The 56,381-nt window shown below is 62.2% G+C and carries 55 protein-coding genes and 1 pseudogene (1 of these 56 cut by a window edge); 23 read left to right on the forward strand and 33 right to left on the reverse strand.

Annotated features, from left to right (window positions below; all coding sequences use genetic code 11):
- The 3 genes from DWV00_RS17705 to DWV00_RS17715 form a co-directional block, all read left to right on the forward strand.
- A protein-coding gene (locus DWV00_RS17705) for a hydroxymethylglutaryl-CoA lyase (protein ID WP_115534893.1) crosses the window boundary here: on the forward strand, positions 1–550 show its 3' portion. The gene continues 377 nt to the left of window position 1, outside the view; 550 of the gene's 927 nt are visible here — the last part of the coding sequence; its start codon lies off the left edge, out of view; the stop codon is at positions 548–550.
- A 52-nt stretch (positions 551–602) separates the two neighbouring features.
- Positions 603–989, forward strand: coding sequence for a VOC family protein (locus DWV00_RS17710; protein WP_115534894.1), 387 nt, complete (start codon positions 603–605; stop codon positions 987–989).
- 166 nt (positions 990–1,155) lie between these two features.
- Positions 1,156–2,526, forward strand: a complete 1,371-nt coding sequence (locus tag DWV00_RS17715; protein ID WP_425452799.1) for an MFS transporter — start codon at positions 1,156–1,158, stop codon at positions 2,524–2,526.
- A 96-nt stretch (positions 2,527–2,622) separates the two neighbouring features.
- Here DWV00_RS17715 and DWV00_RS17720 read toward each other — a convergent pair whose 3' ends face one another.
- On the reverse strand, positions 2,623–3,534 hold the full coding sequence (locus tag DWV00_RS17720; protein WP_115534896.1) for a LysR family transcriptional regulator: 912 nt from the start codon (positions 3,532–3,534) through the stop codon (positions 2,623–2,625).
- Positions 3,535–3,769: 235 nt separating this feature from the next.
- On the opposite strand from DWV00_RS17720, the gene DWV00_RS17725 reads away from it, so the two are divergent.
- Entirely contained in the window at positions 3,770–4,759 is a 990-nt protein-coding gene (locus DWV00_RS17725; RefSeq protein ID WP_115534897.1) for a D-2-hydroxyacid dehydrogenase, read from the forward strand.
- A gap of 26 nt (positions 4,760–4,785) precedes the next feature.
- Here the strand turns inward: DWV00_RS17725 and DWV00_RS17730 are convergent, their stop codons facing one another.
- A complete protein-coding gene (locus DWV00_RS17730; RefSeq protein ID WP_245964918.1) occupies positions 4,786–5,439 on the reverse strand; it encodes a nucleoside/nucleotide kinase family protein in 654 nt (217 codons plus the stop codon).
- Between the two features lie 344 nt (positions 5,440–5,783).
- Between DWV00_RS17730 and DWV00_RS33700 the strand changes: the two genes are divergently transcribed.
- From DWV00_RS33700 to DWV00_RS17740, 3 genes are read left to right on the forward strand one after another with little or no spacing between them, the layout of a single operon-like run.
- On the forward strand, positions 5,784–6,071 hold the full coding sequence (locus DWV00_RS33700) for a hypothetical protein (protein WP_147297918.1): 288 nt from the start codon (positions 5,784–5,786) through the stop codon (positions 6,069–6,071).
- A gap of 5 nt (positions 6,072–6,076) precedes the next feature.
- Positions 6,077–6,715: a hypothetical protein gene (locus DWV00_RS17735; protein ID WP_115534899.1), complete on the forward strand. Its 639-nt coding sequence runs from the start codon at positions 6,077–6,079 to the stop codon at positions 6,713–6,715.
- Positions 6,712–6,987, forward strand: a complete 276-nt coding sequence (locus DWV00_RS17740) for a hypothetical protein (RefSeq protein WP_147297919.1) — start codon at positions 6,712–6,714, stop codon at positions 6,985–6,987. Before DWV00_RS17735 ends, DWV00_RS17740 begins: the two co-directional genes overlap by 4 nt.
- Positions 6,988–7,049: 62 nt before the next feature.
- Here the strand turns inward: DWV00_RS17740 and DWV00_RS17745 are convergent, their stop codons facing one another.
- Both DWV00_RS17745 and pcaB read right to left on the reverse strand, forming a co-directional pair.
- Positions 7,050–8,381: a cation:dicarboxylate symporter family transporter gene (locus tag DWV00_RS17745; RefSeq protein WP_115534901.1), complete on the reverse strand. Its 1,332-nt coding sequence runs from the start codon at positions 8,379–8,381 to the stop codon at positions 7,050–7,052.
- 23 nt (positions 8,382–8,404) lie between these two features.
- Positions 8,405–9,805 (reverse strand): 3-carboxy-cis,cis-muconate cycloisomerase, encoded by a 1,401-nt coding sequence (pcaB, locus tag DWV00_RS17750; protein WP_115534902.1) that lies wholly within the window; start codon positions 9,803–9,805, stop codon positions 8,405–8,407.
- Between the two features lie 158 nt (positions 9,806–9,963).
- Here pcaB and DWV00_RS17755 point away from each other — a divergent pair, with 158 nt between their 5' ends.
- Positions 9,964–10,695 carry a GntR family transcriptional regulator gene (locus tag DWV00_RS17755; protein WP_115534903.1) on the forward strand — a complete coding sequence of 244 codons (732 nt, stop codon included), beginning with the start codon at positions 9,964–9,966 and terminating at the stop codon, positions 10,693–10,695.
- Between the two features lie 15 nt (positions 10,696–10,710).
- Here DWV00_RS17755 and DWV00_RS17760 read toward each other — a convergent pair whose 3' ends face one another.
- From DWV00_RS17760 to DWV00_RS17815, 12 genes are all read right to left on the reverse strand, one after another.
- Positions 10,711–11,685, reverse strand: coding sequence for a M14 family metallopeptidase (locus DWV00_RS17760; RefSeq protein ID WP_115534904.1), 975 nt, complete (start codon positions 11,683–11,685; stop codon positions 10,711–10,713).
- Positions 11,686–11,727: 42 nt separating this feature from the next.
- Positions 11,728–12,168: a helix-turn-helix domain-containing protein gene (locus tag DWV00_RS17765; protein WP_115534905.1), complete on the reverse strand. Its 441-nt coding sequence runs from the start codon at positions 12,166–12,168 to the stop codon at positions 11,728–11,730.
- Positions 12,165–13,328 carry an NAD(P)/FAD-dependent oxidoreductase gene (locus tag DWV00_RS17770; RefSeq protein WP_115534906.1) on the reverse strand — a complete coding sequence of 388 codons (1,164 nt, stop codon included), beginning with the start codon at positions 13,326–13,328 and terminating at the stop codon, positions 12,165–12,167. Before DWV00_RS17770 ends, DWV00_RS17765 begins: the two co-directional genes overlap by 4 nt.
- A complete protein-coding gene (locus DWV00_RS17775) occupies positions 13,325–14,695 on the reverse strand; it encodes an FAD/NAD(P)-dependent oxidoreductase (RefSeq protein WP_115534907.1) in 1,371 nt (456 codons plus the stop codon). The genes DWV00_RS17770 and DWV00_RS17775 overlap by 4 nt, the downstream gene beginning before the upstream one ends.
- Positions 14,680–15,000 (reverse strand): (2Fe-2S)-binding protein, encoded by a 321-nt coding sequence (locus DWV00_RS17780; RefSeq protein ID WP_115534908.1) that lies wholly within the window; start codon positions 14,998–15,000, stop codon positions 14,680–14,682. Before DWV00_RS17780 ends, DWV00_RS17775 begins: the two co-directional genes overlap by 16 nt.
- Positions 14,997–16,841: an ABC transporter ATP-binding protein gene (locus tag DWV00_RS17785; protein WP_115534909.1), complete on the reverse strand. Its 1,845-nt coding sequence runs from the start codon at positions 16,839–16,841 to the stop codon at positions 14,997–14,999. Before DWV00_RS17785 ends, DWV00_RS17780 begins: the two co-directional genes overlap by 4 nt.
- Complete coding sequence (locus DWV00_RS17790) at positions 16,841–17,761, reverse strand: ABC transporter permease (RefSeq protein ID WP_115534910.1); 921 nt, start codon at positions 17,759–17,761, stop codon at positions 16,841–16,843. The genes DWV00_RS17785 and DWV00_RS17790 overlap by 1 nt, the downstream gene beginning before the upstream one ends.
- Positions 17,758–18,714, reverse strand: coding sequence for an ABC transporter permease (locus DWV00_RS17795; RefSeq protein ID WP_115534911.1), 957 nt, complete (start codon positions 18,712–18,714; stop codon positions 17,758–17,760). The genes DWV00_RS17790 and DWV00_RS17795 overlap by 4 nt, the downstream gene beginning before the upstream one ends.
- Before the next feature lie 152 nt (positions 18,715–18,866).
- The gene (locus DWV00_RS17800; RefSeq protein ID WP_115534912.1) at positions 18,867–20,486 is read right to left on the reverse strand and encodes an ABC transporter substrate-binding protein; all 1,620 of its coding nucleotides are present in this window, start codon (positions 20,484–20,486) and stop codon (positions 18,867–18,869) included.
- Positions 20,487–20,598: 112 nt separating this feature from the next.
- Positions 20,599–21,876, reverse strand: a complete 1,278-nt coding sequence (locus DWV00_RS17805) for an NAD(P)/FAD-dependent oxidoreductase (RefSeq protein WP_115534913.1) — start codon at positions 21,874–21,876, stop codon at positions 20,599–20,601.
- Between the two features lie 98 nt (positions 21,877–21,974).
- Positions 21,975–22,643, reverse strand: coding sequence for a haloacid dehalogenase type II (locus DWV00_RS17810; protein WP_115534914.1), 669 nt, complete (start codon positions 22,641–22,643; stop codon positions 21,975–21,977).
- Positions 22,644–22,843: 200 nt separating this feature from the next.
- Positions 22,844–24,322, reverse strand: a complete 1,479-nt coding sequence (locus DWV00_RS17815) for an aldehyde dehydrogenase family protein (protein WP_115534915.1) — start codon at positions 24,320–24,322, stop codon at positions 22,844–22,846.
- A gap of 324 nt (positions 24,323–24,646) precedes the next feature.
- Between DWV00_RS17815 and DWV00_RS17820 the strand changes: the two genes are divergently transcribed.
- The 8 genes from DWV00_RS17820 (at position 24,647) to DWV00_RS17855 (ending at position 34,252) form a co-directional block, all read left to right on the forward strand.
- Positions 24,647–25,507 (forward strand): GNAT family N-acetyltransferase, encoded by an 861-nt coding sequence (locus tag DWV00_RS17820; protein WP_115534916.1) that lies wholly within the window; start codon positions 24,647–24,649, stop codon positions 25,505–25,507.
- Between the two features lie 12 nt (positions 25,508–25,519).
- Positions 25,520–26,446, forward strand: coding sequence for a 2-hydroxyacid dehydrogenase (locus DWV00_RS17825; protein ID WP_115534917.1), 927 nt, complete (start codon positions 25,520–25,522; stop codon positions 26,444–26,446).
- A gap of 161 nt (positions 26,447–26,607) precedes the next feature.
- Positions 26,608–28,005, forward strand: a complete 1,398-nt coding sequence (locus tag DWV00_RS17830) for an aspartate aminotransferase family protein (protein WP_115534918.1) — start codon at positions 26,608–26,610, stop codon at positions 28,003–28,005.
- Between the two features lie 40 nt (positions 28,006–28,045).
- Positions 28,046–28,537 carry an Lrp/AsnC family transcriptional regulator gene (locus tag DWV00_RS17835; protein ID WP_115534919.1) on the forward strand — a complete coding sequence of 164 codons (492 nt, stop codon included), beginning with the start codon at positions 28,046–28,048 and terminating at the stop codon, positions 28,535–28,537.
- Between the two features lie 142 nt (positions 28,538–28,679).
- Positions 28,680–29,768: a tartrate dehydrogenase gene (locus DWV00_RS17840; RefSeq protein ID WP_115534920.1), complete on the forward strand. Its 1,089-nt coding sequence runs from the start codon at positions 28,680–28,682 to the stop codon at positions 29,766–29,768.
- A gap of 123 nt (positions 29,769–29,891) precedes the next feature.
- Positions 29,892–31,364, forward strand: coding sequence for an NAD-dependent succinate-semialdehyde dehydrogenase (locus DWV00_RS17845; protein WP_115534921.1), 1,473 nt, complete (start codon positions 29,892–29,894; stop codon positions 31,362–31,364).
- Positions 31,365–31,422: 58 nt separating this feature from the next.
- Entirely contained in the window at positions 31,423–33,255 is a 1,833-nt protein-coding gene (locus DWV00_RS17850; protein ID WP_115534922.1) for a DUF3857 domain-containing protein, read from the forward strand.
- Positions 33,256–33,427: 172 nt separating this feature from the next.
- Entirely contained in the window at positions 33,428–34,252 is an 825-nt protein-coding gene (locus tag DWV00_RS17855) for an isocitrate lyase/PEP mutase family protein (protein WP_115534923.1), read from the forward strand.
- 6 nt (positions 34,253–34,258) lie between these two features.
- Here the strand turns inward: DWV00_RS17855 and DWV00_RS33705 are convergent, their stop codons facing one another.
- Together DWV00_RS33705 and DWV00_RS33710 are read right to left on the reverse strand one after the other, a co-directional pair.
- Complete coding sequence (locus tag DWV00_RS33705) at positions 34,259–34,438, reverse strand: hypothetical protein (protein WP_147297920.1); 180 nt, start codon at positions 34,436–34,438, stop codon at positions 34,259–34,261.
- Between the two features lie 272 nt (positions 34,439–34,710).
- The gene (locus tag DWV00_RS33710) at positions 34,711–35,025 is read right to left on the reverse strand and encodes a hypothetical protein (protein WP_147297921.1); all 315 of its coding nucleotides are present in this window, start codon (positions 35,023–35,025) and stop codon (positions 34,711–34,713) included.
- A 243-nt stretch (positions 35,026–35,268) separates the two neighbouring features.
- Between DWV00_RS33710 and DWV00_RS17865 the strand changes: the two genes are divergently transcribed.
- A complete protein-coding gene (locus DWV00_RS17865; RefSeq protein ID WP_115534925.1) occupies positions 35,269–36,345 on the forward strand; it encodes a LacI family DNA-binding transcriptional regulator in 1,077 nt (358 codons plus the stop codon).
- A gap of 22 nt (positions 36,346–36,367) precedes the next feature.
- On the opposite strand, the gene DWV00_RS17870 is transcribed toward DWV00_RS17865, so the two are convergent.
- The 5 genes from DWV00_RS17870 to DWV00_RS17890 form a co-directional block, all read right to left on the reverse strand.
- Positions 36,368–37,249 carry a sugar phosphate isomerase/epimerase family protein gene (locus tag DWV00_RS17870; RefSeq protein ID WP_115534926.1) on the reverse strand — a complete coding sequence of 294 codons (882 nt, stop codon included), beginning with the start codon at positions 37,247–37,249 and terminating at the stop codon, positions 36,368–36,370.
- Positions 37,250–37,289: 40 nt separating this feature from the next.
- Positions 37,290–38,522, reverse strand: coding sequence for an NAD(P)/FAD-dependent oxidoreductase (locus DWV00_RS17875; protein ID WP_115534927.1), 1,233 nt, complete (start codon positions 38,520–38,522; stop codon positions 37,290–37,292).
- A gap of 3 nt (positions 38,523–38,525) precedes the next feature.
- Entirely contained in the window at positions 38,526–38,840 is a 315-nt protein-coding gene (locus DWV00_RS17880; protein ID WP_115534928.1) for a non-heme iron oxygenase ferredoxin subunit, read from the reverse strand.
- Positions 38,841–38,885: 45 nt separating this feature from the next.
- Positions 38,886–39,962: a fatty acid desaturase family protein gene (locus DWV00_RS17885; protein WP_115534929.1), complete on the reverse strand. Its 1,077-nt coding sequence runs from the start codon at positions 39,960–39,962 to the stop codon at positions 38,886–38,888.
- A 191-nt stretch (positions 39,963–40,153) separates the two neighbouring features.
- Entirely contained in the window at positions 40,154–41,629 is a 1,476-nt protein-coding gene (locus DWV00_RS17890) for a sensor domain-containing diguanylate cyclase (protein ID WP_342766989.1), read from the reverse strand.
- A gap of 147 nt (positions 41,630–41,776) precedes the next feature.
- Here DWV00_RS17890 and DWV00_RS17895 point away from each other — a divergent pair, with 147 nt between their 5' ends.
- Positions 41,777–42,292, forward strand: coding sequence for a hypothetical protein (locus tag DWV00_RS17895; RefSeq protein WP_115534931.1), 516 nt, complete (start codon positions 41,777–41,779; stop codon positions 42,290–42,292).
- Between the two features lie 90 nt (positions 42,293–42,382).
- Here the strand turns inward: DWV00_RS17895 and DWV00_RS17900 are convergent, their stop codons facing one another.
- On the reverse strand, positions 42,383–42,799 hold the full coding sequence (locus tag DWV00_RS17900) for a MerR family transcriptional regulator (protein ID WP_115534932.1): 417 nt from the start codon (positions 42,797–42,799) through the stop codon (positions 42,383–42,385).
- A 103-nt stretch (positions 42,800–42,902) separates the two neighbouring features.
- Between DWV00_RS17900 and DWV00_RS17905 the strand changes: the two genes are divergently transcribed.
- Complete coding sequence (locus DWV00_RS17905; RefSeq protein ID WP_115534933.1) at positions 42,903–43,853, forward strand: alpha/beta fold hydrolase; 951 nt, start codon at positions 42,903–42,905, stop codon at positions 43,851–43,853.
- A gap of 21 nt (positions 43,854–43,874) precedes the next feature.
- Here DWV00_RS17905 and DWV00_RS17910 read toward each other — a convergent pair whose 3' ends face one another.
- Positions 43,875–44,366 carry a L,D-transpeptidase gene (locus DWV00_RS17910; RefSeq protein ID WP_115534934.1) on the reverse strand — a complete coding sequence of 164 codons (492 nt, stop codon included), beginning with the start codon at positions 44,364–44,366 and terminating at the stop codon, positions 43,875–43,877.
- 137 nt (positions 44,367–44,503) lie between these two features.
- The gene (locus tag DWV00_RS17915) at positions 44,504–45,361 is read right to left on the reverse strand and encodes an oxidoreductase (RefSeq protein ID WP_115534935.1); all 858 of its coding nucleotides are present in this window, start codon (positions 45,359–45,361) and stop codon (positions 44,504–44,506) included.
- 119 nt (positions 45,362–45,480) lie between these two features.
- Here DWV00_RS17915 and DWV00_RS17920 point away from each other — a divergent pair, with 119 nt between their 5' ends.
- The 3 genes and pseudogenes from DWV00_RS17920 to DWV00_RS17930 all read left to right on the forward strand — a co-directional run.
- Complete coding sequence (locus DWV00_RS17920) at positions 45,481–46,452, forward strand: LysR family transcriptional regulator (RefSeq protein WP_115534936.1); 972 nt, start codon at positions 45,481–45,483, stop codon at positions 46,450–46,452.
- A gap of 52 nt (positions 46,453–46,504) precedes the next feature.
- Positions 46,505–46,972 carry a hypothetical protein gene (locus DWV00_RS17925; RefSeq protein ID WP_115534937.1) on the forward strand — a complete coding sequence of 156 codons (468 nt, stop codon included), beginning with the start codon at positions 46,505–46,507 and terminating at the stop codon, positions 46,970–46,972.
- A gap of 179 nt (positions 46,973–47,151) precedes the next feature.
- A pseudogene (locus DWV00_RS17930) lies at positions 47,152–47,421 on the forward strand (inorganic phosphate transporter); the annotation flags it as partial.
- A gap of 66 nt (positions 47,422–47,487) precedes the next feature.
- Here DWV00_RS17930 and DWV00_RS17935 read toward each other — a convergent pair.
- Both DWV00_RS17935 and DWV00_RS17940 read right to left on the reverse strand, forming a co-directional pair.
- Positions 47,488–47,832, reverse strand: coding sequence for a DoxX family protein (locus DWV00_RS17935; RefSeq protein ID WP_115534938.1), 345 nt, complete (start codon positions 47,830–47,832; stop codon positions 47,488–47,490).
- Between the two features lie 2 nt (positions 47,833–47,834).
- The gene (locus tag DWV00_RS17940; protein ID WP_115534939.1) at positions 47,835–48,758 is read right to left on the reverse strand and encodes an NAD-dependent epimerase/dehydratase family protein; all 924 of its coding nucleotides are present in this window, start codon (positions 48,756–48,758) and stop codon (positions 47,835–47,837) included.
- 130 nt (positions 48,759–48,888) lie between these two features.
- Between DWV00_RS17940 and DWV00_RS17945 the strand changes: the two genes are divergently transcribed.
- The gene (locus tag DWV00_RS17945; protein WP_115534940.1) at positions 48,889–49,494 is read left to right on the forward strand and encodes a TetR/AcrR family transcriptional regulator; all 606 of its coding nucleotides are present in this window, start codon (positions 48,889–48,891) and stop codon (positions 49,492–49,494) included.
- 47 nt (positions 49,495–49,541) lie between these two features.
- Here the strand turns inward: DWV00_RS17945 and DWV00_RS17950 are convergent, their stop codons facing one another.
- The 5 genes from DWV00_RS17950 to DWV00_RS17970 all read right to left on the reverse strand — a co-directional run bounded on the left by DWV00_RS17950 (position 49,542) and on the right by DWV00_RS17970 (position 56,334).
- On the reverse strand, positions 49,542–49,781 hold the full coding sequence (locus DWV00_RS17950) for a hypothetical protein (protein WP_220274710.1): 240 nt from the start codon (positions 49,779–49,781) through the stop codon (positions 49,542–49,544).
- A gap of 288 nt (positions 49,782–50,069) precedes the next feature.
- Positions 50,070–52,097, reverse strand: coding sequence for a putative bifunctional diguanylate cyclase/phosphodiesterase (locus DWV00_RS17955; RefSeq protein ID WP_181885503.1), 2,028 nt, complete (start codon positions 52,095–52,097; stop codon positions 50,070–50,072).
- Between the two features lie 4 nt (positions 52,098–52,101).
- Positions 52,102–52,665 carry a heme NO-binding domain-containing protein gene (locus tag DWV00_RS17960; RefSeq protein ID WP_342766990.1) on the reverse strand — a complete coding sequence of 188 codons (564 nt, stop codon included), beginning with the start codon at positions 52,663–52,665 and terminating at the stop codon, positions 52,102–52,104.
- Positions 52,666–52,961: 296 nt separating this feature from the next.
- Complete coding sequence (gene ilvD / locus DWV00_RS17965; RefSeq protein WP_115534943.1) at positions 52,962–54,824, reverse strand: dihydroxy-acid dehydratase; 1,863 nt, start codon at positions 54,822–54,824, stop codon at positions 52,962–52,964.
- Between the two features lie 244 nt (positions 54,825–55,068).
- A complete protein-coding gene (locus DWV00_RS17970; RefSeq protein WP_115534995.1) occupies positions 55,069–56,334 on the reverse strand; it encodes an MFS transporter in 1,266 nt (421 codons plus the stop codon).
- Positions 56,335–56,381: the final 47 nt, after the last annotated feature.

The raw sequence follows: 56,381 nt of genomic DNA on the forward strand, positions 1-56,381 counted from the left end.
CGACGTCGTTTCCGTCGTTCGCGAGACGAACGTCGCCATCAACGTTTCGCTCTCCACCGCGATGGGCTGTCCGATGGAAGGCGATGTGCCCGCAACCGAAGTGCTCGGATGGATGCAGCGCTTCGCCGATATCGGCGTCCATGGCATCACGCTCTGCGATACGACCGGAATGGCCTTTCCGTCGCAAGTCGGCGATCTGTGCCGCCGGGCGGCCGAGGCGTTTCCGCGGCTCGAACTCACTCTGCACTTTCACAATACGCGCGGCATGGCGCTCGCCAATACCCTGGCCGCGCTCGACGCGGGCATCGTCCGTTTCGATTCGTCGCTCGGCGGATTAGGCGGATGTCCTTATGCGCCCGGTGCGACCGGAAACGTCTGCACGGAAGAACTCGTTCACATGCTCGAACTCGACGGATACGACACCGGGGTCGATCTCTCCGGGGTCATCGAAGCAGCGAAATTGCTTCCCGACCTGATCGGCCACGACGTTCCGAGTCAGATTCTGAAAGCGGGACAGCGTCTCGCGCTTCATCCGATGCCCGCCATCTGAGCCGAGCGCGTTCCATCAGGGCAGCGATATCGACAAACATAAGGAGTACGAAATGCCGTTGATCGACCATCTCGATCATCTCGTCCTCACCTGCGTGGATCCGGAAGCGACGAAGCACTTCTATACCCTGGTACTGCAGATGGAGCTGGAAACGTTCGGTGCCGGCCGCCTTGCGTTCCGCTTCGGCAATCAAAAGATCAATCTGCACGTGCGCGGCTCGGAATTCGAGCCCAAGGCGCATGTCCCTGTTCCCGGCGCGCTCGATCTGTGTTTCATCGCCTCCGTTCCGCTCGCCGATGTGGTCGCGCATCTGCATCGCATGGAATGGCCCATCGTCGAGGGCCCGGTCGAGCGCACGGGTGCCACACAGAAGATCCGCTCGGTCTATGTGCGCGACCCGGATCTGAATCTGATCGAGATTTCCGAGCTTTTGAATTAACGACGAAGCGTCTTGCTTTCCGTACCGGCGCCTAGATGCCGGACGGCACGGTCGTGCCCGCAGTTTTCAAGGAGACAGCATGAGCATCAACCAACCCGATCTGCGCGGCGATTCCGCCGCGGGCATTTCACTCCCCCTATCCGGCGATCGCACGGCACAAGGCCGAATGCCTCAGGCCGATCGCGGCAACACGCTAGGCAATTTGATGGACGATATGCCGGTCGGGGCGCTGCACCGTTTCGTCGTGTGGGTCATCGGCATCGGACTCTTCTTCGATATGTACGAGATCTTCCTCGTCGGGTCGATCGGGTCCGCACTTCAACACGAGTTCGGCCTCAACGGACACAGCGCCGATTTCAAATTGCTGCTCGCCTCGGCGTTCGTCGGCATGTTCTTCGGGTCGTTCTGCCTCGGCAGCCTCGCGGATCGCATCGGCCGACGCAAGGCGTTCGTCTTCACGCTCGTTTGGTACAGCGCGTTTTCGTTGATCGGCGCGCTTTCGGTCAATGCGGGGATGCTCGTGGTCTGCCGCTTCTTGACGGGTATCGGCGTCGGCGCGATCTATCCGATCGCGGACAGCTATCTGTCGGAGATTCTGCCCAAGGAACGCAGAGGCCGGCTTGCCGCATGGGCCTATACGACGTCGTATATCGCAGTCCCGCTCGTCGGCTTCCTTGCGGTATGGCTCAACCCATTGCATCTCGGCGACATTGCCGGTTGGCGCATCATTCTGGCGATCGGCAGCGTCGGTGCGATATTCGTCGTGCTCGTTCAACACAAACTGCCTGAGAGCCCGCGCTGGCTTCTCGCCCGTGGCCGTGTCGAGGAAGCGCATGCCGAACTGCGCCGCTTCGCCGAAAGTGCCGGAGTTAAATTGCTCTCGATCGCGCCGGAAGCGTCGGGAACGCCGCGTCCGATGAGTCTCGGCGAGCGCATCGCCGTGCTGCGTCAAATGCCCTACAAAAAGCGCTATCTGATGCTGGCCGTGTTTCACCTCTTTCAAGCATTCGGCTATTACGGCTTCGGTACCTTGGCGAACATCGTCGTCAAAAGCCACGGCTTCAGCGTCACCGACGGCACGCTGTTCATGGCGCTATCGTTCCTCGGCTACCCGGTAGGATCGCTTCTTTCGATACCGCTGCTCAACTGGATCGAGCGCCGCACGCTCGTCGTCACGTCCATTCTCTCGATCGCGGCATTCGGGTTGGCGTTTGCCTATTCCGACAACACGATCTTCATCGTGGCATTCGGTGTGTTGACGACTTGCGCTTCGAACGTCTTCAGCAATGCCTATCACGTCTATCAAGCGGAGATCTTTCCAGCGCGTGTGCGCTCCACGGCAATCGGCAGCACGTACGCACTGTCTCGCATCATGAGCGGGGCGTTGCCCTTCATTCTGCTGCCCGTGCTGACCCATTACGGCCCCGCCGCCATGTTCGGCGTGATCTCCTTCGTGCTGTCGATCGTTGCGCTCGTCGTGCGCGCGTTCGGTCCGCTGACGACGCGGCGGAGTCAGGACGAGATCAATCCGGTTTGATCGGCGTTTAGCAGAAAAGCGCCGCGGGCGTCGGTCGTCGGTTGTCGATCCGGGCCCGCGGCGTTAGGCATTTACGGGAGAACGCCGCGGAACGCGCTAGGCGTCCTCTCCCGTTTCGCGGGAAAGAAAATCGAACAGCCGCTCAACCTCGGGCGACAAGCCGCCCGCGGCAGACGCTCCGATCAAGAGGCTTCGCATTGCCCAAGGATCGCCGAGACGAACCATGCGTAGGCGATCGACGAGCAGCCCCGGCCTAACCGTCGAGCGCGGCACGATGCCGATGCCGAGTCCGGACTCGATCATGCGGCACGCCCCATCGAAGCTCGCCACCTGAATTCGAAGCTTGAGCGGCCGACCGGCTGCAAACGCAGCATCGTTCATCCTCGCGAGCAACGAACTGCCCGTGTTGAGGCCGACGTATTCTTCATCGAGCGTTTCCGCGAAGCCGATCTCTTCCTTGCTCGCCAGCGGATGCGATTGCGGCACGAGGAGAATCAGTTCGTCTCGCCGGTAGAGACGACAGTCGACGCCATGCGCGGGCGTGTTGTCGGCGAATACGCCTAGGTCGGCCTTTCCCGACTTCACCGCATCGACGATCTCCCCGCTCAGTCGTTCCTCCAAGCTGATCTTGATGGTCGGATTCTCGCCTAGGAAGCGCGCCAGATCGTCGGGCAGGAACTGGATGACCGATGAGGTATTGGCCCACAGCCTCACGTGGCCGCGCACGCCGGTGGCGTAGTCGCTGATTTCGTTGGCCATCCTGTTGACTTGGTCGAGTACTCGCGTCGCGTGCTCGAGCAGACCACGGCCGGCGGGCGTCAATTCCACGCCGCGCGGGTGACGAACGAGCAGCGTACAGTCCGTCACACTCTCCAGTTCGGCGATGCGCTTGCTGATCGCCGACAGCGTCAACTGGCCATGCTCGGCCGCCTTCGTGAGACTGCCATGCTCGGCCACCAGCAGAAAGACTCTGAGCGATTGAAGATCGAAGTGTGAGGGGTTGACCATGGCGGGAAGTCCGATCGATGCTGGCAAGGCTGCGCCGGCACAGTCTACACGCGCTCGCCCGGCTTGCGACACGAGGTTTTCCGGTGCTTTCCCAATCGGCAAGCATGCTTGCGCAAGCGGCAATCGCATTGCGAAACGGATTTGGCACAATACTGGGTCAAAGGCTCAAGTCGTTGCCGCTCGGCCTTCCGTGCGCCAACGTCCGTACGCCGTCATTCAGCAAGAGGTTTCGATTATGCAAAGCACTGCACGTCCGTTGCGGGTCGTCTTTCTCGACCGGGCTACGATTTCGCCACGAACGACATTGAAGGAACTGCCGTTCCCGCACGAATTGCAACGGTTCGATCGCACGTCCGCGCAGGAGGTGTCATCGCGGATTCGTCTGGCAGATATCGTCATCACCAATAAAGTTCGCCTTTCAGCGAGCGATATCGCGGCCGCGGAGAACTTGCAGATGGTGGCCATTGCGGCGACCGGCAGCGATCATATCGACCTACATGCTTGCCAGGCACGCGGCATCGTCGTGAGCAACATTCGGAACTACGCGGTACGGACCGTTCCGGAGCATACGTTCGCGCTGATCTTCGCTTTGCGGCGCAGCCTCGCCGCCTACCGGGACGCAGTGCGAGCCGGACGCTGGCTCGAATCGGGTCAGTTTTGCTTCTTCGATTATCCGATCCGGGATTTGAAGGGCGCGACGCTCGGGATTATCGGCGATGGCGTGCTGGGCCGCGCCGTTGCGGAAATCGGCAGCGCGCTCGGTATGCGGGTGCTCTTCTCGGCCTATAAGGACCGGGCGAATATGGGAACGCTGTACACGCCGTTCGACGACTTGCTGGTGCAGGCCGATGTCATCACGCTGCACTGCCCACTGACGCCCGCGACGCGCGACCTTATCGCCGCACCGGAGTTCGCGCGCATCAAAGAAGCCGGGCGCAAGCCGCTGATCGTCAATACGTCTCGCGGTGGCCTTGTCGATGAAACCGCGCTCGTGGCTGCGTTGAAGGCCGGCGATATTGCGGGCGCCGGGTTCGATGTGGTGACCCAGGAACCGTTGCCGGCGGAGCATCCGTTCAATGAGGTGCTTGGTCATCCGGCGTTCATTCTGACGCCTCACGTAGCATGGGCCAGCGACGAAGCGATTCAATGTCTAACCGATCAGTTGGTCGACAACATTTCGGCATTCGTCGACGGTCAGCCGGTGAACGTGGTTACGCCGAAATAGCGGGCTATGCGCGGAACGTCTTGCCGTTAGAAGTTGGCAACAACGAGCTGTGCGGCGACACTATGAGAAAGAACGAGGTCCGCATTGGGCAGGTCGTTTCCGTCCAGTTTCTCGCGAACTGCCGCCTCGTCCATTCCGTATCCGTGCCATCGCGCAGCGAGGCGATCGATCAACACCTCCCTCGGGACCTCGAGCATGACGGTCACGTTGAAGTGTTGCCGCAGCGGAGCCCAGGCGGGATCGTCGAGCAGCAGATAGTTACCTTCGACCAGAACGAGTCTTGCTGATGCCGGGATGATCTCCGCTCCGGCGCGGGCGATTTCGATCGATCGGTCGAACACTGGGACGGCGATGTCCTTGCCGTTGTCCTCGCTCAACCTTTCCAACATCGCTTCTAGCCCACCGACATCGAAGGTATGCGGTGCGCCCTTTCGCGCCCGATCGCCGCGCGCTTCCAGCACGCGATCGTCGAAGTGATAGCCATCCATCGCCAGGATGTGAGCGAAGCCCGGACGATGACGATTGAGGCTGTCGCGCAGCGTCTCGACGAACGTGCTTTTCCCGGCGCCCGGGGCGCCCGCGATGCCGACTAGCTTGCGGGTGTCGCCCGGCATATCGAGCAGATGCTCGATCAACTGCGCAAGATCGACGCGACGGGATTCCGGTGTTTCGATGTTCACGGCAAACGGCTCCATTGGCGGCTTGGAAGCTGCATACGCTTTGTGTCAGCGCGTACGACGCAAGATCGTAGCAGCCTCACCGCCGTTCGGGAAGCAAGTGGCCGTCGTCGCGCTCAAGGTCTTCCGCAGCAGAATCCAGATACCACTCGGTCCTTAAGCGACACCTCAACACCGGGGTTTCGAGCAGCACGGATCATCTCGCGATAACGTGCCCCGCTCTCGTCCCGAAAATTACCTCCGCACTCAGCCTTTGCCTGTAGCGGGATTGCGGCACGTTCGATCCTCCGAGGCGGCGATGGCCTAACATTGCAGCCCGCACTGCAACAAGGATTGGACGACGCACCATGCCGGTCATACTTTCGACGAAACCCTCTCGGGCGGGTGCTGACGTCCACAACTTGCATCGCAGACATGATGCATCCAGCGGTAGTTCGACCACTGGTGGCAACACCGGATACGCGCGTCCTGACGAACAAGCCGAAACGGAGTTTTTCGTCAATCTTGACCCTGCCAACGACGGCCTACCGATGATCGACATTCAGCGGACCAACCGAGGTTTCCGTGATGTCGTCTCGATGCTGCGCGATGGTGACCTAGGTACAACGGAGTTGCCGGCTAAGCAGTACGAGTAACCAAAATGAGAACAATACGCAACGCTCCCGTCAAAAACAAAATCCCGGTCTCGGTCGAACTAGCCGGCGTCGACGACGGGGCAATCTGGGATCGAGAAATACGTCCTGTCGAATTGCATCATCATCCGGGGCGAACGTCGTTCCGCTGGCGCCGGTCCATTAGATACCTACCGTTGCTGAAACGGCTCGCATTTGGTCCCAAGGCGAAGACCTGCTATGCCTTGAGCGCACAGACTTCCGGACATGATGAAGAGGCGGTTCTGGCAGGACTCGTGCTGCTCGTAGAAGGAGCAGCGTTCCCGCCCGATAAATACAAACAGTGTGTGTACGTCTGGTATCTCGGAAGCGCGCCGGATGCGTACATGCGGAGCCGAGGTGTCGAACTCATACCACGCGCCGGCGAGGTGCTAATTGACGCGGCAATACAGGCGAGTATCACGGCTGGATTCGAGGGACGCATCTATTTGCACGCGGCCCGGTCGGGCGGACAGGGTCTGCTCGACTACTATCGCGGGGTAGGTCTGTCGCCATTGTGTTGCGGGGTGCCCATACCGCAAGTGAGGAGCCGGAACGACGGGCGGTATTTCGTTGCCGATGAACAAACAGCGCGGTACATTGTCAGAAGAAATGAGCGCAACAGGTGAGCGATATGAGCTTTGCTACATTCGTACAAGATGTTTCGAACCGTTTGGGTATACGGGCCGACCATACCCCGCCGGCCTATTCGCCCGAAGAACTCGCGGAAGCCGCGGAGAGCGACCGGATCGACCGAATCCTTGCTGCGCAAGGCGTACAGGCTGAAGCAGACGATGGCCGGCCTATACGTCGTCGTAAATTCAGCGAGTTGAGAGGCTTCAACCGTAAGTCGTTTGACGCTGACCAGTACGCGAGGGATCTCGGGCGAAAGCGGCAATAATAGCTTGGCGAACGAATCGCATACATCTTCGCTACACAAGCACGCGCTTCAGCTAGCTAGCCTCACCGCCGTTCGGGAAGCAAGTGGCCGTCGTCCAGTTCCGCATCCTCGGCCGCAGTCTCCGGGAACCGCTCCGCATAGAGGTGCCGGCGCGCAGCGGCGGTATCGAGCGTCCCCGACCACTTCGCGACGACCACGGTCGCCAGCGCATTGCCGATCGTATTGCACGTCGCAATCGCCATCGACATAAAACGATAGACGCCGAAGATGATAGGCAGTCCTTCGACAGGCAATATGCCGGTCGACGTGACCGTTGCCGCAAACACCACAAACGAACCACCCGACACTGTCGCCGCCCCCTTCGACGTCAACAGCATCAACAGCAAGATCCCTATCTGCTGATGCAGCGTAATAGGCACGTTATACGCATGCGCGATAAACATCACGCCCATCGCCATGAAGATCGACGTCCCGTCGAGATTGAACGCGTATCCCGTCGGCAGCGTAAGCCCCACCGTCTGCTTCGCGCAGCCAAGACGCTCGAGCTTGATGAGCAGCCGCGGCAAAGCACTCTCGGACGATGCCGTACCAACCACGATCAATACTTCATCCTTGATATAGCGCAGGAAGCGCCACATGCTGAAGCCAGCGAATCGAGCAACAAGGCCCATCACCACCGCGATGAACAAGACGATCACGGCATAAAAGCTCAAGACGAGTTGTGCAAGCGCGATCAAAACCGCCGTGCCGTTGCTGCCCACCGCGAACGCGATCGCGCCGAACGTGCCCAGCGGCGCCAGCTTCATGACCAGATTGATGAAGGAAAAAAGGACTTCCGAAATCTGATCGAGCCCTTCGTTGATGCGGACGCGCCGATGCTCGGGTATCGCCAAGATCCCGATCCCAACCATGCAGGCCAGCACGACGACCTGGAGCAGTTGTCCCTTCGCAAATGCCCCGATGAAGTTGTTCGGAACGAGGTGCATGACGAAGTCGTGCAGAGTCTGCGGCGAAGCTTTCGCCGCCGCGGCGGGTATCGCACCGACCGCCGCCTTGCTCATACCCTCGCCGTTGGGAAGCAGATTGCCGGCCAATAGGCCGACGGCGAGCGCAATCGTCGACACGATCTCGAAGTACACGATCGACCGCCAGCCGACTCGGCCCGCGCTCCTCACATCACCGGCCGAAGCAATGCCATGCACGATCGTCAAAAAAACGAGCGGCGCGACGCCCGCCTCGATCAGCGCAAGAAAGATATCGCCAAGAACCTTCAGCTGCGCGCCGACTTTCGGCGCGACCAGTCCGGCCACGATCCCGAGAACGAGCGAAACCAGCACCTGCATGCCAAGCCGCGTATACCAGGGCCGCTTCATCGGGGACGCGGCGGCAGACATATTGCTCGACGTCGGTTGGTGATTCACGATTGGCACTCCTCTAAGGCATAGGATGAAATCTCGCTGGACAATTCGAGCGCTCGATCGACCATGCGTGGCGCAAGACCCAGGTAATTCGCGGGATCCGTCATGCGGTCGATCGCCTCGCGATCGAAATGCCGCGTCACGGTGGGAAGCGCCGCCAAGGCATCGGCCAGCGTGCCGCCGCCGTCATCCACGGCGCGGCATGCGTCGTACACAACGTCGTGCGCCTGCTGCCTCCCGATATGCGGCGCGAGCTGCATCATCGCGGCCTCGGCGACGATGAGCCCCTTGCTGATGCCGAGGTTGTGCTTCATCCGCTCGGTATCGACGATCAATCCGCTCAACATGAACTTGGCTTGATTGAGTGCGCCCGAAGTCAAGATGAAGCTTTCGGGGATCGCGATCCATTCGGCGTGCCATGGCCCGGTCGCCCGCTCGAAATCCTGGATCATCGCGTCGACCATCAAACCCGCGTGCTGACGCACCGCCTTCGCGGCGGCAAGCATGAGTTCGCTCGAGATCGGATTCCGCTTTTGCGGCATGGTGCTGCTCGCGCCGCGGCCTTTGACGAACGGTTCGTACACTTCGGCGAACTCGGTCGAGGCCATGATCATGATGTCGAGCGCGATCTTGCCCAGCGATCCCGTCACCAACGCCAGGAAGTTCACCGCTTCGGCAAAACCGTCGCGGGCGACGTGCCACGTGGTGGCCGGTACGCCGAGGCGCAGTTCAACAGCCAGCGCGTGCTGCACCTCAAAGCCCTTATCGCCCAACGAAGCCAACGTCCCTGCCGCTCCCGCGAATCCCACGACGGCGACGCGCGAACGCAGTTCGCCGAGCCGCTGTTGATGCCGGTCGAACATCGCGAGCCAAATCGCCGCCTTGTATCCGAACGTGATCGGCAACGCCTGCTGCAAATGTGTGCGGCCCGCCATCGGCGTATCGCGATGCTTCTTTGCTAGCCCGGCGAGAATGCCGCGCAGTTCGCGAATGTCCTCGTCGATCGAATCGAGCGCATCGCGAACCTGCAACGACACCGCGGTATCCATGATGTCCTGCGTCGTCGCGCCCCAATGCACATAGCGGCCGGCCTCCCCGCACATGTCGACGAGCTGGTGCACGAGCGGCAGGATCGGATAGCCGACGATGTCGGTTTCTTCGCGCATATGGTCGAAGTCGATGTGTTCGATGCTTGCTTCGCTTTCGATCACGTTGGCCGCTTCGCGCGGGATCACGCCGACGTGTGCCTGCGCTTTCGCGAGCGCGACTTCAACGTCGATATACAGCTGCACGAGCGCGTAGTCCGAAAACATCGCACGCATTTTGTCCGTGCCGAACGCATCGCGAAACAGGATGGAATCGAAGACGGTGCTGGAAGTGGAGAAAGTTCGATACGTCATACAACCTCTGGAGCAGCAAAAAGGTGGGCGAAAACGGGGACATCTTCGTATGAGCGGCGCTCTATATGTCCGGACATATTCAAGTTAATATGTTCGAACATATAGAGCAAGCTATGATTAACCCCTAGACCGCCCGCAACGAGCGTTTTTGCAAACCCATGAACAGACCGCACTTCGCCGACATCGCCCGCGACCTCACCGAGGGCATCGCTTCCGGCCGCTTTCCGGTGGGGTCATACCTGCCGACCGAACTCGAATTGCGCGATCGGTACAACACGAGCCGGCACACGATCCGTGCGGCACTCCATGAACTCCAGCAGTTGGGATTCGTGTCGAGGAAGAAGAACGCGGGAACGCGCGTCGAGTCGGCTCAGCCGAAAAACGAGTTTCGGCCGTCGCTGGCGTCGGTCGACGACATCGTGCAGTTCGGCTCCGAGCATCTGCGCGTGGTGCAGTCGATCGAGGAGATCGAAGCCGCGGGCAAGCTGGCGAAGCTATTGCGTTGCGAGGAAGGCACGCGCTGGCTGCGCGTGTCGAGCTTGCGGGTGGATGGCGACGCCACGAGCGTGCCGATCGGCTGGACCGACGTCTATATCGACCCGGCTTATGGCGAAGTCGCGGAGGTTGCGCGTCAAGAGCCGGGGACGCTGATCAGCGCATTGATCGAGGCGCGCTATGGACGATGCGTCTCGGAGATACAGCAAAACGTCCAGGCCGTGAATCTTTCGCGCGAGATGGCGGAGCGGCTGCAAGCGAAGCCTGAGAGCGCCGCACTCGAAATCGTGCGCCGATACGTCGACGCGGCGGGTACCGCGTTCGAGATATCGGTCAGCGTGCATCCCGCGGATCGGTTCTCCGTTTCGATGCGATTGACACGGTCGGAAAGCTGATTGCAGTCACGCGGCCTAGCCGCGATCGACCCGCTTCTCGATCCGCCCCAGCCGCACGACGGTGACACCGGGCCGCAGCTGCCGCAACGACGGCATCACGAGCATGCAGTCGTCGTAAGGTGTCACGACCGGCTCGCCATCGGACCAGCCGATCAGCGTGCCCGCCTTCTCGAACGTTTCAAGACCACGGTAGTCGCCGGCAAAGCGGAAATCCATACTCTTCGCCACGACGGGCTGGGTCACACGCACCACCGTCATCCGCGGCGGCAACGGCTCGATCCATCCGGGCGGTAGATCGGCTTCGTCCACCACGCCCGACACCAGCAGAAACCGCGCCGTGCAATCTCGGGCAACGCTCACGGCGCGCTGTTCCCAATGCTGGCCACATTCGATCAGCAGCGCGTTCTTCGCGCTACCCGGATCTCCGAACCCTTCGTAGTCACGCATCCGGCGGCCCTCGGGGTGGCCTTCGTCGCAGATCACCGTCGCCGGCGTGCCTAGCTTCACGGCAAGTTCGATGCCCTTGTCGAGCGGCCCGGCCACGATCAGCGGCTTGCTCTTCTCGTGCATCGAATGCAGATCGAGCAGCAGATCGACGGTATCGACCACCGGCCGCATCGCGCGAGCGCGATCGAGTTCCACCGTGCGGCGCGACGTATCGTCGAGCACGGCCGTCGTCCAAACGCGATTGAAATCGCCATCGACAAAGCGCGATTTGTCGGGCTGTTGCGGATCGAAGCGCGCATACGCCTGCACGTTGGCGAACGACAGCGTCAATCTTCCACGGCGCGGCCGCAGCCCAAACCGCAGCAGCGCATCCACGACGATCGCACCGCACACCTCGTTGCCGTGCGTCAGCGCGTTGATCATCACGTGCGGGCCGGGTACGCCCGAATCGAACGTATGGACGTAGTCGATCCCGGTGTTGCCGCTGGTATGCTCGCTGATGTTCGGAAACTCGATTTCGATCGGATAGGCTTCGGTACTCAAGGTGTCGCTCCTGGAACGGTCGAACGGTCATCGCGATCGGATTTAACCATGCTTCGCCGATATGCGCTTGTCGGGGAGCGAAGCGGTAACGGTACCCGCCAGCATGACGTTGACGTCCTCGACGCTACGCTGTCCCAAGTTGATTCCCACACCGCGCTTGGCCAATGCGCGTGCAACGAACGTGGTCGGCGTCATGCCGCAGATCCGCTTGAAGTGCCGGCCAAAATGGCTTTGGTCGAAAAAACCGACCTCGGTAGCCACCGCAATGCCGGGCACCCCGGCGAGCAGCAGCAATTGCGCGCGTTTGATTCGCAGGCCGCACAGGTATCGATAAGGCGACGAACCGAAGCGCTCGCGAAACGCCGTCGCGAATCGCGAGATGCTCAGCGCCGCCGGCGCGGCCATTTGCTCGAGCGTCAACGGTTCGTTGAAGTGGGCCTCGATAAACGCCCGTGCCTGATCCAGCCCTTCCGTTCGCCTCATTTGACACCCGCTTCTTCCTTCGCCGCGTTCGTCCGCTCGCCGAAGCGGCCGATCGAAAACTTGCCGAGCGCGATGGCCGTGCTACCCGTTGCCACCAATTCGGCCAACGTCTCGCCCACTCCGGGCCCGATCTGAAAACCCGCGCCGCTGAAACCAAAGCCGTAGAACAGGCCGGACACTTTGCCGCTCGGCCCGATCACCGGCTCCGCATCCGGCAGGTATCCCTCCACGCCGCTCCACGTTCGAATCACATGCAGGGGCGCAAGACTCGGCACAAGCCGGCGAAATTGCGCCATTTGCCGCACGGTGTTGATCGGCAGCACACTTGCCCGGCACGTCTCGATGCTCGAAGGTCCGGACGGCCCGCCGCCCAGGATCAGATTGCCTCGCTTGACCTGCCGGAAATAGACACTCTCTTGCTTGATCGACGTGAATACGCCCATCGACGATCCAAACACGTACGGCACCGGCTCGGTCACGGCCATTTGCGGCCCGCGCGTTTCGAGCGGCACAGGCTCGCCGAATTGCGTGCTCAACCGGTTGGCCCAAGCGCCCGTGCAAATCACGAGCTGGGCGCTGCGATAAACGACACCGTTGTTGTCTTCGACACGAAAGCCGGCGCCCTCATGTTCGACGCGAACGACTTCGACGTTTTCGCGCACGTCGGCACCGAGGCGTGCGGCGGCTCGCCCGAACGCGGGTGCCGCGAGCCGCGGATTCGCGTGACCGTCCAGCGGCGACACAGACGCCGCCAGCACCTCGCGGCCGAGAAACGGAAACCGCTCGACCATCGCTCGCCCCTGCAGCACGTCGAGGTCGAGTCCGCACGCGCGCGCATCGCGCGCATAGCGGAGGAAATTGTCGACGTCTTGCTCGTGATAGCAGACACGCGTGTGACCGCTGGGCAGGAACTCGATGTCCTCGCCGAGCCATTCGGCCGCATGGCGCCATGTTTCAAGCGCGCGATTCGAGAGCGGCAACTGTTCGAGCGCGCGCCCTTGGCGGCGGATGCCGCCGAAGTTGACGCCGCTCGCCTGCTGCCCCGTCAACCCGCGTTCGAGCAAGCGCACCGACACGCCGCGGCGGCGCAGGAAAAAGGCCGTCGTCGTGCCGACGATCCCGCCGCCGATGATGAGAACGTCCGATTCCACCGGCTTCATGTTTCGGCGTCCTCGACGATCGCCATCGTCAGCGGTTTGACCGGCGCCTGGGTACGCAGCCGGCCCACTTCTGCAAGCGGCACGCCGGCAGCCGCCGCGATCACCTCGGCGCCGGCATGCCCGCAGTAGCGGCCTTGGCACCGGCCCATTCCCACGCGAGAGAACGCTTTCGCCCGATTCGCCTCGCAGGCTCCCTTTGCACGCACGACTTCACGCAATGCCCCCGCCGTGACCGATTCGCAGCGGCACACGATCGTATCGTCGGACAAGCGCGCGGCTTCCTGCGCCGGCCAAGGGAATGCTCGCCTTAAGCCGTCCGCGAAACGCGTGTATCGCGCAAGCGAGCGACGCAGTTCGTCGACGCCCTGCACGTCCGCCCCCATATCCCGCAACGCAGCGAGTGCGGCGAGGCGGCCCGCGCACTCCGCGGCATCGGCACCGCGTACGCGCGCACCGTCGCCGGCAAGGTAGACGCCTTTGACGCTGCTGCGCCCATCCTCGTCCACCGACGGTAGCCACTGCCTGCCGGCTTCATCGAACTCGAAGGCGCAGCCCGCCAGATCCGCCAATTGCGTCTCTGGACGCAGGTGGTAACCGAGCGCAACCGCATCGCAAGCCAATTCGAGTTTCTTTCCCTCGGCTAGCAGGGCGACGACACCCCGCACCCCATCGCCCGGCGTGCCGAGTATCTCGAGCGGACGCACACCGTGATGAACGGGCACGCGGGCACGCTTCAGCGCGTATAGGAGCTTCAGTCCTTTAAGCAACGTCGCGGGAATCGCGGCCATCGCCGGCAGCGCATTGAACCGCTGCCGCGGCGTGGACGTATCGAGCACGGCGACGAGATTCGCCCCCGCCTTCACGTATTGCGCGGCGAGCAAATAGAGCAACGGACCGCTACCGAGCAACACAGGCCGTTCGCCGATTGCACATCCCTGCGATTTCAAGGCGACCTGCGTGCCGCCGAGACTGTAGGTGCCGGCATAGTGCCACCCCTTGACCGGCATCAGACGATCCGTCGCGCCGCTGCAAATGATGAGCGCGTCGAATTCGAGCGAACGGTACCGCTCGCCCGTGACGACATGCAATTCGCCCGGCGAGATGTTCCAAACAAGCGTCTCCGGCAGGTAGTCGATCCGAGGCTTCAACTCGTCGAACGTTCGATGCAATGCCTCGGCACGTGCCGCTTCGGTGCCGTAAAGCGCACCATAAGTACGTTTGAACCCCTCCGGCTGGCGACGATAAATTTGACCGCCGTCGCGCCGCCCTTCATCGATCACGACGGGCCGGTGCCCGGCTTCGACGAGCGCTTGCGCCGCACGAACGCCGGCCGGCCCCGCGCCGATCACGATCACGCGCGCGGCCATACACCCTCCGCGGCTTCACTGAGGTTCAGGCGCGTCACGATCGCCATGCCCGGCGTGGCCGGCGTCGTGCATGCGCGCAGCCGCGTGCCGTCCTCGCACCACACCCAGCAGTCCTGACACGCGCCCATCAGGCAAAAGCCGGCGCGCCGGCCGTCGCCGAACTCGGAATCGCGCACGGTGCGCACCGTGCTCAGCAGTGCCACGAGCACCGTATCGCCTTCCGCAGCCTCGCATGCAATACCGTCGATCATGATCTTGAACGTGCTGCGTCCGCGTTCCGCCACGCGCACGAATCGTCCAGTCATGCGGCGCCTCGCAGCGGTTGCAGCGCTTTCAACTCATCGGCCGACCGATGACAGAGAATCTGCGCACCCGACGGGAGCGTTCGCAGCGGCGGCGGCATGGCATTGCACTTGCCCTCGATCCGCGCCGGACAACGCGTGCGGAAACTGCAGAGTTCCTCGCCGCCCTTGCCAGCCGACAGAGGCGGCAGCGCACAGGTCCCGACGTTCCGGCGGGCATCGAGCCAGCCGCGCTTGAGCGCCGGCACCGAATCGACGAGCAATCCCGTATAGGGATGATGAGGCGGCTGGTCCAATAGCCGCGGCAGCCCTGCTTCCACGCGCCGGCCGGCATAGAGCACGATGACGTCGTCGCAGACCGCCCGGACCGTGGAGATGTCATGGCTGATGAACATGTACGACACGCCCAATTCGCTACGCAGATCGCGCAGCAATTCGAGGATCGCGGCACCGACGACCGTGTCGAGCGCCGACGTCACCTCGTCGCAAAGAATCAGCGAGGGCTCCGCGGCCAATGCCCGCGCAAAGTTGACGCGCTGCTTCTGGCCGCCCGATAAACCGCCCGGCCGGCGCGTCGCCGTCGATGCCGGCAGTTTCACGAGGTCGAGCAGCTCGGCGGTACGGCGTTTCGCCGCGGCGCCACGTAGGCCCTTGTAGAAGGCGAGGGGCCGGCCGAGAATCTCTTCGACCGTATGGCTCGGATTGAGCGCGGTATCGGCGTTCTGGAAGACGAGTTGAATCCTGCGGTACTGGTCGGGCGTACGGCCGGACAATTGCGACGACAGCGGCTGCCCCTCGAACAAGACGTCGCCGCCCGCGCGTTCGACGAGCCCGGCAACCACACGAGCGAGCGTCGTTTTGCCCGAGCCCGACTCGCCGATCACACCGAGCGCGCCCCCGCGCGCGATCGACAAGTTCACGTCGTCGAGCACACGCACGGCGGGATTGCCGTCGCGATCGATGCGTCCGTAACCGGCCGATAGACCACGGATTTGCAGGAGGGGGGGGTCAGCCGCACTCGCACGAGCTTGCCCCATCTCCCCCGATTGCCCCTCGCGCCGCGCCGACGCGGCCAGCAAGGCGCGCGTATAAGCGTGCGCGGGCGCATCGAGCACCTGATCGACGTCGCCGCTCTCCTGCACTTCGCCGCCGTTGAGGACGACGATGCGGTCGGCCATTTGAGCCACGACCGCCAAATCGTGCGACACGTACACGGCCGTCGTTCCGACCTCCTTGATCACGCGCTTGAATGCGGCCAGCACTTCGATTTGCGTCGTGACGTCGAGCGCCGTCGTCGGCTCGTCGAAGACGATCACGGCGGGATCGGTGATGAGCGCCATGGCTGCCATCAAGCGCTGCAATTGCCCACCCGATACTTGGTGCGGATACCGCTCGCCGATGGTCTCGGGCGACGGCAGCGCCAACGCGCGGAAGAGCTCGACGGCCTTGGCGCGCGCGGCTTCGCGCGGCATCAGATGATGCAGCAACGCGGGCTCGGTGACCTGATCCATCAGCGTGCGGGCCGGATTGAACCCGGCCGCCGCACTCTGCGCGACGTAGGCCACCGTGCGCGAGCGCAGCGCGCGGCGGGCCTTTTCATCGAGCGCCAGTATGTCGGTGCCGGCCACCCGCACGCTCCCCCCGGCAAACGCGCATCCCTGACGCGTATATCCCAGCAAGGTCAAAGCGATCGTCGTCTTCCCCGACCCCGACTCGCCGATCAATGCCAGCACCTCCCCCTTCCTCACGGTGAAGTCGACGCCCTTCACGATCTCCACGGCCGCCCCGTCCGCACCGCCGGCCACGACGCGCAGCCCCTTCACCTCAATCATGACGTCGCTCATCAGTGATCTCCCTGCGTGAACCCGCCATGACGGCGCAAGCTGTCGATCAGCAGATTCATACCGACCGTCAGCGTCGCGATAGCGATCGACGGCATCAACACGGCTGGCGCCCCTTGCGACAAGCCGCCGATGTTCTCGCGCACGAGCGAGCCCCAATCGGCATTCGGCGGCGGCACCCCGAGGCCCAGGAAACTCAGGCCGCTCAACAAAAGGACGATGAAGACGAAACGCAGCCCAAAATCGGCCAATACCGGATGGATCATGTTCGGCAGCAACTCGACGCGCGCGATATAGAACAAGCGTTCGCCGCGCGCCCGCGCGACCTGCACGTATTCGAGCGTCATGAGATTGACCGCCAGCGAACGCGAGATGCGGAACGCGCCGGGAATGTAGGCCACGGCGGCTACCAGCGTCAGCACCGGAATGGACGACCCGAACGCCGCGATCGCCACGAGCGCAAGCACCTTGCTCGGAATCGAAATCAACGCGTCGAAGAAGCGGCTCAAGACTTCATCGACCCAGCGCGAGGAAATCGCGGCCAGCAGGCCGAAGCAGGTGCCGATACCGCTCGCCAGCACCGCGGCCGAGAGCGCCAAGCCCACCGTATAGCGCGTGCCGTAGAGAATGCGGCTCAACATGTCGCGGCCCAGGTAGTCCGTGCCGAACGGGTGCGCCATGCTGTAGCTCGCCAGCGTGAACGGCGAGGTCAGCGCGCCTTCCTTGTAAGGCGCGAGCATCGGCCCGAACATGGCGATGAAGAGCCAGAAGCAAACGACGGCGAAGCCGATCTTGCCGAGCCCGGACAGGCGAATCCGTCGTTGACGGCGTGCACGGCCCGCCGTCTCCGGCGTGCTCGAGGTGCCGTCGTCGTAGATCTGGGTGCCCGGATGCGCGATGGAGGTGTTGGCGGAGCGGTTCATCGTTGACGGAGCCTCGGATTGGATACGATCTGACATAAGTCGGCCATCAATACGAGCGCGAGATACGCTGCGCAGAACACCATCACGCAGCCTTGCACGAGCGGCATGTCGCGGTTGGTCACCGCATCCACCATGAGGCTCGCGAGTCCCGGATAGTTGAAGATCGATTCGACGATGACCACGCCGCCGAACAGGTAGGACAAGCTCAATGCCACGGCATTGGCGATCGGGCCGATCGCGTTGGGCAAGACGTGGCGAAGGACGACGCGCACTTGCGACGCGCCTTTCAGACAGGCCATTTCGACGTAGCCCGAGCTCAATTGATCGAGCACGGCTGCTCGTGTCATGCGGGCCATCTGCGCGATCAGCACGCAGCAAAGCGTCATGACGGGCATCGCATAGATCCGCAGCAGATCGCTGAACGAAGAAACCGACGACAGATACGACAACGCCGGCAGCAGATGCAGCTTCACGGCAAAGATCAGCACGGCGACGGTCGCGACGAGAAACTCCGGCACCGCGACCGTCGACAGCGTAAGGATGTTGAGCACGCGATCGAGCCAGGAGCCGCGATACATCGCCGACAGGATCCCGATCGCCAGCGCAACGGGCACCGCGACGATCGTCGTGAGCCCGGCGAGCATCAGCGAATTGGGCAAGCGCGTCTTGATCAGATCGCTGACGGGCAAGCTGTTCGACATCGACATGCCGAAATCGCCCCTGACGATATGAAAGAGCCACTCGAAATAGCGCTGTATGGCAGGCTGATCGAGGCCGAACTGATGCCTCAGCGCCGCCACGGCCTCGGGCGTCGCCGCCTGGCCGAGCGCCTGCTGCGCGGCATCGCCGGGCAGCAGGCCCGTCATGGCGAACACGATCGCCGAGACGATCAGCAAGGTCAGCAGCGCGAGGCCGAGGCGGCTCGCGACGAGCCTATACGCGGGATGTTTCATCGTAAGTTGCCTCCTCCAGTACCACTCGGTGCATCCGCGATCCTAAGCCGGCGAGATCGCTCCGACGAAGCCCGGATGAACGAGGACGTACAGTCCTCCAACCGGGCCCGCCTCCACCTTGGCTTCAAGCTTCGAGCATCAAGCGGCAAACATCAAGCCTCGAGCCAAACGTGCTCGGCGAACATGAAGCCCATCAACCCGGCGAGCGGAACCGATCCAAGGCCCTGCAGCTTCGACGTATGCCCATCCAGCGAGCTCAGGAACATCGGGATGCCAACTCCGCCCTTCTCGTGTACGAGCACTTGCATGTCGCCGTAGATCTTCTTGCGCTTGGCTTCATCGGGCTCGCTGCGCGCGGCAATCAGCATTTGGTCGAACTGCGGGTCCTTCCAATTGGCCTCGTTCCAAGGTGCGTTCGAGGCGAAGAACTGTGTGAACAGCATGTCGGCGGTCGGCCGGGCGTTGATGTTGCCGTAGCTGAGCGGGTGCTTCATCCAGTGATTCGACCAATAGCCGTCGGCGGGCACGCGCATCACCTGCAAGTTCAAGCCCGCCTGCGGCGCCGCTTGTTGCAGCAACATAGCCATATCGACCGAGCCATCGGCGGCCGGCGAGGCGAACACCTGCATCGGCGTGCTGCCGAGGTTCGCTTTCTTGAAGTAGAACTTAGCCTTGTCCGGATCGAACTTGCGTTGCGGCAAGCCGGCGAAGTAGTACTTGTTGGTCGGATCGATCGGCTGATCGTTGCCGATCGCACCATACCCCTGAAATACGGCCTGACGCATTTGCTCGCGATTCTGCAAGTGCATGAGGCCGAGGCGGAAGTCCTGGTTGCCCGAAATGCCGCCCTGGTCGCGCATGATGAGGTCCGTGTACTGGCCGGTCTTCGTTTCGAGCACGGTGTAGCCGGGCGTGCCCTTGATGCGGCCGGCCGATTGCGGCGTCAGCGCGTTGATCAGCTGCACGTCGCCCGACAACAACGCGTTCACACGTGCCGATTCGTCGCCGATGCCGATCAATTCGATCTCGTCGAGGTGCGGAAGACCCGGCTTCCAATAGTGGTCGTTCTTGACGACGACCGTATGCACGCCGGGCTGAAACTCCTTAAGCTTGAAGGGACCGGTGCCCACCGCCGTCGTCGCGAAATCCTTCGTGCCGTCCTTGACGATCAGGAAGTGCGCGTCGGCCAGGATTACGGGCAGGTCGGCATTCGGGCCTGTAAGCGTGATCGTGACTTCGTTCGGCCCCGTCGCCTTGACGTCGCTGATCTGATCGGCCAAGGTCTTCGCTTTCGAAGCCGTTGCCGGATCCTTGTGCCGCATCAGCGAATAGACGACGTCGGCCGGCGCAAGCGGCTTGCCGTCATGGAATTGCACGCCCGAGCGCAGCTTCACGACCCAAACCTTGGCATCCTTCGTGTCGAACGACGTCGCGAGCGCCATCTGCGCGCCAAGGTGCGCATCGAGTTCCGTCAAGCCGCTGTAAATCATGTTGCAGCGGACATAGTCCGTTCCGAGCGCGCCTTTCGCGGGATCGAGCGTATCGGCCGTCGACGACGATTGTGTCGCCACGCGAATCTTGCCGCCCTGCTTCGGTTTCGTTTGCGCGTGCGCCGCCATGCTGGTAACGAGCAGCCCGCCGCCCGTGACGCTCACGAGGCCCGCGGCGACGAGCGCGCGCAGCGCGTCACGCCGCGAGGTACCCTTCGCGGTCAACTGTTCGAGTGTGGTCTCGGACGCAACGGCACCGTATTGTGAGGTGTCCTTTTTCATTGAACTTCTCCGCGAGGTAAGCCAAGGGTGGCGAATGAATAATGGGCGTGAGACGAAGGTTTCCGATGCCTGCGTCGTCACGACACTGCGGTATTACGCTTGCTAGACCCAATCAATAAAACACATCCTTGATGCGGTAGTAGGTTCCGACGATCGGCAAGAACCAGGGCTTGCCCGTGTGCCCCGGGATCGCGGGCCACGCAAAGTCGCGCCACGGGTTGGCGTCGTCGCGCCCGCCTATGACGTCGGCCATCACCTGGCCCATGTGCGTCGACATCTGCGTGCCGTGGCCGCTATAGCCCATCGAGAAATAGAGGCCATCGTGCTGTCCGGCCCTCGGCAAACGATCGGCCGTCATGTCGACCAGACCGCCCCAGCAATAGTCGATGCGAGTCCGCGCAAGCTCCGGAAATAGCTCGACCAGATTGCGCTGCAGGATGCGGCCGCTTTTCTCGTCGGACGGTTGCTCGGAAGCTGTAAAGCGAGCCCGACCGCCGAATACGAGCCTGTCGTCCGCCGTCAGGCGGAAGTAGTTGTGCATGAGCCGGGTCGTCGTATAAGCACGCCGGTTCGGAAACAGGCGCGCAACGACGTCGGCCCCCAACGGCTCGGTCACGATGATGAACGAGCCGATCGGTGCGATACGCCGCCGGTACCAGGAGAACGGGCCGTGTTTCGACGGGCCCGTGGCGATCAAGACGTTCGTCGCCGTCAATTCGCCGCGGGCGGAAGCGACGCGATAGCCGCCCCCGCTCTGCTTGACGATCGCCGAGACCGGCGCGTGTTCATAGAGCGTTGCGCCATGACGGCGCGCCGCTTGCGCGAGCCCCACCGCGAACTTGCCCATGTGCATTTGCCCGCCGTGGCGCTGCAGCAAACCGCCGTAGAAGCGGTCCGACTGGACTTCTTCACCGATTCGCACACCATCGATGAGTTCGATGTTCTGATCGACTTCTCTGTAAATCAGGTCGGCCGTCTTCGCCAAATGCTCGTAATGGTGCGGCTTCGAAGCGAGCTTGAGCTTGCCGGATGCGAGGTAGTCGCAGTCGATCGATTCCTCATGAATGAGCCGCTCCACGGTATCGACGGCCGACGCGTAAGCCAGGTAGCAGCGGCGCGCGCGCTCGAGCCCAAGCTGTCCGATCAGCGCGCCGAAATCTTGGGCAACACCCGTGTTGACCTGCCCGCCGTTCCGGCCCGAGGCGCCCCCGCCGATCCGCCCCGCATCGAGCAGCGCCACGCTCGCCCCGCGCCGCGCCAGCGCGAGCGCGGCCGAGAGCCCCGTGAAGCCGCCGCCGATAACGGCAACGTCCACACGTCCCTGCACGGCGGCGTCATCGCCGAACGATGCGATGGGCGCGGTATCGAGCCAGTAGGACTCGAGCTTCATCGTGGCTTTCCTCGATCGATGTCGGATGGGTTCGACGAATGGGCTTGCGGTGCGGTGCTTGCGTAGGCTCGCGCTCGTTCGTCTTAGAGTTCTTAAAGTTAAAGACCCAGCATCGACGCCAGATGCGGAATGTCGTCGGCCTCGTAATACTCGTAGTACGGCGTCGACGGCTCATGCCCGCGCTTGATGAAGGCCTTGTGCTTGATGCCGAGGTCGTGCGCCGTCATGAGGTCGTAGCGCAGGCTCGACGACACGTGCAGGACGTCTTCGGGATTGCAATTGAGCTGATCGAACATGTATTCGAAGCCCTGCATGCGCGGCTTGTACGATTGCGCCTGCTGGGCCGTGAAGACGGCATGAAACGGAGCGCCGAGCTTGTCGACGTTGCTTTGGATCTGATCGTCCGACGCGTTCGACAGAATCACCAGCTTGTACTTCTTGGCGAGACGAGAAAGGCCTTCCGGAACGTCGGGATGCGGGCCCCAGGTCGGAACGGCCAGATAGATGCTCTCGGCCTTGGCCTCGTCGAACGGCACGCCTACTTTTTCGCAGGCGCGGCGGAATGCATTGACGACGACGTCGCGGTAGGGTTTCCAAGCACCCAGCACTTCGTCGCGGCGATAGCCGGCGAAGAACCGGACGAGACTTTCGAGCTTGGCGGAATCGAGTTCCTTGCCGTACAGCTCGCGCGTCATGTCGGCCATGCGGAATCGGATCAGCGTGCCGTAGCAGTCGAAAGTGATGTATTTCGGCTCGAAGTCGATCATCTCAGTGCATCCTCAAGTAGGTTCTTCAACTGATTAACAAGCTAACTAACAAGCCGCCGCGCCATCCATGCGAAAGCTCGCGTCGTAAAAACATTAAATCAATGCAAAAACAAAGATGTCTCTGATTTGGATGGCGGCCGTGACATAAACCGCGCGTTCTGCACCGGGCCGACAGCAGAGTCTGCGGCGGCCCAAGCGCATCAGCCGTCGACGTCGATCAACACGCTCTTGAACCGCAAATTGGCCTCGTAGGCTTCCTTGCCGAGGTCCTTGCCGATGCCCGAACGCTTGTAGCCGCCCGTCGGAATGATGAAATCGTTGCTCCGGCCATAGCGGTTGACCCAGACCGTGCCGGCTTCGAGCTTGCGCACGAATCGCATGGCCCGGCCGATATCGGCCGTGTGCACGCCCGCCGCGAGGCCATAGTCGGCATGGCTCGCGAGCGCAAGCCCCTCTTCTTCGGAATCGAAAGTCTGCAGCGTCAACACGGGGCCGAAGATCTCCTCCCGCACCGCGACGGACTCGGACGTGACGCCTTCGATGATCGTCGGCGCGTAGTAGGCGCCCGCGGCGTCGGCCTCCGCACGTGCACCGCCGCATCGCGCTCGTGCGCCGGCATCGAGCGCCGCACGAACGATCGCGTCGATTCGCTGAGCTTGGCCGTTGGAGACGATCGGAGAAAGCGTCGCGTGCGGGCTCCATGTCGCGCCGGCCGTCAATCCTCCGAAGATTCGCTCGATGCGCTCGGCCAGTTGCTCGGCAATCCCGCGTTCGACGATCAAGCGCGTGCCCGCCACGCAAACTTGCCCCGCGTTGGTCGTCACCGCCTTCGCAATGCGGCTCGCCACATCGTCGATACGCGGCGCATCGGCAAAGACGATCTGCGGACTCTTGCCGCCGAGTTCGAGCGTCACGGGTTTCGTGCCCGAATGCGCGCAGGCCGCCATGATGGCGGCACCCGTGCGCGTGGAGCCCGTGAACGTGACCTTGCCGATCAGCGGATGCCGCACGAGCGCGTCGCCGGTCGTGCGGCCATCGCCTTGAACCACGTTGAAGATACCGGCCGGCACGCCTGCCTCGATCGCGAGTTCGGCCAAGCGCAGCACCGAGAACGGGGTCATCTCGGAGGGCTTCAAGACGACGGCGTTCCCCGCGGCGAGCGCCGGCGCGATCTTCCACGAAGCCATGACGAGCGGAAAATTCCACGGCGCGATCGCACCGATGACGCCATAAGGCTCGGCGATCGTCATGCCGAGATGGCCATGATCGGTCGCGGCTACCTGGCCGCCGATCTTGTCGGCGAACTCCGCGTAGAAGCGGATGCCTTCCGCGCTATAGGGCACGTCCCAGGCAAACGCGTCGCGGACGGACCTTGTCGACCCGAGTGCCTCGAGCGGCGCCAGCGTCGCGGCATCGGCCGCGACCAGATCGGCAAAGCGGCGCAGAATGCGCGCGCGTTCGCGCGGCGCCATCGTGGCCCAGCCGCTTCTGCGCCAAGCATGCTCAGCGTTTTCGACAGCATGCGCGACAAGGCTCTCGTCGCCGAGCGGGAGCGAAGCGTAGACTTCGGCGTCCGACGGCCGCGCAACGTCGAGCGTCGGCCCCCGCGTCTCCACATATTCGCCGCCGATGAAATGCGCGCTGCGAACGGAGATCGCGCTGGGATCGAAGCTGTTCATAGAGACACCCTCCCTCGTCGAGCGTCGGGGCCACGGGACATCCGTTGCCTGTCCGCTCCATGCGAAACATCGTACGGCCGGCGTCACAGCATATTTCGCCGAACAAATTGCGCGGACCGCACGCCATGAGCGTCGTCATGCCGGGAACGAGCGAGATTGCACTGCACCAATATTCACGAACAGGTCCCATGGGGCGCCAAGCGCGTCTCAGGCGGCTCGGGCGCCGAAATGCAGCCGCTTCCGATGAAAAGATCGTCCTAGTCAGCCCACGCGCCGCATGACACAGTTCGTATCAATCAAGCCCACGCCCATCAGGGGGTACGCGTGTCCGACTCCATCCATTACAGGCGATTCACTCCGGCGGACATCGATGCCGCGCACGCACTGACCGTCGAACTGAAATGGCCGCATCGCGCGGAAGATTGGCAATTCGTCGCGAACATCGGCGGGGGATTCGTCGCCGAACGCGATTCGCGCGTGATCGGCACCGTGCTCTGCTGGAAGTACGGCGGACAAACGTCGTCGCTCGGCATGGTCATCGTTTCGCCGGCCCATCAGGGATACGGCATCGGACGGCGGCTCACCGAAATGGCGCTGGAAGAGCTAGGCCCCCGGGCAACCGTCCTCCACGCGACCCAGGCCGGGCGCCCGCTCTACGAGAAACTCGGCTTCGCGCCCGTCGGCACGCTCGATCAGCATCAGGGGGCCGCGCTGCAACCGCCGCTGATTGAGTTGCCGTCGCGCGAACGGCTGCGGCCCCTCGGCATCAACGACACGCCGCGGCTGGTCGAACTGGCCTCCCGCGCGAGCGGCCTCGATCGCACGTCGGTCCTGCCCCCGCTGCTCGATGCCGCCGAAGGCATCGGCCTCGACCGCGACGGCGAGTTGATCGGCTTTGCCCTCTTTCGCCGTTTCGGGCGCGGCCGGGCGATCGGCCCCGTCGTCGCGCCGCGCGACGAAGATCCCGTGCGGGCGAAGGCATTGATCGGACATTGGCTCGCATCGAACCCCGGTATGTTCATCCGCATCGACATGCCGGGCGAAAGCGGTCTGACCGAATGGCTCGAATCGCTCGGGCTCATACGAGTGGACAGCGTCGTCAAGATGACGCGCAACGCCGGGCAGATGCCGGCGCCCGACGCCGAGTTCGCGCAGTACGGCATCATCAATCAAGCGGTCTGCTGACCGGCCTCATGCATGTGCTTCCTCTATAAAGCCGATCCCGCTCGTGGCGCCGTGTGGGCCAAGCTGTTCGCCGAGCGCGCGCCGGAGATCCCTTTCAGGCTCTGGCCCGACCTCGGCGATCCCGCGCAAATCCGTTACCTCGCCGCTTGGCAGCCGCCCGACGATCCCGCGCATACGCTGCCGAATCTCGAAGTGCTGTTCTCGACGGGCGCGGGCATCGACCAGTTCGACCTTTCCTGCATTCCCCCGCATGTGCCCGTGGTCAGAATGATCGAACCCGGCATCGTCGAGGGCATGGTGGAGTACGTCACGCATGGCGTATTGACGATCCATCGGGATTTCTTCGACTACGCGGGCCAGCAGCGGGAGGCGACGTGGCGCGAGTTGCCCGTCCGGCCGGCCGCTTCGTGCCGAGTCGGCGTGCTCGGGCTCGGCATGCTGGGCAAGGCCGTGCTCGAACGGCTGCGCCTATTCGGGTTTGCCTGCGCGGGCTGGAGCCGATCGGCACACGCCATCGACGGCGTGCAATGCTATGCCGGCGAACAGGCGCTCGACGCCTTCCTCGCGCGGACCGACATCCTGGTTTGCCTGCTGCCGCTGACGCCGTCCACGCGCCATCTGCTCGATGCGCGCCTGCTCGGCAAGCTGCCGCGCGGCGCATCGCTGATCCAAACGGGGCGCGGCGCGCATCTGGTCCAAGAGGACCTGCTGCGATTGCTCGATGACGGGCACTTGCGCCATGCGCTGCTCGACGTGACGACGCCTGAGCCGCTTCCGTCCGATCATCCGTTTTGGACCCATCCTCGCGTGCGTATCACCCCGCATATCGCGAGTGCGACGCACCCCGAAACCGCGGTCGAATCCGTTCTGGAAAACCTGCGCCGGCATCGGTCGGGGCTGCCGATGATTGGCGAAATCGACCGTAGCCGCGGCTATTGACGCGCTGCGCGAGTCGATTTCCAGGGTCAGCAGAAAATGCTGACCGTCCGCATCAAAACGCGCGACGCACGCTTTTCAAGGGCTTTTTTCGGAGCGCGAAGCGAGGCCCGTCGCCGGTACTATGAATCGTCGTCGTTCAAACCTGCACGGGGCCCAATACCATGTCGATTTCCTCGCTCGTCGAAGCCGACCGCAAGCATCTCATTCATCCCGTCGTGAATTACCGCGCGCACGAGGCGCGCGGCGTCACGATCCTCGATTCGGCGCGCGGCTCGTTCGTGCGTGACGCCGAAGGCAACGAGCTGCTCGACGCATTCTCAGGGTTGTGGTGCGTCAACGTCGGATACGGGCAGCAAAGCGTCATCGATGCCGCCACCGAGCAGATGAAGAAGCTGCCGTACGCGACCGGATACTTCCACTTCGGATCCGAGCCTGCGATCGAACTCGCCGCGCAACTCGTCGAACGTTCGCCGGCCTCGCTTCAGCACGTGTATTTCACGCTCGGCGGCTCCGATGCCGTCGATTCCGCGGTGCGCTTCATCACGCATTACTTCAATGCGACGGGCCGGCCGCAAAAGAAGCAGTTCATCTCGCTCGAGCGCGGTTACCACGGCTCGTCGTCGGTCGGTTCAGGCTTGACCGCGCTGCCCGCCTTTCATCGGCATTTCGATCTGCCGCTGCCGAATCAGCATTACATCGCATCGCCCTACGCGTATCGCAGCGATTGTGCCGACGACGCAGCGCTCATTGCTGCATCGGTCTCCGCGCTGCAAGCGAAAGTCGCCGAACTCGGCGCGGATAACGTCGCGGCCTTCTTCTGCGAGCCGATTCAAGGGTCGGGCGGCGTCATCGTGCCGCCGGCGGGATGGCTCAAAGCGATGCGCGAGGCATGCCGCCGGCTCGGCATCCTGTTCGTCGTCGACGAAGTGATCACCGGATTCGGGCGCACCGGGCCCTTGTTCGCCTGCGAAGCCGAGAATGTGGATCCGGACTTGATGACGGTCGCGAAAGGGCTCACGGCCGGCTATGCCCCGATGGGCGCGGTGTTGATGTCCGACGAAATCTATCGCGGCATTGCCGATGCAAGCGGCGGCGCCGCGGTCGGCCATGGCTACACCTATTCCGCCCACCCGGTCAGCGCAGCGATCGGCCTCGAGGTCATGCGGCTTTATCACGAAGGCGGGCTGCTCGCCAATGGGCAAGCGCTGGCGCCGCGCTTCGCGCAAGGACTCGACGCCTTGCTCGAGCATCCGCTGGTGGGCGATTCGCGTCATCGTGGACTGCTCGGCGCACTCGAACTCGTTTCCGACAAGGACAGCAAAGCCGGCTTCGACGCCGCGCTGAAGCTGCCCGATCGCATCGCAGCTGCCGCCTATCGCAACCGCCTGATCTTCCGGGCGTTCGGCGACAACATCCTCGGCTTCGCGCCCGCCCTGTCCTACACGGCCGGCGAGTTCGACATGCTGTTCGAGCGGTTGCGGCGCACACTCGACGAAGTGCTTGCGGAGCCCGAGGTACGGGCTGCGCTCAATAGTAAAAAGCGCGCCGTCGCGTGCTAAAGTAACCGCTCGTTAGTAGCATGACTCGGGCGACAGTACGATGAGCGGCGATTGCAAGCTAGACCGGATTGACTTACGGATCCTCTCGCAACTTCAGAAGCGTGGACGCATTACGAACGTCGAGCTTGCCGACGCCGTCGGCTTGTCGCCGAGCCCTTGCTTGATTCGCGTCAAGCGCTTGGAGAAGGCCGGCTACATCATCGGCTACGGCGCGCAGATCCAGCTCGAAAAGCTCGGCGACGTGCAAATCGTGTTCACCGAAGTGACGCTTGCCGATCATCGCCGCGAGGATTTCATCCGCTTCGTGGCCGCGATCAAGGATGTCGACGAAATCATCGAATGCCATCTCGCGAGCGGCGGCTACGACTACCTGCTCAAGTTCGTGACGCGCAGCGTCAGCCATTATCAGAGCGTGATCGAAGGCCTGCTCGAGCGCGATATCGGCATCGAAAAGTATTTCAGCTACGTCATCATCAAATCGCCTTTCGTGAAAACGCACTATCCGCTCGAAGTGCTGTTCCCGCAGTCGTAATTCGTCATTAATTCATGGTTCGGTCGCGCGGCTTGGCGCGGCATCGCTCCACGCGCTTCATGAAATCGGCCTGCGCGGCCTTTAGGGCATCAGCGGCCGGTTTCTCGTTTCGCTCATTCGGCTTTCAGGAGGCAATTCCGTCATGGCTGGCACATATCGAATCGCCGTAATCCCCGGCGACGGCATCGGCACCGAGGTCATGCCCGAAGGTTTGCGCGTACTCGATGCGGCAACCCGCCGCTTCGGCATCTCGCTCGAATACGAGCACATCGACTGGGCAAGCTGCGATTACTACGAGAAGCACGGCCAGATGATGCCGGACGACTGGAAAGCCCAGCTCTCGCGCTGCGATGCGATCTTGTTCGGCGCGGTGGGATGGCCCGAGAAGGTACCCGACCATATTTCGCTCTGGGGCTCGCTGCTCAAATTCCGGCGCGAGTTCGACCAATACATCAATCTGCGGCCGGCGCGGCTGTTCGAGGGCGTGCCCTCGCCGCTGGCTGGGCGCAAGGCGGGCGACATCGACTTCTGGATCGTTCGCGAGAACACCGAGGGCGAATACTCGTCCGTCGGCGGCGTGATGTTCGCCGGCACGGACAAAGAGTTCGTCGTGCAGGAATCGATCTTCACTCGGCGCGGCAGCGAGCGCGTGCTGAAGTTCGCATTCGATCTGGCCCAGCAGCGCGCCAAGAAGAAGCTGACCGTGGCCACGAAAAGCAACGGGATCGCGATCAGCATGCCCTGGTGGGACGAGCGCGCGACCGAAATCGCCACCGCTTACCCCGACGTGAAGTGGGACAAGCAGCACATCGACATTCTTTGCGCACGCTTCGTGCTCAATCCCGATCGCTTCGACGTGGTCGTGGCGACGAATCTGTTCGGCGACATTCTTTCGGATCTCGGCCCGGCCTGCACGGGCACGATTGGATTGGCGCCATCGGCCAACCTCAATCCCGATAGGACGTTTCCTTCGCTGTTCGAACCCGTGCATGGGTCTGCGCCCGATATCGCCGGCAAGCAGATCGCCAATCCGATCGCCATGATCTGGTCGGCCGCGATGATGCTCGACTTCCTCGGGCATCACGGCGGTAAGGAACGCGAAGCACACGATGCCATCCTCGCCGCCATCGAATCGACGCTGAAGGAAGGCCCTCGCACGGGCGATCTGGGCGGGAGCGCCAAGACCGATGAAGTGGGCAAGGCGATCGCCGAGCGAGTGGCGAACGTCTAGCAGGCGTCCAGCGCGGTACGCGCTCTGTGTCCGACGGACGTCCTAATCGGTGTCCGGAGTACGGGCACGCATCGAGCATGGAGCGATACCGCAATTACCGACAAGCACGCAGGAGCATCGAACATGACGCGTACCTTTGCGCCGGAAGAATTGATTCGCACGGAAAACTTCATCGGCGGGCGCTGGGTGCCCGCCTCTGACGGCGCGCGGTTCGCCGTGACCGATCCCGCGGACGGCAAGCTGATTGCGGAGGTGGCCGATAGCCACGTCGCCGATGCGCGCGCGGCCACCGATGCGGCCGCGGCTGCCCTGCCCGCCTGGCGCGAGACGCTGCCCAAGGAGCGGGCCGAGATCCTGCGCCGCTGGCATGCCCTGATCGTCGCGAATCAAGACGCACTCGGCGCGCTGATCTCCCGCGAGCAAGGCAAGCCGCTGTCCGAGGGGCGCGGCGAGGTTGCTTATGGCGCGTCGTACGTCGCGTGGTTCGCGGAAGAAGCGACGCGTGTCTACGGCGATTTGATTCCGCAACAGCATCGCGGCAAGCGGATGAGCGCGATCAAGGAACCGATCGGGATCGTTGCCGCCATTACGCCCTGGAATTTTCCGCTCGCGATGATCGCGCGCAAGATCGCGCCCGCGCTGGCCGTAGGATGCACGGTCATCGGCAAGCCCGCCGAAGATACGCCGCTCACTGCCTCCGCACTCGTGCTGCTCGCACAGGAAGCCGGCGTGCCGCCGGGCGTGCTGAACCTCATCACCGCATCGCGTGGAAGAGGCATCGATGCCGTCGGCGATTGGCTGCAAGATGGGCGCGTGCGCAAGATCACGTTCACGGGCTCGACCGCGGTCGGCAAACATTTGGCCCGCGAATCGGCCGGCACGCTCAAAAAGCTCTCGCTCGAGTTGGGCGGCAATGCGCCGTTCATCGTATTCGACGATGCCGATCTCGATGCCGCGGTGGCCGGGTTGCTCGTTTCGAAGTTTCGCAATGGCGGGCAGACCTGCGTTTGCCCGAATCGCGTGTTCGTGCAGGCCGGCGTCTATGAACGCTTCACGGCACTGCTGGCCGAGCGGGTGAGCGCGATGAAAGTCGGCCCCGCCAGCGATGCCTCGACACAAATCGGGCCGATGATCAATTCGAAGGCGGTCGATAAAATCGCTCGCCATGTCGACGATGCGCTCACGCATGGCGCCCGGGTGGTGACGGGCGGCAAGCGGCTCCCGGAACTCGGGCCCAACTTCTATGCGCCGACCGTCCTCGCCGATGCCAATTCGAGTATGTTGCTGTGCGGTGAAGAGACATTCGGCCCCGTCGTCCCGCTGTTTCGCTTCGAGGACGAACGACAGGCCATTGAAGAGGCCAACGCCACGCCGTACGGGCTTGCTTCGTATTTCTACAGCAACGACATGAAGCGCATCGAGCGCGTTTCGCGGGCGCTCGAAACGGGCCTGGTGGGGATCAACGAAGGCGCAATCTCGAGCGAAGCCGCGCCGTTCGGCGGTGTCAAGGAATCGGGGTATGGCAGAGAAGGTTCCAAGTACGGGCTCGACGATTATTTGTCGATCAAGTATTTGTGCCAGGGGAATTTGGTTTGATGCTTGATTGCTATAGATGAACGAGAAACAGATAAAAAGAATTTTCGTTGTCTCGGGGATGGCGCTCGCAAGCAGCCTCGCGCACGCCTCGGCGTTCCAGCCGGATCTTACCGTGCTGTCGGACGACATCGCCTACGATGTCCATGCCGACGGCACGTTCACCGATGTCGAGACGGAAAGCATTCGCATCGATACGAAAGGCGGCGCTTTGCAAGCCGCTCAGATCCCGCTGCTATACAGTAAGACGCTGCAGGATCTTACAGTCGAGGAAGCCTACACCACGACTCCGGACGGCAAACGAATCGACGTCACGCCCGACCGCATCTTCGAGCAGCAAAGCAGCGAAAACGCGGACGCATCGTCTTTTGACGATGGCCGCCTCACGACGGTGATGTTTCCCGCTCTCGAAGTCGGCGCAACGGTGACGCTTCGCACGCGTCGAACCGAGCGCGTACCGCTTTTCCCAGGACAGTTTTCCGCGACAGAGCATTTCCGCAACGAGCGCGCGTTCAAGTCGGCCACTGTCACGGTACGTGCGCCGTCCACATTGAAGCTTTATGTCGATGCCGTGGGAATGTCCGGCGGACGCGCCGAATCCGGGAGCGCGGATACACAGATCTGGCACTGGTCGCTCAGCGATACCCCCGCGCATGCACAGGAACTTGGGTCAGTCTTCGTGACCGACGTTAGCCCGCGCGTGGCCGTAACGACATTCCCCAGCTATGCGGCGCTCGGCGCCGCCTATCTGAAGCGGGCCGAGCCTAAGGCTGCCGTGACGCCCGCGATCCGGACCCTGGCCGATCGGCTGACCGAAGGCGTCTCCGATCCCAAGGTCCAGGCCGAGCGTATCTACGACTGGGTCAGCACGCATATCCGCTATGACGCGTTCAACCTCGGCGCCGGAGGCATCGTGCCGCACGATGCCGACTCGGTGCTGAAAAATGAATTCGGCGATTGCAAGGACCATGCGACCCTTCTGCAGGCGCTGCTGGCTGCGAAGGGAATTCGTAGTGCTCCGGTGCTCGTGAACGACGGCGAAGCGTATTGGCTTCCCAAAGCAGCGGCGCCCCTTGCGGTGTTCAACCATGTCATGACCTACCTGCCCGATCTGAAGACCTACGCCGATACGACCACCGGCGTCGCGCGTTTCGGCACCTTGTCCTACAACGAGCTGGGCAAGCCGGCATTGGTCACGGACAACGGTATGGGCAACGCGGAGGTCGTTACATTGCCTACCCTCGATGCAAATAGCAGCGGCGAAGTCACGACGCTGCACGTCACGCTCGAAAGCAACGGCGATCTGAACGGCACCGCAGAAGTGGAACCCAAGGGCACCATGGAGTGGGTTTCACGGAAAATCTTCTCGTCGTTCGCTCCCATCGCCGCGCGTCAAGTTGCAAAGTCGACACTGTCATACAACGGAGAGAAAGGGACGGGCGACTACCATCACGGCGACGTGTACGACCTGAGCCAGCCATTCGTGTACCAAAGCGAATTTCAGGTACCGCAATATGCGCGGTTTCCGGGTCCCGGCGCGATTCAGGTGCCTTTAGGCACGAACGGATTCGGCAACATCGCGTCTATATTTCCATTCTTCGAACCGGAAACGTGCGACTTTGCCATGCCGTTTCCCAACCGCCACGTCGTCGAAACAACGATCCTCACGTTGCCCGATGGCGTCAAGCCTACCAGCTTGCCACTCTCGGTCGATATTGCATCGCCGCTCGGCGCCTATCGATCGAGCTATGCTTTCCACGATGGCGTCGTTACGGTCATTCGCGATCTGACGATCTCCCATCCAGGCGTGTTGGTGCAGCCCGATCAGTATCCGGCGCTGAGAAAGATGGCACTTGCCGTGCAGCGTGACTTCCATAGCCGGATTACCTACTAAGAGGCCGTCGACATACCTCCCGCAGCCGTCATTCAAGCGGGAGGTGCACCTGCCGAGTTCGCCAATGTCAACGCGGCAATGCGAGTATGCTGCTGTGCGATGAAGAGACGTTCGGCCCTCGATCGAATTCTTGTGTCGGGGGAATCTGGCCATCTGACTTAGGAGCCTCGTTATGCCGCGTACCACCGCCGAAAAACGCGCTGCGTTCCGCGCCTTGCATGCAACCGGTTGTTTCATGCTGCCCAATCCCTGGGATGTGGGTAGCGCGCGCTATTTGGCGCACGCGGGCTTCGAGGCGATCGCCACCACGAGTTCGGGATACGCATGGTCGACAGGACGCGCCGATAATCATGTGACCCGCGACGACGTTCTCGCGCATCTGCGCGTCATCGTCGCGGCCACCGATCTGCCGGTCAACGCAGACTTCGAAAACGGCTTTGGAGATGATCCAGCCGGCGTCGCCGAAAGCGTCAAGCTTGCGGTGGCCACCGGCGTGGCAGCCCTTTCGATCGAGGATTCCACCGGCAACGACTCCGAGCCGCAGTTTCCGCTCGAGATCGCGGTGGCTCGGATCGCGGCAGCGCGTCGCGCGATCGACGAGACCGGCGGCGATACGCTGCTCGTCGGCCGCGCTGAGCATTTCGTTGCGAACCCTCCCGATCTGAACGACACGCTCACTCGTTTGAAGGCCTACGCGGAAGCCGGTGCGGACTGTCTGTACGCGCCGGGTATCAGCACGCGCGAGGAGATCGAGGCCGTCGTCGCCGCGGTCGCACCCAAGCCCGTGAACGTTCTGATCGGCTCGGCCTCGGCCTTTACGCTGCAGGATCTCGCCAAGCTCGGCGTGCGTCGCGTCAGCGTCGGCGGCGCGCTCGCGCGCTCAGCTTGGGGCGGCTTCATGCGCGCGGCGCAATCGCTTTCGCAAGGGCGTTTCGACGGCTTTGCCGAAGCCGCATCGGGCGCGGAACTCAATAAGCTGTTTCTCGGAGAAGCCTAAGATCGATCAATTACTCAACCTATTTGCCACCAGCATGGAGACAAAACCGCTCATGCCGCACAAAAGCGCAAAGGGAAGCCAGCCATCGCCAAGGTGAGCAGCCTTCAATACAATGCGACCGACCCCCATACAGATAAATGTGACCAAAAAAAATGCCAAGCAGTACGCAGTCTTCGATTTTTTCATATTTATTCGACGCAACCAGTTTTAATAGTTGATATTTTTATGGACCAAACCCTCAACTACATGCTTCGCGAACTCGACCACATAGCTAACGAAACGTGAATTCAGGATGTAGCGAGCAATAAAAATTGTCAATAGGTTGCAGTCGCCCCACCCCGCATTGACCACCTTAAATCGATTGTCTGTCGATGAGGTGTTTGGGATAGGGTACCCTCTTCCGGCCGAGATCGGCCGCCCAACTCGCACGTTTCCAATCGGGAATCGGCGCGCCTAGCTCACCGCCGCCACGGCCAGAGCGATAACCCTGCTGCCAAGATAGCGTCGCCCGTTCCGCGAGCTCGAGCGCTTTCACCCCGTCTTCGATACTCGTGCGAACTGGCGTCGTTGATCGTCAGAATTTCGATTCCCGCTTCTTCGCCCATCTCCCGGATTTCAAGGGGTGACGTGCCGTCGACGATTTCGACACCGGGAAGGTCGTTGCGGATCTCGATCGCCCCGACTTCGAGTTGCCGGCTCAACAACAGGAATTCGGCAAACGGCAGCCGCGGCGCGCTCATTCGATTCAGGGAAAATTGCAATGCGACGGTCATTGATTGTCTCCAGTGAATGCGTTGTTCGATGTGAGAAAGGTAAGTGACCGATTGACGTGCCTCAACGAAAAGATTGATGATTTATCGTCAACGGTAAAAGGCGCGAAACGCGCGGCTGCCGTTGCTGCAATGCGCCACGCAGGTGGCCGAAAGAGCCGGATCGAAGCGGCGAATGCACAGCGAGGACGCCCGGCGGGCTTACCCGAAACTAGGCGCTAGAGACTGGAGAAAGGAGACACTCAGATGACCGACGCGACGTCGCCGCGGCGCAAGCGCACGGCGCGCTTTGTCGAAATCGCCGAAGCCGCGGGCGTGAGCCCCGCCACCGTCGATCGCGTGCTCAACGAGCGCGGCAGCGTATCGGCCGCGATGCGCGCTCGCGTGGTTGCGGCAGCGCGGCAACTCGGCGTGCCGCGCGTGCTGCCCGACACGCGGCACGGGCTTGTGCATATCGACGTGCTGACGCCGAACAACGACACACCGTTTTTTCAGCGGCTGAGCCTGGCATTGCAACGCTCGATGCAAATGCTCGACAGGCGCATCGTCTTGCATCGTCAAGTCCTGCCGGAGGCCGACGACGCCGTCATCACGCGCGCGATTCTCGAGCCGCGTTACAAGCGTGCCGCTCTCGTCGTGACGACACACGATACGGAAGCTGTGCGCGGTGCCTTGAACACCGTCATCGAGCGTGGCGAATCGGTCGTCACGATGGTGACCGATGTGGCCGACGTAGCGCGCGTGCACTATGCGGGGATCGACAATTCCTGCGCGGGTCGAACCGCGGGGTATTTCGTCGGCCGGCTCGCTGCCCGCCCCGGCAAAGTGCTGCTGTTGTGCAGCCGCAAGGACTATCGCGCGCACGTCGATCGGATCGAGGGCTGCCGAGAAAAATTGTCCGAATTCGGGCACTTGATCGCCGAAGTCGAGCCCGTAGAGACGTACGACAACCCCGACGCCTGCCATCGCGCGGTGATGCGCGCGCTGAAGCATGGAGATCTAGTCGGGATCTACAACAGCGGATACGGTTCAGCCGGGATCGAGGCGGCGCTGCAGAAGGCGGGTGCGGCCGGCAAGGTCGTATGGGTGGGCCACGAAATGCTCGATCATCATCGACGCTACATCGAGCAAGGCACGATGGATATCGTCATTGATCAGGACCCTGACGGGCAGGTGTTTTCCGCGCTTCAGCACGTGCTCAATGCGTGCGGCGTGGTCGATGCTCCCGTGCAGCCGGGGCCCGTTGAGTTTCGCGTCTTCTGCTCGGCCAACGTACGACGCAGTGCTTATCTCGTCGAAGACGTTTCGGGCCCGGCTCGATAAGGCGGGGCTCCCGCGACTCGGCTCAAACCGACGACGGCTCGCCGGCTTCCTTCGAACGTAGGAGGCCGGCCGCGTCGCCCCCCTCCCACAATGCTTGGATCCAAGCCTTGAGCATCAGCGATTCGGCCCAGCGGTCAGTCGTATCGTTGCCGTCCGGCCCGATGATCGCGTACGGCTGTGGGCCCAACTCGCACGTGAATGAAAGCGTGTCATGCTGGCCCGCGCGGCGCCGCCACGATTCCATGCCGTAACGCCACCAGCCAAGGAACAACTCCACCCACTTGCGATGCGGCGCGAACGAGATCTCGATCTGCACTTGCTCGCGGCTCGCAATGCGGCCATGAAGCGCCCACGCGTTGTCGAGGATGCGATGAATGAGCGCGTGGTTCTCGTCGGAGACCGGCCACGGAAATTCGCGTCCGACGAGGAAGTGCGAGAGATCGGCAAGCAGCATCAAGTCGGGCCGTGCGTCGAGCAACTCCAGCGTGAAGAACAAATCCGTCGTCATTCGATCGCGATGCGTTTCGATATAAACGGGAAAATCGACCTGCTCGGCCAGGCGGCGCCAACCGTCGAGCAACGCTACCGCTTCGCGCACCGTCCTTGGTCGCACGTCGGGCTGAAGATCAATGTGGTGAACGCCGAATTCGGCAGCAATCTCGAGCACGGGCTGTAGATCGTCGACCGTGTGAGGAAAGCACTGCCCCTCGGCCGCCAGACCATAGTCCTTGCGCAGTTGCGCGAGACGTTTGACGCTGTTCCGATCGGTGTAATGCGCGCTCACGCCGTCGAATCCGCCCTCGGCGATCAACCGCACATTCTCTTCGAGCGTCCGCTCGAATCCGTCGGTATGACGGCGCTCCATCGCCCATAGCGACTGCATGACCAATAAGCGTTGGCTCATCTCGCCTCCGTCGGCGTCTGCATCTTGTTCTTGTGTTTCGTCATAGCAAGCCTTTGAGTTTGACCTCGACGTTACTCAGTTGCCCCGGTGTCACGGCCGCGCTGCGTTCGACGAGCATTCGCGCCACCCGCATTTCTTTGGCGAGCGCACTCGTCAATCCGAAGCCACTGGCCGCCACGAGCCCTCCATTGGCATCCAATTCGAAATGAATCTGCGCACCGCCTGCGAGCGTCCTGACGACGGATTGTCGGCCGAGCGCCGGCTCGCCCGCCACTTGCAGCTGATGGTCGTACTGATCGGACCAAAACCAGGGCAACTCGCGATAAGCCTCTCGCTCGCCGAGCATGTTGCGCGCCGCCAAGCGCGACTGCGTCTCGGCGTTGTGCCAGGTTTCTTGTCGAATGCGGTGGGTGCCGAACCGGCTCGGGAACAACGCGACGTCGCCGGCTGCGTAGACGTTCGGGGCCGATGTCTCGAGCGTTTCGCCGACGATAATGCCTCGATCTACCTGGATGCCGGCCGCGCGAGCCAGTTCGTCGGCAGGCTGGATCCCGATGCCGACGATCACCGTATCGGCCACCAGCCTCTCCTTCCCGCCGAACATGACGGCAAGCGTGCCGTCTTCGAGCGGCTCGATCGCATTCGGCGCCGAGCCGAGCAGGCATTGCACGCCATTGCGTTCGTGTAATGCTTGCGCGTGTGCGGCGATGGTCGCCGGCACCGCGCGGCCGAGCAAACGCGAACCGCCTTCGACGACAACGACGTTGCATCCGCGCGTGCGAGCCGAGGCCGCGACTTCGAGCCCGATGAAACCGCCGCCGATCACGACAACGCGGGCCTCCGGCCTGAGTCGCGGCTTGATCTTCAGTGCATCGTCCAGCGTTCGCAATCGGAACACGCCGGGCGAATCGGCACCGGGAATTGTCAGATTGCGAGCGTGGCCGCCCGTCGCGATCAGCAACGATTCGTAGCGAATCTCCCTGCCGTCGTGCAAACGAACGACACGTTCAGCCGTATCGAGCGAGCGCACGCTAGCGATCAGATGATCGATCGCATCCTCTCGCCAGGCATCGCGTGAACGCAGCGGCAAGATCGCCGCCTCGTCGCTATCCGTCAACACGGCCTTCGAGAGTGGCGGCCGCTCATACGGGAGATGCGGCTCCGCGCCGATCAATGCGATGCCGCCTCGCCAGCCGGCCTCCCTGAGCGTCTGCGCGGCACGACCGCCTACGTGGCCCGCCCCAACGATGGCCATCACCCGGTCGTCGCTCATGACTCAAGCCTCGATCTCGATGAAAACGCGCCCGTCCTCCACCTTCGCCGGATACGTCTTGAGACGCTCGCATACAGGCGCACTGAGCGGGCGGCCGTCGCGCACGTCGAAGCGGCCGTTGTGCTTCGGACATTCGATCACGTGGCCGATGACGAGGCCGTCGCACAGATGAACATGTTCGTGAGTGCAGAGTCCGTCGCTGGCATAAACCGCGTCCTCTACGCGATAAATCGCGAAGGTGCGGCCGGCGTGATCAAAGCGGACGACATCCTCGTCGTCGATTTCATCGAAAGCGGTGGCGTCGATCCATTGCGTCATGGTTTGTCTCCAATCTGAGTCGATATTGATTCGATATCCCTTCGATCACGACGCTTCGGGTATCGGCCGCGCGACGGAATGCGATGGGTCGCGTGTTTGGCGAATCAGCGCGGGGATGATCTCGGCATAGGCCGCAAGCGTGCTCGGATACGGAGCGGGCATGTCGGTCTTCACCGTTTCATGCAAACGCGGGAGTGCGTGGAACGGCACCATCGGAAACATGTGGTGCTCGATGTGATAGTTCATGTTCCAGTACGCGAATCGGAATACCGGATTCATCATGACGGTGCGGCAGTTCTTGCGATGGTCGAGGACGTTTTCCGGCAGGCCCGCGTGCTGCGTCATGCCGAAATAGACGTACAACCAAGCACCGTAAAGACTGGGCAATCCGATATACAGCAGCGGAAGAATCGAACGGAACCCGATGCAAGCGACGATGACGGCGACATAGATCAGCAGGCTGATCCGTGCCTCGCGCACGACTTTAGGCCGCTCCGATTCCGGCACGAACGTTTCTTCTTGCTCGCCGATGCGGCCGAATGCGGAGGAAACCATCTTCGGCAATTCACTGGCCACTTGCTTGAGTCCGACGACGCTCAACAGCAGGCCGCCCCATTCGGTCGGCCTTGGTGCGGCGATCTCGGGATCGCGTCCGACGATCAACGTATCGGTGTGATGCCGCGCGTGGCTCCAACGCCAGACCGTCGCGCGGCGGAACACTTGGAACGAGGCGACTTGATACAGTGCGTCGTTCATCCAACGGGTTTTGAATGCGGTGCCATGCCCGCATTCGTGCCAGCGCGAATCGGCCGGACTGCAATAGATCGTGCCGTAGAGAAAGAACGCGGGAATCGCCCAGAGAGAATGCGCATGCCAAGCGATCCAGGCGAGGATGCCACTGGCGACGATCGCCGCATACCAGATCAACGTATCGCGAATCGCGCGGCTGTCGCTGCGCTGCATGAGCGCTTTCATCGTTGCGCGCGGTACCGCACATTTGTACCAAACTGCATTGACGAGCCCCGCTGCCTTGGCAGCCTCGCCGGCGCCGCCGATCAACCGGTAGGCTTGGTGGCGAGCCCGCGCATCGGCTTCACGCGAGGGTGTTTCGGTGGTCGGCATCCTATGTCTCCTTGGCTGGATGCGTCGCTCGCTTCCGAAGCGGCAACGCAGCATTTGCCTCAAACATAGGGTCCCGCTCGATGGCGCTCAACGGAAAAATTGACGAAATATCGTCAATCGGGGCGTTGTCTAGGGCGTGGGAGCAGGTCCCCTGCCGATTCTCGCCCTATTTCGCCGGAGGTCAGAGCCGGCTACACCGCATACGCCTCGACGCAGTTTCTTCCTGCGCGCTTCGCGCGATAGAGTCCGCGGTCGGCCTCTTCGAGCAACTCGCCCGATGTCTCCGGCCCCCGCGGCCCCGAGGTAGCCGTGCCGATCGAAACCGTTACGCGCCCCTTCGGCGAGTGCGGTGCATCGATGTTCAACGCTTCCACCGCGCTGCGTAACGACTCGGCAACATCGGCGGCCGCGCTCGTATTGCAGTTCGGCAGCACGACGACAAACTCCTCCCCGCCGAAGCGCGCGACGAAATCCCATTGCCGCCTCAACCCGCCTTGCAGCGTCAATGCGACCGCCTGCAGGCATTCATCGCCCGCGCGATGCCCAAAGTTGTCGTTGAATTGCTTGAAGTAATCGATGTCGACCATGAGAACGGAAAGCGGCCTGCCCGCATTGACCGCCATATCGAGCAACTCGGGATACTGCGCGTTGAAGTACTGTCGATTGAAGGTTTTCGTGAGCCCGTCGCGCACCGACGTCTCCATCAGGGACTCATGAGCACGATGCAAGCTTCGATAGAGATGGCTGATCTCCCAAAGGAGCATGCCAAGCACGGCACTGGACGCGCAGACCGCCGCGATCCGGGCGGCGTACCAGCCTACGCTGTAACGGGAACCCGCATGCAGCGTCAGCAAGACATCGACGGAGCCAGCAAGTAGCGCAACCGCCAGCCACAGTTGAAGCATCGTGCGCAAGCGCGTCACCGCCACGAGGCCGAGCAAGGCGCCGACGTTCAAGCAGACGACCGCGATCGCAACCGGGTTTTCCGCGAGCTTTTGATAAGAGCCGCCCGCGATCAGATCGGGCAACCATGTCACGTGCTCGAGCGCGATGTCGCAAGCCGCGGCGGCGACGATTGCCGCGCACGCTATCAGGCCCGCCGCGATAAGCCGTCTGTAAGCGATCCGCTGCGACCCGCGCGGAAAAAAGCGGCGAAGAACGAGCGAAGCCACGACGAGCCCTGGAAAGCCGCCGTGCCAGAACACCCACATCCACACGGCCGATTGAGCCCCGGCACCCAGCAACCCCGAAGGGGTGAAGACACCTGGAAACGCGAGCAGTTGAACCACGACGGAGATTGCGGCGTACAAGTAAGCACCGCTGAGCGCCGCGTACACGGGCCGCCCCGACACGACGTACTGCGTGTAGAGAAGATGCGCCGTCAGGCCTTCGGTCAAGAAGACAGCCATGCCGAACATCGGTAGGAACGGTTCCACTACCGGAGCCGCGATATTTGCGCGTGGCCAAACGAATACGGCACCGACGATTAGGAACACACCAACGATTGCGGCGATGATTCTATGCCGCGGTGTGGATGGCGCGTTGAGCAGATAGCTGGTCGTCAAAATTGATTCAGGGCAATGAAAGACAACGCGAGAAATGCCTGCTTCGATGCTATCACCAAAGCATAGGGCACTCGCAATGGGATGCGAACCCGCATAGGGCACGCGTAAGCGATTTGGAAGCGCACTGATGCGGCGGGCGCTTTAATCTTGGCTTAAGCCTGCCCTCGCATAGTTATCTCTGACTCCTTCCAGGAGCCGTGCTTTCGTGGTTGATTTTCTAAGCTCTATCGATCGCAGGAGATTTCGATTATGAAATTTCGTTCGTATATGGCGGTATGTGCGCTCGCGCTGATCCCGGTACTCGCGCTGGCAGGACAAGCGAGCGCCCAATCCGCCGCGCAACCGATGTTCGTCAACGTAAATGGTCAAGCCGTGCCGGTGAAAGCCGAAACGCACATGATCCAAACCGCCGCTGGCCCAATGAAGGTCAGCTCGTGGAGTTGGCACAGCCCGCACGGCGGCGCCAGCTTCGAGGTACAAACGAGTACCGGCGGTATGCCGCCGGCATTCGCATTGCAGCAAATGCGGGCCATGCAATATCAAATGCGCGCGGCACAGGTGCAAATGATGGCGATGCAGCAGCAGATGATGGCGCTGCAGCATGCGGCGTTTGCTGGGACATTTGCGGTGCCGGCGCAGCAAGCTGTCGTGTTTTCGGCGCCGATGTGGGCGATGCCGGAGCCGGTGGTTGTCGTGGTGCCGGCGCGGCGGGTTGCGCCGCCTGCTGCCGTCGTGCCTGCGAAGCCGGCGGGGATCAAAGCCTGAGGGCTGCACGCAACCCGCTTCGGGCCGATCGCGGCCAGTTGATAGCGCCTCATGTAATCGAAGGGTTACGTGGGGCGTTTGTCGTGATGCCTACCTCGAAAGCCGTTCTCGTGGTCCACCTACGCGTCTCTCCCGACCATCGAGCTGCAATGCCTCGTTGGCGTCGATCGCATCAAGCAGACTCGCGACAACTCGTCTGCTCTCTCCGAGGTCACGCAGCCTGACGTCGAGCTTATCGACTTCACGCCGCAATGCTGCACGGGCTTCGGCGCACGGATGGAAAACGGGCGTAGCGCCGAGGACGCAGGGCAGCAACAGGCGGATGCTGCTGATCTTCAAACCGGCTGCGCTGAGCACGCGGATGCGGTGTGCCGCATCGACCTCTTCAGGACCGTAATCGCGGTAGCCCGAATCGGTTCTCTTCGGTTTGAGCAGACCTTCGTGTTCGTAATAGCGCAGCATCCGCTCACTAATGCCGGTGCGGCGAGCCAGTTCCCCGATACGCATGACATCTCCTAAACGATACGCTTGACTTTGACACCACTGTCAGAGTTTAGCCTTTTTCAAGCGGCGGGATTGCCCGCCGCCCAATTCGCAAAGGGACTTGCTCATGACGCCAGCCAATGACACGTTTGACGGAACGTTTCCGTTTGCACCGCGCTTCAGCAACGCTGCCGGCTTTCGCATGCACTATGTTGACGAAGGGCCCGCTTCTGGGAAGGTCATCCTGTGTCTCCATGGCGAACCGACCTGGAGCTATCTGTTTCGCGATCTAATCGCGGCACTGTCGGGCGGCTACCGCGTGATCGCGCCCGATCACATGGGATTCGGCAAGAGCGAGACGCCGGGAGATCGCACGTACTGGTTGCGGGATCATATCGACAACATCGAAAAGTTCGTGCTTGCCCTGGATTTGAACGACATCACGCTTGTCATGCACGACTTCGGCGGCCCAGTCGGCATGGGGCTCGCCGCGCGGCATCCTGACCGTATTCATCGAATCGTAAGCACGAATGGCCCGACTCCGTTCGGTCAGGCCACATTGTTCGATCGCTTGAGCGCGAATGCTGCAGCTTCGCCATGGTTCCAGTGGATCGTTCGCGCCGAATCGCAAGGCCGCCTCAAGCCCGTGCTGGACGAACTGGGCTTCAATATCCTGAGTACATTGAAGCTCAACGGCTTCGAAAACCATACGCGTATCAACGATACTTGGTTGCGTGCCTACGGTTCACGGTTTGCTGTACCGGCCGACAGTGCCGGAGCGATCGGCTGGGCCCAAGGATTCGCGATCGGGGCGCATCGTTTTGAAGTTCCTGACGCTGCCGCGCTCGACGCGATCCGGTCGAAGCCGGCACTTGCAATTTGGGGCGATGCCGACCGAACGTTGGCCGCGGAGCACTTTCTCCCGCTGTTCAACGAGCTGTTTCCTCTGGCACCGATCCACCGGCTCACTGGAATCGGCCATTACAGTCTCGAAGACGCGCCGCAAGAAATCGTCGATCTGATCGAGGCATTCTTAAAGGCTACTGACGCATCCTCAGACGGGGTCACTGCGCGCTAGATTCACGCCGCTCCGCCCACTTCACTCTTCAATGAGGATCGGGGTTCCAGTTTCGACCAGTTCAAACAACTCCACAACGTCCGCATTCCGCATTCTTATGCAACCGTGAGACGCTGCGACGCCCATCGGCTCGGTATCGGGACAGCCATGAATGTAGATGAAGCGTCGCATCGTATCGACCTTCCCTAACCGGTTCTTCCCCGGCTCGCAGCCGCTCAGCCAAAGAATGCGCGTCAATATCCAGTCGCGGTCGGGGTAACGCTGTGCGAGGTCAGGAGAGTAAATTTCGCCGGTCGCCCTACGCCCTATAAACACAGCGCCAACCGGGCATGAAGCACCGATCTTCGCCCTAACGACATGACGGCCGCGGGGCGTGCAGCCGCTTCCCATGCGCTCCCCTGCGCCATTTCTCGCGCTGGAGATTTGATAAGTTCTCACAAGCTGGCCCTCACGCATGAGGGTCAGTGTTTGGCGAGTGAGGTTAGCAATGAGCGTTGACGTAGACCGCTTCATATCTTGCAGCGAACTAGAGCTTCAATAGATAAATTGTTGCCGAACTTCAGATTCCTGTCCAATTCCAATGCTTGAAATTGGCCGAACGCTATCCCACGCGACCGGCCGTCGCCGCTTTCGCCGCTCGGGCGCATCACTCACGCAGAAAAGTCCGTCGACGCCGACAAATCCTTCCACATTTCCGTTTCCTGCGTCACATAAGCGTTTTTCGCGGCGATGGCAGCCAGCGTGTCCGTGCCAAGCGGTAAGCGCAGCGGCGGGTTCGACGCGTCGACGAGCGTGACGAGCGCAGCGGCGAGCTTCGTCGGGTCTCCAGGCTGGTTGTGGTTCATCTGCACGGCCTTGCGGCGAACCGCGCCCGAGGTTTCGTCGTAATCGCCGATCACGTCAGGCGCAACGACCAGTGAGGTCGAATCCAAAAAGTCCGTCCGAAAATACCCTGGCTCGACGACGGTCGCGTGAACGCCTAGCGGCTTCAACTCGGCATGCAGCGCTTCCGTGATGCCTTCGACGGCGAACTTCGTCGACGAGTACACGCCGAATCCGGCCCCGGCTCGATAGCCGCCAATCGATGAAATATTGATCACGTGGCCCGAGCGGTTTGCACGCATCGTCGGCAGCACAGCACGCGTGACGTTCAACAGGCCGAATACATTCGTCTCGTACATGCGGCGGACGTCCTTGTCGGCGGATTCCTCGACCGCACCCAGCAGACCGAAGCCCGCGTTGTTGACCAATACGTCGATGCGGCCGAATTTCTCAACCGCCAACTGCACTGCCTTCCTTGCCTGGGCCTCGTCCGTCACGTCCAGCGCAACCGGCAGCAACGCAGCCGATTCGCCGAGACGCTCGACGATAGCCTGGACGTTACGTCCCGCGGCCACGACCGCGTTGCCATCCGCGAGCGCCGCTTCGGCAATCAACGCGCCGATCCCTCGCGATGCGCCGGTGATGAGCCATACGCGCTTGAAGCCGCCTTGTCGAACCTCAACCATGATGTCTCTCCTACGTGTGTGATGAAGTGATGCCATGGTAAGCGTGATGATTAACACCAACTAGCCGTATATTGTTTGAGTGATAATCAACGTTTATTTGCGAATCAGGGGCCCCGGGAATGAACGAAATCCGCGCGATCACCACTTTCGTCCGTGCCGCGGCGCTCGGAAGCCTGCGCGGAGCGGCGGTCGATCAAGGCATCTCGCCGCAGGCCGCGAGCCACGCGGTGATGCAATTGGAGAAGGAACTGGGCGTGCGGCTCTTTCATCGAACCACGCGCAAGCTAAGCCTGACCGAGGAAGGTCAAAGGCTTCTCGACAGCGTGGAGCCGGCGCTCGCCACCCTATCGTCCGCGCTCGACGAAGCTCGGCGCTCGAAAGAGGACGTGGCTGGCATACTGCGCGTAAGCGCGCCGCGCGCATTCGGGCTGCCAGTGCTATGGCCGTACTTCGAGGAATTCCAGAGGCTCTATCAGAAGGTACAACTCGAAGTGCAATTCGACGATCAATTCACGGATCTCGTCACCGATCGCTCCGACGTCGGATTCCGCGGCGGACCGCCGCCTTCGGGCGGCTCGATCGCACGCCGGCTGGTGCCGATTCAATTGATCGTGTGCGCGTCGCCGGAATATATCGAGCGCAACGGCGCGCCGCGGACCATTGAAGAACTCGCACAACATCGCTGCACCGGGTATAGGCGCGCAAACACGGGCAAGCTCGCGCAGTGGCAGTTTCGTATCGGGGATGAAATCGTCTACCGCGACGTGCCCGCCGCAATCTGTGTGAACGATACGGAATTGGAAACGCAGGCTGTGCTTTCAGGTCTCGGCATCGGGCAACTGGGTAGCTTCAACGCCACGGCTCATATCAGAAGCGGGCGACTCGTTCCGTTACTGATGCAGCACGTCACCGAATACGGCACGATCTACATCTACTACAAACATCGAACTCAACAATCGCTGCGAGTGAAGACGTTCATCGATTTCATGGTTGAACGCATGGCGGGCAATCGAAACTTCTTCCTCGATCCGTCGGAGCTTCGCGCTATGCAGCAGCCTCCGCAGAAACGTTCAGCGAAGCGGCGGGGGTAATTGCAGCGCGCGTGCTAGCCTAACTGTCTTTTCTGCATGGAGTGAACTTGCGATGCCGATTGTCGTTGGGTTATTCGCGCTGATCGCGCTAATCTATGGCGCAGTACAGGCGTTCCATGCGATACAGGCGGCCTTCGGGCTTGCTGTCGCGCTCGGCGTGGCGGTGCTGGTCGCGCTGCTGTTGGTTGCCGCTGTTGCCTACTGGTTGCGTCGCCGCCGGCAGGTCGCGGCGAACGTGCACGGCAACGGCGATTGGACTCATGAACTCAAAGGCGCGTGGGGATTGGTGCGGCTCGCGGCGGCGAAGCGCTTCTGGGAGATTCATGTCGGCGACGAGCGCGGCGCTTATATTTTTGCCGATCTGCTCGGCGCCGAAGTGCGGACGGGCGAGGGGAAGACATGGCTGGCGGTCAAGGTCACCGATCCACGGCATCGCGAATGGCTCGTACCAATGGCGCGCGAAGGTCAAGCGAAACAGTGGCAACGCATCTTGCTGTTGGCGAAAGAACAGAAGCTTTGAAGCTTGACTCTGAATATGACTGACAAATAACCGATAAAACCGATAATAGAACGTCATAATTCCTTCACGGTGCGCCACGAGGAGCAGTTGTACGTTAGCAGACTCGTGGCTACGGGAGGGCGATCAGTGAGCGTGCCCGTAGCGCCAGGCTGATCATGCTGATCCTGATCGGCACCGTGCCGAAAATCGGCAAACAGCACCTGACCTACGGCCAGGGTGCGTCGGCGGAGGTGGTCGCGATGTTGACCATCGGGGCGGCGGATGCATACGGACTACCCGTATCGACCACGCACGTTTTGACGTCCGGTGTTGCCGGCACGATGGCGGCGAATGGGTCTGGCCTTCAATGGAACACCTTGCGAAGCCTGCTACTGGCTTGGGTGCTCACGCTGCCGGCGTCGATCGCATTGGCCGCAATGCTCTATTGGCTGTTTCGAGTAATGTCCTGAGCGCTGCTTGCCGGTCGAGATCTAGGCTTAGCGTCTCGAGTTCGCTCGCCTGATGGCGAGGAGCCTTCAACCGCGAAGCGCCACAGTCACTACAACGAGCGCCGAGAAGATCAGCGCCGGGGCGAGATGCCCGAACGGCTCCCGATTTCGTACCAATGTGAAGAGCGCGCCGATCATAATCGCACCGGCCAGCGTCAGGCCGAAGACCCTGGTTTGTTGTCCAAGAAGAAGCGCTGCACTGAACAGCTCTAGAGCGCCACAAACCAGACGAAACCATGCCGGGTAACCCCAGCGCGCAAAGTCGCGCTTCGCCGGGCCGCGTCCTGCGAGATTGACCACCCCCGCAACCGCAAACAGAACCGCTACGATCGTCGGGAGAATCGATTCGAAAGATGCCGTGTTTAGCGCCATCGTCATGCTCCGTTGCGTGGCTGAAAGTGCTTGGGTACAGAGAGGTCCGCAATGAGGCCGGGGCCGTCGGGTTCCCATCCAAGAACTTGCCGGGCATGCTGGCCGCTTACCGTCTGGTCGAGCGCCAGTGCGTCGGCAAATGGCCCCAGCGATTGGCGAGCGCCGTCGAGCGGCCAAAATTCGACACCGTCGGCGCCGACCGAGGCCCGAATCGCTTCGCCCATTTCGGCAACCGCAACGGCATCTTCGGCGACCACGTTGATGATCTGTCCGGTCACTCGATCGTCCCCGCTTGCCATCCGTTCCACCGCGCTCAGATATGCCGTGGCGAGATCATCAACGTGCACGGCGGGCCAGCGATTGCCACCATCGCCGACGATTCTCACACGGCCGGTCTGATGGACCATGCCGGCGAGCATGCCGAAGACACCCCCGCCGTAGCCGTGCACCATCGCCGGCCTGAGAACCACCGCAGCAATCGAACGATTCGCTGCTAGCGTCCGCACGTGCTGCTCCACTGCCGGCCGCCAGGCGACGAGTGGTGTCGGGTTCAGCGCCGATGCTTCAGTCGCGGGCTCCCCCGCCGTATTGCCGTACACCCAGGTGCCTGACGTATAGACAAACGCCGCGCCCGGACGCAACTGCGAAAGCATCGCCACAACCGCGGCCTCATCGGTAGCCGCGGCGGAAGCATCGTTGGTCGACGCGGCGTGCACCACGCTATCCGCAGCACCGGCGGTCGCCGCGAAAGACTGTGGGTCACGCAGATCGCCGGTATGCAGTTTCACGCCGAGACGTGCTAGCGCGTTCGCAGCCGCGGATCTCTCTTCACGTACCAGCGCCGTCACCTGATGGCCGAGGCTGATTGCCTTGCGCACGACCGCTTGCCCGATGTAGCCCGTACCACCTGTAATGAACAGTTCCAAAGCATTCTCCCCAACGATTGCCTGCGATGTTGAACAGCCACACAAACGAGACCAATCAGTCTCGTTTCAGCAAAGGTAAACGAGACCACCCAGTCTTGTCAACGTCCAAGCGATCTGTTATTTATCGGGCATGAACACCCCCTCTTTCCCCGACCTGAGCCCACTGCAACGCCGTAAGCGGTCTGCAATCCTCGATGGCGCAAAAGCCGTTTTTTTAAGCCAGGGGTTCGGCCTGGCCACGATGGACGATGTCGCGGCGGCCGCCGGCGTCGGCAAACAGACGGTCTACCGCCACTTCAAGTCGAAGGAGGCACTCTTCGTTGGTCTCGTAAGCTCGATGTGCGCTCAGGTGGGTGGGTTTCTTGCCGGCGCTCAGGACGAGCAATCCGATGGCTCGCCAGAAGTCGAGTTGCGCGCATTGGGAGGGGCGTTGGCCCAAATCCTGATCGAGCCGGATTATCTGCGGCTTTATCGGGCCGTCGTGGCTGAGGCCGAGCGTCTTCCGGAACTCGGCCAGGTGTTTTACGAAAATGGTGCGAAGGTCGTGCGTGCCTTCGCCGCGAAAATTCTGCGAGAGCGATTTGATGAATCGACTGCTGCATTGCGCGCAGCGACATTCGTTCAGTTGGTGCTAGGTGACGCGTATCTGGAACTGTCGATAGGCTTCACGGTGCCCGATGCTGAAGCGCGCTTTGCGCTGCAGGTCGACGAGGCGGTTGCGGCTGCGCTTCGCTAAGGATCGTCTGCGTCTATCGATCGCCTTGGCGGACAAGGGGGCCCTCGCTAGGCCCCGGATACCACGCGGTAACGCGTCAGATTCACCTTCGCAAGATCGATCAGTTCGGCGCCGCGCCCGTCCATCACCGCCTTCATCATGAACAGGCCAAAGTGCCAGGCTTCATCGACGGTGGTCTTGGGCGGCATGATCAGTTCCTGCCGCGCGCTGACCACGTCGACGAGCGCCGGGCCGTCATGCGCGAGCGGCAGCAACACCGAGAGCGTGTCCTTGACCGTACCGATCAAGCCGAGATCGAGCGAGCAGCGGTTGCCGAGCGCTTCGGGGCGGACGTCGATCTGCGTGATCTGCGTGATCTGCGCGATCTTCGCAATCGGGAACGCGCCTCACATGTCGAGGTTGGTGGGGATAGCTGGTCGCCGCTTTGCTTCAATCACACGACAATTCATCGCAAGCATCATCGCGCGTCGCGCTTCGCTTGAGGCCGTTCACACGCTGATGATAGTTTGGGCCGCTTGCAGAGCGGGTATTACATAAGACGGCGGGCAATCAAGCTCGGGGTTAGGCCCCTGCGACTATCTCAGTGGAGTACCGGGACCGCGATGGTTTTGCGCGAGCAAGGCTGCGGCGGCCGCGGCCGGTTCAAGCGGCCGAAAGAAATAGTAACCCTGCGCGTACCCGCATTCGAGTTCAGCGAGACTCGCCACCTCGCCGGCGGTTTCCGGGCCTTCCGCGACGACGTCCATTCCCAGCGCGCGGGCCAGCATCGTGATCGTCTCGAGGATGTGACGATTGTCCGGGTTCGCCTCGAGGCCGCTGACAAACGAACGGTCGATCTTGAGTGTGTCGATCGGCAGGCGTCGCAGATAGCTCAGCGATGAATAGCCAGTGCCGAAATCGTCGAGACTAATCTGTACCCCCAGCGCCCGAAGACCATGCAGCAGTGCCACGGTACGTTCGGTATCGACCATCGCGGTGCTTTCCGTGAGCTCGAGCTTCAGGGACGCAGGCGGCACGCCGGTGGCCTTGAGCACCTGCTCGACGTGGTCGACGAAATCCCCCTCGCTCAACTGGCTCGCCGACATGTTCACACTGATGCTCAATGGCGATTCTCGCGGGAATTCGTTTTGCCAAAGCCGAATCTGCCGGCAAGCCTCGGCCAGCACCCACCGCCCGATCGGACGGATCAGCCCGGTTTCCTCGGCCACCGGCAGGAACGTCGACGGCGCGATGACACCACGCGCCGGATGGCGCCAGCGCAGCAACGCCTCGAATCCGCAGATCGTGCCGTCTCGCAGCAGCACGATGGGCTGGTATGCGAGCATCAACTCGCCGTTGGCAATCGCCTCGCGCAATTCCGCCTCGAGTTGAAGCGCTGCGCCCGCCTGCGCCCCCATCACATGATCGAACACCTCGCAGCCGCCCCGGCCGTTTGCTTTTGCACGGTACATCGCAATGTCGGCGTCGCGCAGAATATCTTCCGCGGCACGATAACCGGTCGTGCTCAGCGCGATACCGATGCTCGCCGAAGTAACGAGCTTATGACCGGCCACCATGAATGGAACAGCCAGCGCGCGCTGTACGCGCGCGGCCACTCGCAAGGCGGCACTCGCCTCGCGGACTCCTTCGAGTAGAACGGTGAACTCGTCGCCCCCCAATCGCGCGACGATGCCTTCGTCGTACGACGGCAGGCTATCGTCGCGCTTGCGGCCTCCGTCGCGCCGCACGCAGCCAGCGAGCCGACGCGCCGATTCGACAATCAGCGCATCGCCGGCCAGGTGTCCGAGGCTGTCGTTGACCGCCTTGAATCTATCGAGGTCGAGGAACAGCACCGCGAAACCGTAGTCGCGGCTGTGCTGGCTATGATCGAGCACCAGTTGCAGTCTCTCGAAGAGCAGCGCGCGATTCGGCAGGCCCGTGAGCGCGTCATGGAACGCGTCGAACATTAGCCGATCGTTTGCACGCTGACGCTCGACAACCCGGCCGAGCTGCGTGCCGACTTGCGCCATCACACGCAGCAGCACGGCATCGGGTTCCGTGACCTGAGCAGCGAAGAACTCGAGTATCGCGACCACTTCGGTGCCCACCAGCACCGGGAAGCCGAACGCGGAATGCAGCCCGGCGATCTGCGCGGACATGGCCCTGGGGAAATCGGCGTCCACGCCGATGTCGCGGACCCATGCCGGCGCACCACTGCGCAGCACGCGACCGGGCAACCCGAAGTCGGCCGCCTCGCCGAACACGAGCGTCGCGTCTTTGAAAGCGGCGAAACGACTGCCATCCGCGAGATGCCAGACGCGCGATGAAACGGACGCCGGTTTGCCGTCGCCGTCACGGTCCACGTGGAACGCGTGCCCGACCGGCCATTGCGTATAGTGGCAGATCTGCTGGAGCGCCAGTTCCAGCGCGTCGTCGATACCGACGGCCTGATTGGAGGCCGCCGCGATCGACTCCAGCAGTGCGATTTCCTGCTGCCGCTGGTAGAGCTCCCGCAACCCGTGCTCAGCGATCGCCTCAGCTTCCAAGCGCGCCTGCCGCTCACGTTCGAACCGGCGTTTCAGGCGGGCAATTTCACCGTCCAGAGACCGGTTGACTGTATCCATTACATCAAGGAGAAAGGGGTTCGAACCGCAGATGCGACACGCACCGACTGTCGCCATCATGCATGCAGCGTACATGCCGGTATTCGAGGCGCTCGCCGTAGTGATCGGCCGCCCCTTCAATAAAGCCGTGCGCCAGTGCGCACAGCCGCCGCGCGGACTGGTAGCCCATGACCAGTTCACCCGGCATTCGGGTATCGAAATCGAACTCGGGCGTGTCGGCGCCGGGATACAGCTTGCGCACCTCCGGATGGATGATGTCGTTCAGCGTGAGCACGAAGCTGCGGGTGGTGCTGTGCCCGGCGAAAAACCCGGGATACTTCCGCGCGAGCAGCGGCATCGCGCCGCGTCCGGCCCAACGCAAAACGTCCGCAGGCGGCAGCGCAAACCGCTCCGCCGCGGCAGCTACCAGTCGCGTGACTTCCTCGTCGGGGTAGCTGCCGAGCGACGTGTACGCACCGGTCAAGCCGGTCGAGTCGAGCAAGTCATCCCAAGTATCCTCGCCATGCTCGCGGCAAACGAGTTCTTCCAGCAGGTTAAAAACGATTCCCTTCATACGAATCCAGATCATTCGAAGCGGCGGCAGCGCAGACGATAGCGATGCGCCAGGTTGCCCCTTGGTCGGCACAAAGACGGCGCTGCCGAGGGTCTCCTCTTTTCATAACGGCAGAAAACGAGACACCTTGAGGCGATGGAGTTCCGCCCCCTGCGCGAAGGGAGGATCATCGCCCGCGAGACCGGAAAGGGGCAAGAAAATCCGAGTATGGGCGATCGAATATAGAACGTGGGCGAGTGCAGCTCGAAAAAAAACCGCCGGTATTGCCGACGGTTTTCGTTTCAAGCTTAGCAAAAACTAACAAATAACCTTCACTTGCGCTTCAACTGCGTAACATCCCGCACAGCCCCGCGATCGGCCGACGTCGCCAGCGCGGCATAAGCCTGCAACGCTTGCGACACGACACGCTCGCGATTCTCCGGCTGCCAAGCCTTGTCGCCGCGCGCTTCCATCGCGGCTCGACGGCGCGCCAACGCCTCGTCCGTCACCACCAGATGCATCTTGCGGTTGGGAATGTCGATCTCGATCACATCGCCCTCTTCCACGAGCCCGATCGTGCCGCCCTCCGCCGCTTCCGGCGACGCGTGCCCGATCACGAGGCCCGACGAGCCGCCCGAGAACCGGCCGTCCGTGAACAACGCGCAAGTCTTGCCCAGGCCCTTCGACTTCAAATACGACGTGGGGTACAGCATTTCCTGCATACCGGGCCCGCCCTTGGGCCCTTCGTATCGAATCACGACGACATCGCCCGGCACGACCTGATCGCCCAGAATCGCGTCAACGGCCGCGTCTTGGCTTTCGAACACGCGAGCACGCCCCGAGAACACCCACTGCGATTCGTCGACACCCGCCGTCTTCACGATGCAGCCCTTCTCGGCCAAGTTGCCGTAGAGCACCGCCAGGCCGCCATCCTTCGAATAAGCGTGCGCTTTATCGCGGATGCAGCCCTTCGCGCGGTCGCTATCGAGTTCCTTGTAAATCGATTCTTGACTGAACGCGACCGTCGTCGGAATCCCGCCCGGCGCCGCACGGTAGAACTTGCGCGTGTCTTCGCTCACGTCGCCCACGACGTCCCACTTCGCCAGCGCATCGCCTAGCGTGCCGCTATGCACGTTACCGCACGACAAGTCGAGCAGATCCGCACGAGCCAGCTCCCCGAGAATGCCCATGATGCCGCCGGCACGATGCACATCCTCGATATGGAATTTGTCGGTCGCGGGCGCCACCTTGCACAGGCAAGGCACCTTGCGCGAAATGCGATCGATGTCGGCCATCGTGAAATCGGCACCGGCTTCCTGCGCGGCCGCGAGCAAATGCAGCACCGTATTCGTCGAACCGCCCATCGCAACGTCGAGCGCCATCGCATTCTCGAAGGCGCGCTTCGTGGCGATGTTGCGCGGCAGAACGGAGGCGTCCTCTTCCTGATAGTAGCGGCGGCACAGATCGACCACCAGACGGCCGGCCTGCTCGAACAAGCCCTTGCGCCATGCATGCGTCGCGACGATCGTGCCGTTGCCCGGCAAGGCAAGGCCGATCGCCTCGGTCAAGCAATTCATCGAATTGGCGGTGAACATGCCCGAGCACGAGCCGCACGTCGGGCAGGCGCTGCGTTCGATTTCGGCCACTTCGGCATCGCTGACCTTCGGATCCGCAGCTTTGATCATCGCGTCGATCAGGTCGATCTTGGCGATGACCTGACCGTCCGTCGGCGACTTGACTTTGCCCGCTTCCATCGGGCCGCCCGAAACGAACACGACGGGAATGTTCAGCCGCATCGCGGCCATCAGCATGCCCGGGGTGATCTTGTCGCAATTGGAGATGCAGACCATCGCATCGGCGCAATGCGCATTGACCATGTACTCCACCGAGTCGGCGATCAGTTCGCGCGAAGGCAGCGAATAGAGCATCCCGCCGTGACCCATGGCGATGCCGTCGTCCACGGCGATCGTGTTGAATTCCTTGGCCACGCCGCCGGCCGCTTCGATTTCCTTCGCGACGAGCGCACCCAAGTCCTTCAGGTGCACGTGGCCCGGGACGAACTGCGTGAACGAGTTCACGACGGCGATGATCGGCTTGCCGAAATCGTCGTCTTTCATGCCGGTAGCGCGCCACAAGGCGCGGGCACCGGCCATGTTGCGGCCATGCGTCGAAGTGCGTGAGCGGTAATTGGGCATCTGCGTCCTCAGGTATTGCGGCGTCGACTTTGGAATTGCGTCAGGGCCGGCAAGATCGACGTGGCCAGCCGTGACGGCAACCCGGTGCCCAGCGGGAATCCCCCGCCGGTACACCGTGTGCATCGTTAATCGTCCGAATACTGAAAGATTCCCGGTAAGACGTCCAATATATTTTTTCTACGGTTTTAAGTCGTAACGCGTATCAATACTTCCAGCCGGCCAGGGCTGCACCACCCGTACACGGCTACCCTCGAGCCGGTACGGCGGCAATCGCGCGTTCCGAACGAACCCACGCGATACTCGCGCCAAGGCCCAGCACGGTCAGGCAAACGATCGGCACGATCATCGGGCCGAATGCGGTGCCGGTGACCTTGCCCGCGAACGGCATCAGATTCTGGCCGAAGAAGCCGCCCAGATTGCCGATCGAATTGATCGCCGCGACGCTGGCCGCGGCACGCGCCCCCGTAAAGTAGCGCGGCGGCATCGACCAGAAGCACGGATACAGCAGGGGAATGCATGCGCCGCCCAGCACGAGCGCGATGAAGCGCAACGGCGTGGACGGCAAGACGAGACTCAACAGGAAGCCGACCACCCCGCAGGCCGCGACGATCGCGATCGCTCGCAAGATGCTCTTCGCGCGGCGCAGCTTCGCCGGCAGGTAGATCAGCAGCAGCACCGACAGCGCCCACGGCAACATGCTCAACACCCCGTTCGTGCCGCTCGATACCCCGAAAGACTTCACGATCGTCGGCAGCCAATAGGTCACGCCATACAGCGACGTGGACATGAGCATATAGGTTGCGGCGAACAGCATCACGCGCGGATCGAGCAGCGCCTTCCAAGGGTGAGCGTGCTCGGCATGCTCGGGCTTCTCGCGCTCGAGCGCCGCGGCGACGATCTGCTTTTCCTGTTCGTTGAGAAATCGCGCCTCCCGGTACGACGCCGGCAGCACCTTGAACACGATCGCGGCGACCAGAACGGCGGGCAGCCCCGTCGCGATGAACACCCATTGCCAGCCTGCCAGGCCCAACACGCCGCTCAGGCTCAGCAACCATCCGCCCACGAGCGATCCGAGCATGTTCGCAAGCGCGCTGCCCAGCGTGAAAATGCCGAGCACTCTAGCCCGATAGCTTTGCGGGAACCAGAGCGTCAGGTAGTAGATGACGCCGGGGTAGAAGCCGGCTTCAGCGACGCCGAGCGCGAAGCGCAGGCCGCAGAACGTTTGCATCGACGTCGTGAAGCCCATCAGCACAGTGATGGCCCCCCACGTCAGCATGATGCGGGCGAGCCACAGGCGCGCGCCGAACCGATGCAGCGCGAGCGTGCTCGGCACTTCGAAGAGCAGATAGCCGATGAAGAACAACGAGGACGCGAGACCGTATGCGGCCTCGGTCATATGAAGGCTGTGCACCATCTGCAGCTTCGCGAAGCCGACGTTCTGCCGATCGATGAAAGAGATCAAGAACATGACGACGAGAATCGGCAGCAGGCGGCGCGCCATCTTCGACATGACCGCGCGCTCCGGCGCGGATTGGTGTTCGGGGACTGGGGTTTCGT

Source organism: Trinickia dinghuensis (genome assembly GCF_003367175.1).
GTDB classification, from domain to species: Bacteria; Pseudomonadota; Gammaproteobacteria; order Burkholderiales; family Burkholderiaceae; genus Trinickia; species Trinickia dinghuensis.

What these genes read in the sequence shown, in the direction of transcription:
- DWV00_RS17710 (WP_115534894.1), top strand. Translation starts at nt 603, where the DNA reads ATGCCGTTGATCGACCATCTCGATCATCTCGTCCTCACCTGCGTGGAT.
- DWV00_RS17715 (WP_425452799.1), top strand. Translation starts at nt 1,156, where the DNA reads ATGCCTCAGGCCGATCGCGGCAACACGCTAGGCAATTTGATGGACGAT.
- DWV00_RS17720 (WP_115534896.1), bottom strand. Translation starts at nt 3,534, where the DNA reads ATGGTCAACCCCTCACACTTCGATCTTCAATCGCTCAGAGTCTTTCTG.
- DWV00_RS17725 (WP_115534897.1), top strand. Translation starts at nt 3,770, where the DNA reads ATGCAAAGCACTGCACGTCCGTTGCGGGTCGTCTTTCTCGACCGGGCT.
- DWV00_RS33700 (WP_147297918.1), top strand. Translation starts at nt 5,784, where the DNA reads ATGCCGGTCATACTTTCGACGAAACCCTCTCGGGCGGGTGCTGACGTC.
- DWV00_RS17735 (WP_115534899.1), top strand. Translation starts at nt 6,077, where the DNA reads ATGAGAACAATACGCAACGCTCCCGTCAAAAACAAAATCCCGGTCTCG.
- DWV00_RS17745 (WP_115534901.1), bottom strand. Translation starts at nt 8,381, where the DNA reads ATGTCTGCCGCCGCGTCCCCGATGAAGCGGCCCTGGTATACGCGGCTT.
- pcaB (WP_115534902.1), bottom strand. Translation starts at nt 9,805, where the DNA reads ATGACGTATCGAACTTTCTCCACTTCCAGCACCGTCTTCGATTCCATC.
- DWV00_RS17755 (WP_115534903.1), top strand. Translation starts at nt 9,964, where the DNA reads ATGAACAGACCGCACTTCGCCGACATCGCCCGCGACCTCACCGAGGGC.
- DWV00_RS17765 (WP_115534905.1), bottom strand. Translation starts at nt 12,168, where the DNA reads ATGAGGCGAACGGAAGGGCTGGATCAGGCACGGGCGTTTATCGAGGCC.
- DWV00_RS17770 (WP_115534906.1), bottom strand. Translation starts at nt 13,328, where the DNA reads ATGAAGCCGGTGGAATCGGACGTTCTCATCATCGGCGGCGGGATCGTC.
- DWV00_RS17775 (WP_115534907.1), bottom strand. Translation starts at nt 14,695, where the DNA reads ATGGCCGCGCGCGTGATCGTGATCGGCGCGGGGCCGGCCGGCGTTCGT.
- DWV00_RS17780 (WP_115534908.1), bottom strand. Translation starts at nt 15,000, where the DNA reads ATGACTGGACGATTCGTGCGCGTGGCGGAACGCGGACGCAGCACGTTC.
- DWV00_RS17785 (WP_115534909.1), bottom strand. Translation starts at nt 16,841, where the DNA reads ATGAGCGACGTCATGATTGAGGTGAAGGGGCTGCGCGTCGTGGCCGGC.
- DWV00_RS17790 (WP_115534910.1), bottom strand. Translation starts at nt 17,761, where the DNA reads ATGAACCGCTCCGCCAACACCTCCATCGCGCATCCGGGCACCCAGATC.
- DWV00_RS17795 (WP_115534911.1), bottom strand. Translation starts at nt 18,714, where the DNA reads ATGAAACATCCCGCGTATAGGCTCGTCGCGAGCCGCCTCGGCCTCGCG.
- DWV00_RS17800 (WP_115534912.1), bottom strand. Translation starts at nt 20,486, where the DNA reads ATGAAAAAGGACACCTCACAATACGGTGCCGTTGCGTCCGAGACCACA.
- DWV00_RS17805 (WP_115534913.1), bottom strand. Translation starts at nt 21,876, where the DNA reads ATGAAGCTCGAGTCCTACTGGCTCGATACCGCGCCCATCGCATCGTTC.
- DWV00_RS17810 (WP_115534914.1), bottom strand. Translation starts at nt 22,643, where the DNA reads ATGATCGACTTCGAGCCGAAATACATCACTTTCGACTGCTACGGCACG.
- DWV00_RS17815 (WP_115534915.1), bottom strand. Translation starts at nt 24,322, where the DNA reads ATGAACAGCTTCGATCCCAGCGCGATCTCCGTTCGCAGCGCGCATTTC.
- DWV00_RS17825 (WP_115534917.1), top strand. Translation starts at nt 25,520, where the DNA reads ATGTGCTTCCTCTATAAAGCCGATCCCGCTCGTGGCGCCGTGTGGGCC.
- DWV00_RS17830 (WP_115534918.1), top strand. Translation starts at nt 26,608, where the DNA reads ATGTCGATTTCCTCGCTCGTCGAAGCCGACCGCAAGCATCTCATTCAT.
- DWV00_RS17835 (WP_115534919.1), top strand. Translation starts at nt 28,046, where the DNA reads ATGAGCGGCGATTGCAAGCTAGACCGGATTGACTTACGGATCCTCTCG.
- DWV00_RS17840 (WP_115534920.1), top strand. Translation starts at nt 28,680, where the DNA reads ATGGCTGGCACATATCGAATCGCCGTAATCCCCGGCGACGGCATCGGC.
- DWV00_RS17845 (WP_115534921.1), top strand. Translation starts at nt 29,892, where the DNA reads ATGACGCGTACCTTTGCGCCGGAAGAATTGATTCGCACGGAAAACTTC.
- DWV00_RS17850 (WP_115534922.1), top strand. Translation starts at nt 31,423, where the DNA reads ATGGCGCTCGCAAGCAGCCTCGCGCACGCCTCGGCGTTCCAGCCGGAT.
- DWV00_RS17855 (WP_115534923.1), top strand. Translation starts at nt 33,428, where the DNA reads ATGCCGCGTACCACCGCCGAAAAACGCGCTGCGTTCCGCGCCTTGCAT.
- DWV00_RS33705 (WP_147297920.1), bottom strand. Translation starts at nt 34,438, where the DNA reads ATGAAAAAATCGAAGACTGCGTACTGCTTGGCATTTTTTTTGGTCACA.
- DWV00_RS33710 (WP_147297921.1), bottom strand. Translation starts at nt 35,025, where the DNA reads ATGACCGTCGCATTGCAATTTTCCCTGAATCGAATGAGCGCGCCGCGG.
- DWV00_RS17865 (WP_115534925.1), top strand. Translation starts at nt 35,269, where the DNA reads ATGACCGACGCGACGTCGCCGCGGCGCAAGCGCACGGCGCGCTTTGTC.
- DWV00_RS17870 (WP_115534926.1), bottom strand. Translation starts at nt 37,249, where the DNA reads ATGAGCCAACGCTTATTGGTCATGCAGTCGCTATGGGCGATGGAGCGC.
- DWV00_RS17875 (WP_115534927.1), bottom strand. Translation starts at nt 38,522, where the DNA reads ATGAGCGACGACCGGGTGATGGCCATCGTTGGGGCGGGCCACGTAGGC.
- DWV00_RS17880 (WP_115534928.1), bottom strand. Translation starts at nt 38,840, where the DNA reads ATGACGCAATGGATCGACGCCACCGCTTTCGATGAAATCGACGACGAG.
- DWV00_RS17885 (WP_115534929.1), bottom strand. Translation starts at nt 39,962, where the DNA reads ATGCCGACCACCGAAACACCCTCGCGTGAAGCCGATGCGCGGGCTCGC.
- DWV00_RS17895 (WP_115534931.1), top strand. Translation starts at nt 41,777, where the DNA reads ATGAAATTTCGTTCGTATATGGCGGTATGTGCGCTCGCGCTGATCCCG.
- DWV00_RS17900 (WP_115534932.1), bottom strand. Translation starts at nt 42,799, where the DNA reads ATGCGTATCGGGGAACTGGCTCGCCGCACCGGCATTAGTGAGCGGATG.
- DWV00_RS17905 (WP_115534933.1), top strand. Translation starts at nt 42,903, where the DNA reads ATGACGCCAGCCAATGACACGTTTGACGGAACGTTTCCGTTTGCACCG.
- DWV00_RS17910 (WP_115534934.1), bottom strand. Translation starts at nt 44,366, where the DNA reads ATGAAGCGGTCTACGTCAACGCTCATTGCTAACCTCACTCGCCAAACA.
- DWV00_RS17915 (WP_115534935.1), bottom strand. Translation starts at nt 45,361, where the DNA reads ATGGTTGAGGTTCGACAAGGCGGCTTCAAGCGCGTATGGCTCATCACC.
- DWV00_RS17920 (WP_115534936.1), top strand. Translation starts at nt 45,481, where the DNA reads ATGAACGAAATCCGCGCGATCACCACTTTCGTCCGTGCCGCGGCGCTC.
- DWV00_RS17925 (WP_115534937.1), top strand. Translation starts at nt 46,505, where the DNA reads ATGCCGATTGTCGTTGGGTTATTCGCGCTGATCGCGCTAATCTATGGC.
- DWV00_RS17935 (WP_115534938.1), bottom strand. Translation starts at nt 47,832, where the DNA reads ATGGCGCTAAACACGGCATCTTTCGAATCGATTCTCCCGACGATCGTA.
- DWV00_RS17945 (WP_115534940.1), top strand. Translation starts at nt 48,889, where the DNA reads ATGAACACCCCCTCTTTCCCCGACCTGAGCCCACTGCAACGCCGTAAG.
- DWV00_RS17955 (WP_181885503.1), bottom strand. Translation starts at nt 52,097, where the DNA reads ATGGATACAGTCAACCGGTCTCTGGACGGTGAAATTGCCCGCCTGAAA.
- DWV00_RS17960 (WP_342766990.1), bottom strand. Translation starts at nt 52,665, where the DNA reads ATGATCTGGATTCGTATGAAGGGAATCGTTTTTAACCTGCTGGAAGAA.
- ilvD (WP_115534943.1), bottom strand. Translation starts at nt 54,824, where the DNA reads ATGCCCAATTACCGCTCACGCACTTCGACGCATGGCCGCAACATGGCC.
- DWV00_RS17970 (WP_115534995.1), bottom strand. Translation starts at nt 56,334, where the DNA reads ATGTCGAAGATGGCGCGCCGCCTGCTGCCGATTCTCGTCGTCATGTTC.